Here is a 56,550-nt window from a genome sequence, read left to right as displayed (position 1 = left end):
TCAGCGAGCAGAACGTGGAACGGGTCATCCGTCAGGTGCTTGAGCGCCTTGGCAAGTAACCCATTGAGATAAGGCGATAAAAACCATGATTCTCGCAAAGGTAACCGGACATATCGTCGCCACGCAGAAATGCGATGAGCTGCGTGGCAGCAACCTGCTGCTGATCACCCAGCTGGACGATCAGCAGCAACCGATGAAGGACCGCTCCTGGGTCGCCGTCGACAGCGTCGGCGCAGGCATGCACGACGTCGTACTGGCCGAGGAGTACCTCGCGCTCAACAGAGACCGCTACAAGGCCATGTCGGTAGTCGCCATTGTCGAGAAGGTGTTTCGGGACGCTTGAGGAGTGAATGACCCAATGAGTGAATTTTTGCTGAAACCCCGGATCCGCTTTGGTCAGGACGCCCTGTCCGCCCTGGCTGAAGTGCCCGCCCGCCAGGCACTGCTGGTCACCGATCAGATGATGGTGAAAGTTGGCCTGGCCGACCGGGTGACGCAGATCCTGCGCCAGCGCGGCATCCCGTTCCAGAGCTGGGACGATGTAGTGGCCGATCCGGACATCACCACGGTCGTGCGCGGCATGAAGCTCATGGACAGCTGCTATCCGGATCTGGTGATCGCGCTCGGCGGCGGTTCGGTGATTGATGCAGCCAAAGCGGTCATGTTCGCCCTGGCGCAAACCCGCCCGAATCTGGGGCGCGAGCGCCCCTGCTTCGTGGCCATCCCGACCACCAGCGGCACCGGCTCGGAAGTGACCAGCTTCTCGGTGGTCAAGGCCCGCAGCGAGAAGCTGGTGCTGGTCGACCCGTCATTGCTGCCGGATATCGCCATTCTCGATCCGTCGCTGGTGGCATCGGTACCGCCCGCCATCACCGCCGACACCGGGATGGACGTGCTGTGCCATGCGCTGGAGGCCTATGTCTCCCGGGCGGCCAGCGACTTTTCCGACGCATTGGCGGAGAAGGTGGTGCAGCAGGTCTTTCGCTACCTGCCCGCCTGCTGGCGCGACGGCCACGATCTGCTGGCGCGGGAGAAGATGCACAACGCCTCCTGCATGGCGGGCATGGCCTTCACCAACGCCTCGCTCGGCATCACCCACAGCCTGGCCCATGCCCTCGGCGGCGTATTCCGCGTCCCGCACGGGCGTGCCAACGCGCTCCTCATGGCGCAGGTCGTGGCATGGAACGCCGACCACGACGGGCTGTGTGATACCCAGGCCGCCCACAAGTATGCCCGCCTGGCCCACCTGCTGGACCTGCCCGCCAATACGCCGCGCGAAGGGGTCAACAGCCTGCTGGTGGCCATCCAGGCGCTCAAAGACGAGATGAAGATGCCGGCCGGCATTGGCGATACCGGCCTCCTCGCAGCCGATTTCGACCAGCGGCTGGCGGAGATGGTCAGCCAGGCGCTGCGCGACAACTGCACCCCGACCAACCCGCGCGCACCGGATGCCCGGGCATTGACCGAACTCTATCGCAAGGCATGGTGCGGCACTCTCGCCGCCGGCCACTAAGAACAAGAACTGGAGAACCTACCTCATGGCACACTACAGCTTAACGCCGCGCGTCAACGTGCTGGCTGAACGTTTACTGGCGCACACCAGCACCCTGTGTAGCGAACACGCCACGATTCTGAGCGGGCTGGATGGCGACATCGCGGGCATTCCCGCCGCCGTCAAACCGGCACGCCGCTTTTACGAGCTGATGCGCCAGCTGCCGCTGACCATCAGTGCCGACGAGTTGATTGTCGGCAACCAGACCCGCACCCCGCACGGCGCCATTTTCCACGACGAAAGTGCCGGGCAGCGCCCGTCCACCTTCCAGTTCCTGAATCTGAACAGCGCCATCGACTCCCCCGACTACAAGCTGGTGGTAGAGAAGGGCGTGCTGGCCATCAAGCAGCAGCTGGAACAGAAGACCCGCGCGCTGGGCAGCGCCGTCAGCCGCAGTGGCATGGACGAGGTCAACGGCTGCCGCGCTGCCATCCACGCCTGCGACGCCCTGATGGCACTGGCACAGAACCTGGCCAACAGCGCCGAAACCCTGGCCGCCGCCGAAACCAACCCGTTCCGCCAGGCCGAGCTGCGCGACAGCGCCGCCATTTTGCACCATGTACCAGCCCACCCGGCGCGCAACTTCAAAGAGGCCTGCCAGTCGTTCTACCTGTTCCAGCTGGCGCTTCAACTCGACAACGGCAGCTATGCAGTCAACCCGGAAGGGGCCGACAAGGCGCTGCTGCCCTACTTCCAGCGCGATATCGCCAACGGCGCACTGACCGAGCAGCAGGCGTACGAGATCGTCGAGTGCCTGTGGTTCAAGCTGGCAGAGCTGAGCGAAGTGCGCGCCACCTGCGCCATCGACGGCTACCCCATGTTTGATGCCCTGCTGCACGGCGCCAGCCTGGAGCAGGCGAGCATCAACCCGCTCTCCGAGATGTTCCTCTGCGCCCAGCAAAACCTGAGCGCCCTCAAGCTGCCGGTTCGCCTCTTTCGCGGAGTGCAGCACGTCTCCGCCGCCCCGTTCGCCGCCTGTGCCGATACGCCGGTGATGGAGGGGCTGACGCCGCGCCTGCAGCGCCTGCGCAACCACTATCTGACCGTGCGCCCCAGCGTCTCCATCTACCGGGCACAGGCCTTTACCGAGGTCGTCAAGGCCAACCCAGGCATGCCGACCATCTTGCTGCGGGCCAAGGCGTTCCGTCACGCCTGCGAAACCGCCCCCATCCTTATCCAGGATGACGAGCTGATCGTCGGCCACCCGTGCGGCAAGCCGCGCGCCGGTGCCTTCTCGCCGGACATTGCCTGGCGCTGGGTTCGCGACGAGCTCGATACCATGAGCACCCGTCCGCAAGATCCCTTTGAAATCAGCGAAGCGGACAAGAAAACCATCCGCGAAGAGATAGTGCCGTTCTGGGAAGGCCGCTCGCTGGACGAGATCTGCGAAGCGCAGTACCGGGAAGCCGGCGTCTGGGCCTTCAGCGGCGAAACCTTCGTCAGCGACCTCTCCTACCACCAGATCAACGGGGGTGGCGACACCTGCCCGGGCTACGACGTGCTGCTGTTCACCAAGGGGATGAACGGCATCAAGGCAGACGCCCAAGCCCATCTCGACCAGCTAAGCATGGAGAACCCGGACGACATCGATCGCATCTACTACTACAAGGCAGCGATCGAAACCTGCGAAGGGGTGGTCAACTACGCCCGCCGCATCGCGGCCCATGCCCGCGAACTGGCGGCGAAAGAGCAGGATGCCCAGCGCCGCGCCGAACTGCTGACCATCGCCGAGGTGAACGAGAACGTGCCGGCCAACCCGCCCAAGACCCTGCAAGAAGCGCTGCAGAGCATCTGGACGGTGGAGTCGCTGTTCGAGATCGAAGAGAACCAGACCGGTCTGTCACTCGGTCGGGTCGACCAGTACTGCTACCCCATGTTCGAAGCGGATATCCGCGAGGGTCGTCTGACCCACGAAAGCGCACTCGAGCTGATGCAGGCCTTCATCATCAAGTGTGCCGAGCTGATGTGGATGTCGAGCGAGCTGGGGGCGAAATACTTCGCCGGCTATCAGCCCTTCATCAACCTGACCGTGGGTGGCCAGAAGCGCAGCGGCGGCGATGCCTGCAACGATCTGACCTACCTCATCATGGATGCCGTGCGGTTCGTGAAGGTCTACCAGCCGTCGTTGGCCTGCCGCATTCACAACCAGTCACCGCAGAAATACATGGAGAAGATCGTCGACGTCGTGAAGGCGGGGATGGGTTTCCCGGCCTGCCACTTCGATGACTCCCACATCAAGATGATGCTGCGCAAGGGCTTCGACTTTGAAGACGCCCGCGACTACTGCCTGATGGGCTGTGTCGAGCCGCAAAAATCGGGACGCATCTATCAGTGGACCTCCACCGGTTACACCCAGTGGCCCATCGCCATCGAGTTCGTGCTCAACCGTGGCCGCATGGTGCTGTTCGACAGCCATCAGGGGCTGGATACCGGCGACCTGCGCGAGCTGCGCACCTTCGAGCAGTTCGATGCGGCGGTCAAACAGCAGATTGCCCACATCGTTCGCATGTCAGCAGTCGGCACCGTGATCAGTCAGCGCGTGCACCGCGACGTGGCGCCGAAACCGCTGATGTCACTCATGGTGGAAGGGTGCATGGAGAGCGGAAAAGATGTCTCCGCTGGCGGTGCAATGATCAACTATGGGCCCGGACTCATCTTTTCTGGCCTTGCAACTTATGTCGACTCCATGGCGGCAATCCGCAAGCTGGTGTTCGAGGAGCAGAGATACACACTCGAACAAATTCGCGATGCGCTGCTGGCCAACTTCGAAGGGTTTGAAGCGCTGCGCCGCGACTGTCTCAATGCACCCAAGTACGGCAACGACGACAACTACGTCGACCAGTACGCACTGGATATCACCGAGTGGACGGAGAAGGAGTGTCGCAAGTACAAGATGCTCTACTCCAGAATGAGTCACGGCACCCTCTCCATCTCCAACAACACCCCCATCGGCGAGCTGACCAACGCCACGCCGAACGGGCGCCTGGCCTGGATGCCGCTCTCCGACGGCATCAGCCCGACCCAGGGGGCAGACAAGCAGGGGCCGACGGCCATCATCAAGTCCGTCAGCAAGATGAACGTGGAGACCATGAACATCGGCATGGTGCATAACTTCAAGTTCCTCAAGGGGCTGCTGGATACCCAGGAGGGACGCCATGGCCTCATCACCCTGCTGCGCACCGCCTCCATCCTCGGCAATGGCCAGATGCAGTTCAGCTATGTCGACAACGAAGTGCTGAAAAAGGCGCAGCAGGAGCCGGAGAAGTACCGCGACCTCATCGTGCGCGTCGCCGGCTACAGCGCCTATTTCGTCGAGCTGTGCAAAGAGGTGCAGGACGAGATCATCAGCCGCACCGTGATTGAGAAGTTCTGATCGATGCGTTGATAACCCGTCTTTCTTAATCACCAAAATAACCGGAAGTACTCCGTGATGGCAGGTCGCAAATAATGCGACTGCGGCCTGCCACATCCGGAGAGGAGGCAAGCGTGATCGCAAATAATGAATTAACCGGCCGCATATTCAATATCCAGAAATATTCGATATATGACGGCGATGGCATTCGCACGCTGGTTTTTTTCAAGGGCTGCAACCTTCGCTGCCCCTGGTGCGCCAACCCTGAAGGGCTCAGCAGCCAATTTCAGGTGATGTTTTCCCACGACAAATGCATCAACTGCGGTGACTGCGTAAATGTCTGTCCGGCCGGAGTCCATTACCGGGCCGAAGAGAACGGCAGCATGAAACACTTCGTCGATCGCAATAAAGATTGCATCGGCTGCCGCAAATGCGAGGAGGTCTGCACCCAGCATGCGCTGGACATCATGGGCAAGGATGTCACCGTCAGCGAGCTGATGGAGATCATCATGCAGGACTATGACTTTTACATCTCCTCCGGCGGTGGCGTCACCATCGGCGGCGGCGAGATGAGCCTGCAGACCGACTTTGCCGTCGCGCTGTTTAGCGAATGCAAGAAGATGATGATCAATACCGCCATCGAGACTCAGGGCACCACCTCGCTGGCCAATTACCAGCAGCTGGCTCCCGTCACCGACACCTTTTTGTTCGATATAAAGCAAATCAACAGCGAACAGCATAAGGCGATGCTGGGTATCGGCAATGTAGGGATTCGCCGCAATCTGGAATGGCTGGTTGATTACGGCGCCAAGGTGATTGTGCGCATGCCGCTCATCCGTGGATATAACGACTCATGGGATGCCATTACCGGCGCCATCGAATATGTACAGAACTTGGCGAAGCGGGGAAATATCCTGCGGATCGACATGCTGCCGTACCACCAGCTGGGCCGCAAGAAATATGAGCGGCTGGATATGCCCTACCCGATTGCGCAGGACCCCTCTTACACGCCGGACGAATTGGATCGGCTGGAGGCTTTCTTTGCACAATTTGATTTCGATATTCGCTTGGTCCGCCATTAACAGGAGTCGACGATGAAAAGTTTGGGCGTAATTGAAACGCGAGGATGGGTCGCCGCCATTCAGGCCGTAGACGCCGCCTGCAAAGCGGCAGGCGTCAGCTGTATCGGTTATCGCAAGGTGGGCTCTGGGCTGGTGAGTGTCTGCTTCGAAGGGGAGATCAGCGCCATCCACACCGCCATCGAGCGTGGTGTCGCGGTGGCCGCCACCATCGACCAGCAGGTCCATTCCCTGGTGATTGCCCGTCCGGAGCCAAGCGCGGTAGTAGCCCTCAGCAACCTCAAAGGCTACCCGCCGCGCGCACCGGCCAACACCAAGAAGGAGATTACTACCGCAACAAGCGCTGTGCCGGCCCTGTCACCGGAAAGCAGTACCGATGCCGAACCGGCCACTCCAACGGCTAGCCAGCCGGCCCCAGATCAGGCGGAAGACCGACAGTCCGCGGCAAGAAAAGGGAAGAAAGCATGATCGATCCCCAGCTGCATCAAAAGATCGCCGCCCGTCTGAGCCTGGTCAGCCCGGCGATCCCGGTCGGCATCTCGAATCGCCACGTCCACCTGGCACAACAGGATGTGGAGGCCCTGTTCGGCAAGGGCTACACCCTGACACCGCTCAAACCGCTGCGCCAGCCGGGCCAGTTTGCCGCCGAAGAGTGCGTCACAGTGGTCGGCCCCAAGGGCTCGCTGACCCGTGTACGGGTACTCGGCCCGACCCGGCCGGTTTCACAGCTGGAGATCTCCCGCGCCGACTGCTTCACCCTCGGCATCAAGGCGCCGGTCCGTGAGTCAGGCCAGCTGGAAAATACCGGCAGCGCCCTGCTCATCGGCCCCGCCGGCCACGTGGAGCTGCGCTCTCAGGTGATCTGCGCCTGGCGCCATATCCACCTCTCGCCACAAGACGCTCGCCAGCTCAACGTGACCCACGGTCAGAAGGTGAGGGTGCGCAGCGACGGCGAGCGCCAGTTGACCTTCGATGAGGTGGTGGTGCGGGTGCGCGACGATTTCGCCCTGGAATTTCACATCGATACCGAAGAGGCCAACGCCGCCGGCTTGAAAAACGGCGCGCAGGTCAGGCTGCTCGGCTAACGGAGATCCCCATGACCGACGAACAGATTGAACGCCTGGTCGAACAGATGCTCAGGCGCCTGCAGCCGCCACTGCTGGTGATGGTGACCGCGGCCCAGGGCTATCGGCAGGCCATTCGAAATCGTCTGGCCGGCTGTGGACTACCCCTGCAGCTTGCGCTGGCAGCAGAGATCGAGGATGGCGCACTGTGGCAACCGCTGGGAGAAACAGTGCCGGCCAGCATCTGGCAACAGGCCCTGCCGCCCACCCCCTATCGCGCGCTGGTGCTGCCCTTTCTCGACTACCCGCTGGCGATGGATCTGCTGAGCGGCTCGCTGCAAAGCCCCGTCGCCCGGCGGCTGCACGATGCCCTGCTGAGCGGCTTGCCGGTGCTGGCGCTGCGCTATCACTGCGATCCCGCCAGCGAGCTGAACCAGCTGCTGGGGGCACAACCGAGCGCGCCATACGCCGGGCACATGCAGGCGGCGCTCAGCCGTCTGGGCGAGAGCGGTGTGGTGCTGTGCACCATGAATGAGCTGCTGGAGAAGCTGGCACCGGCGAACGACGCGGCTCCTACGCCAGCGTGCACGACGCGCCGTTATCTCACGGTCAGCGATGTAGAGAAGGATCCGGCGCTGGCACACACGGCCGAGGCCCAGCTGACCGATGCCGCCATCGATTTTTTGAAAAGCAGAAGAAAAGAAAAACAACCTTACCTTAAATAACAAACCCGGAGTTTAACTTATGTCTTCAAAAACAAAATGTTGGCTATGGATGCTGCTGGTGATTGTGTCCGAAACCTCGGCCACCTCCACCCTCAAGATGTTTGGCAGCAGTGAAGGAACCACCAAGATGCTGCTGCTCGGTCTGCTCGTGCTGCTCTATTGTACCTGCTACTACTCCCTCTCCCGCGCGGTAAAAGACATTCCCGTTGGGCTTGCCTACGCCACCTGGTCCGGCACCGGCATTCTGGTGGTTTCCACGCTGGGGATGGCGTTTTACGGCCAGCACCCGGATACCGCCGCCATGATCGGCATGGCCGTCATCGCCAGCGGCATCGTCATCATGAACCTGTTCTCCAAGATGGGCAGCGAAGAGGGCAGCGATGCCTCCGCCGAGCCGCTCACTCCCCCCATGAACAACAACATCGCCAACTGACACAAAAGGAATGACCCATGTTTAATTTCGGATTCTTATGGCTGGCGCTCTCTATCGGCTCTGAAATCACCGGCACCTCGATGATCAAGAAGACCAACGGCTTCAGCAGACTGGGGCCATCCATACTGGTCGTCTGCGCCTACAGCCTGTGCTACTTCGCCCTCACCCGCGCCATGAGCACCATTCCGGTCGGGGTGGCCTATTCGCTCTGGTGCGGCTTCGGCATCGTCGGGGTCACCATCTGTTCGATGCTCCTCTACAAGCAAAAGCCGGATCTGCCCGCCATCCTGGCGATGGCGCTGATCATCTCGGGCGGGGTGATCATGAATGTCTTCTCCAGCATGTAACGCCGTGACAAGACCCTGGCAGTGGCGCTCTGCCCCTGCCACCGGCATGCCAGCCCTGACACGCCCTGCCGGGTAACAAACCGGCAAGCGTTGCAAAAGAGAAAGGCCCAAGCTGGCTGGCAGCTTGGGCCTCATATTTGATCCCGTTGTCGTTCCCGTGACTACACGCCCCCCATCGCATGCCTCAACCCCATCACCATGAGAAGGGAAAATAGCCTCTCTTGCTGGCAGGCTGTTGGCCTAGATTGGCCAGGAGAGCGTGAATGTCGTTCCGCCACGTTCGGTTGGTTGGCAAACCACACTGCCACCGTGGGCCTCGACAATGGCCTTGACCACGGCCAGTCCGAGCCCGCTGCCGCCGCTCTTGCGCGAGCGTGACGGATCCCCTCGACGAAATGCATCGAAGATATGGGCTGCAACCTCCTCGCTGATGCCGGGCCCCTCGTCTTCCACACTCAGAATGCACAGGGTGCCCGAGCGATACAGACGCACGGTCAGCAGGCCCGGCACCCCATGCTTCTGGGCATTTTCCAGCAGCGCCATCAGGGCCTGGCGGATGCGAAGTGCATCGCAGCAGACACGGAGTTCATCATCGAGCTCCCGCTTGAGCGTGAAGCCGCTCGCGGCCAGGGGGGTGGCAAACTCCTCGATCACCACGGCAAGCTCGTCTGCCAGCCTGCTCTCCTCTCGTTGCAACTCCAGATGGCCGCTGTCGTTGAGACTGAGCACCCGCAGGTCTTCGATCAGGTGGGTCAATCCCTCCACCTGACGTAGCAAGCCTTCAAAGAGCGCACGCTCTGGCGGAAATACCCCTTCGGCCAGCCCCTGCAAACGGCCACGCAAGATAGTCACCGGGGTGCGCAATTCGTGGGCGATGGCGGCATTCCAGAACTCCCGCTCGCGGGTCATGCTCTGCAGCCGTTCGGCCATGGTGTTGAAGTCCCGCACCAGTTGCGCCGTCTCCCCAATTGCCTGTTCATCCAGCGGCACGCGCGCATCGAGTTTGCCCTCTGCCACCTCGCGCAGGCTGTTCGCCACCGAATTGAGCGGGGTCAGGATGCGCCGAGAGAGGCGAACCGCCACGTACAGCGCCATCCCCAATGCAATCAGAATGGTCGAGCCTATCCAGAGCATCTCGACCCTGGAGGGTATCCAGCTCTCGGAGATGCTGCCAGGCACATAGGTCACGGCAATGGCGTAGAACACATAGGTGCCGATCACCGCGAGGGAGATGATGCCAAGCGCCATCAGCCCCAGGGAGCGGATGATCTGCCTGCGCAGGCCGGGGGCCGATGTCATGCATCGCCCCCGAAGCGATAGCCTACGCCCCAGACACTGGCGGGCACCCCCTGGATGCCGTGCGCCTCCAGCTTCTTGCGCAGCTTGCTGATGTGGCTGTCCACCGTGCGCTCCTGGGTATCCCCCTCGGGCAGGCAGTGGGTCAGCAGTTCGGCGCGGCTGAACACCCGTTTCGGCGCCCGCATCAGGGAGGCGAGCAACTTGAACTCGGTCAGGGTCAGATCCAGCACCAGTTGCCCCTCATCGCGGCAAAGGCTGGCCTCGTGGCTCTCCAGATCGATCTGGAAGGGGCCGACCCGCAGCACCCGGGACGTGGCCTGTTTTGCAACCTGGCTGCGTCTGAGCACCGCCTGCACCCGGGCCACCACTTCGGCCGGGTTGAAGGGTTTGACCACATAGTCATCCGCCCCCATGCGCAGCCCCATCAGCTTGTCGAGGTCCTGATCCAGGGCGGTCAGCATGATCACCGGCGTGTCGCCACGGGCCCGGATCTCGCTGAGCACCTGCCAGCCGTCGAGCTGCGGCATCTGCACATCCAGCAGCAGGAGATCGGGTTTGCATGTCTGGTGCATGGCCAGGGCTACGCGGCCATCGGCGGCATGCAAAGTGCGCAATCCGTGGCGTTGCAGGTAAGCGGCGAGGATCTCGGCGATCTCGGCTTCATCCTCTGCAATCAGTACCAGTGACTGGGCCGCCGGGCTGGCGGAGGCAGGAAGATACGACATGGTCGGCCTCGAAAATGGTGGGTTTGAACTTTATCACCGCCTCCATGGATTCTCCACAAAGCCTCGAATCATTCGCAATAGCCCCTCTCCATAATGCCCGCTCGATGTGCTCTCGCAGCAACACCATGCCGGGGAGACGGTTTAACGAGGTGAATATGATGTTTGTCAGACAGCGGTATGCGGGCGCTCTGCTCGCCGTCATTGCCGTATTCGGGTTGGCGGGTTGCGATGGGGTGCCGCAAGCGCAAGACACGCCGGCCCCCCCTCAGGTATCGGTGATGACGCTGGCAGGGCAGGAGCTGGTCATCAGCGAGGATCTGCCCGCCCGGGTGGCCGCGGTGCGCAGCGCCGAAATTCGCGCCCAGATAAGCGGCATTGTGCAGCGCCGCCTGTTCGAGCAGGGCGCCGAAATCAACGCAGGCACAGTGCTGTTCCAGATAAACCCGGCCCCCTTCAAGGCGGATGTCGACAGCGCCGCCGCCGCATTGCAGCGAGCCGAGGCCGTGCTGGCCCGCGCGCGCATCCAGATTGACCGCCTGGTGCCGCTGCTGCGCACCGAGGCCATCAGCCGCCAGACCTATGACGATGCCGTCTCCCAGCGGGATCAGGCGGCCGCCGACGTGGCTCAGGCCAGGGCGACCCTGGCCCGGCACCAGCTGAACCTGCAATTTGCCAGTGTGGAGGCTCCCATCGCCGGGCGCATCGATCAGGCCCTGGTGAGCGAAGGGGCCCTGGTGTCGCCGACCGATGCCACCCCCATGGCCAGGATCCAGCAGATCGATCAGGTCTACGTCGATGTGCGTCAACCGGCCTCGGTACTGGAAGCCCTGCGCCAGCAGACAGGGTCGACGGCGCCTGAACTGACGGTGGAGATCCTCGGCAGCAATGGCAAGCCGCTCGGCATGCAGGGGCACATCCTCTTCTCCGGCATCGAGGTGGATGCCGGTACCGGTGACGTGCTGCTGCGGGTGCTGGTGGACAACCCGGAGCGGCGCCTGCTGCCCGGTCTCTACGTGCAGGCGCGCATTCCCCGTGCCCGCTATGCCAACGCTCTGAGCGTGCCCCAGCAGGCGGTGGTGCGCACATCGGGCCAGACCAGAGTGTGGGTGCTGGATGCCAATGGGCAGGCACAACAGATAGCTGTCACAACCGGTGAGCTGGTGGCGCGCCAGTACCGCATCGCGTCCGGGCTCAGCGCCGGACAACGGGTGGTGATCGAAGGGATAGACCGCCTGACACCGGGTATGCAGGTCATTGCCCACCCCTGGCAACCCCTTGTTGCCGACCAGTAAGCCGGCACCCACACCCGCTGAATCGGAGACATTTCATGCCGCAGTTTTTTATTCATCGCCCGGTGTTTGCCTGGGTGATCGCCCTCTTCATCGTGCTGGCGGGGGTCATCGCCATTCCCAAGTTGCCCATCTCCCGCTATCCCTCGGTGGCGCCGGTGTCGGTGACCCTCTATGCCACCTATCCGGGCGCCACGCCACAGACCCTGAACGATGCGGTGGTGAGCCTTATCGAGCGCGAGCTGTCGGGGGTCAAGAACCTGCTCTACTTCGAGTCGTCGGTGGACGCCTCGGGCAGCGCGCAGATCACCGCCACCTTCAAGCCGGGCACCGACCCCGAGCTGGCCCAGATGGACGTGCAAAACCGCATCAAGGCAGTCGAACCCCGGCTGCCACAGGCGGTGCGGCAAACCGGCCTGCAGGTGGAGTCCGCCTCGTCCGGCTTTCTGATGATGGTCGGCATGACCTCGCCAGATGGCCGCTTCGATGAAATAGCACTGAACGACTACATGGCGCGCAATATCGTCCAGGAGCTGCGCCGCATCGAGGGAGTGGGACGGGTGCAGTTGTTCGGCGCCGAGCAGGCCATGCGCATCTGGGTGGATCCGGGCAAGCTCGCCGCCTACGGGCTGACCATCAGCGAGGTGGCGCAGGCCATCGAGCAGCAAAACGTGCAGATTGCACCGGGACGCCTCGGCGATGAACCCGCCCTGCCGGGGCAGCGTGTGACGGTACCCCTTACGGTTCAAGGGCAGCTGACGACCCCAGAGGCGTTCGCCGCCATCGTGCTGCGAGCCGGTACTGATGGCGCCAAGCTGGTGCTGGGTGATGTCGCCCGGGTCGAGCTGGGGGCGCAATCCTACGCCTTTGCCAACCGCGAGAACGGGGTGGCCGCCACCAGCGCCGCCATCCAGCTCTCCCCGGGTGCCAACGCCGTGCGCACCGCCGATGCGGTGCGCACACGCCTTGCCCAGCTCGCCCCCACACTGCCGGCGGGCATGGCCTACTCCATCCCGTTCGACTCGGCCCCCTTCGTCAAGGTCTCCATCGACAAGGTGATCCACACCCTGCTGGAAGCCATGGTGCTGGTGTTCCTGGTGATGTTCCTCTTCCTGCAGAACCTGCGCTACACCCTGATCCCGGCCATCGTCGCCCCCATAGCGCTGCTTGGCACCTTCGCGGTGATGCTGCTCGCCGGCTTTTCCATCAACTCCCTGACCATGTTCGGCATGGTGCTGGCCATCGGCATCATCGTCGACGACGCCATCGTGGTGGTGGAGAACGTCGAGCGCCTGATGGCCACCCAGGGGCTCTCGCCCAGGGAGGCGACATCGCGGGCCATGAAGGAGATCACCGGGGCGGTGATCGGCATCACCCTGGTGCTCACGGCGGTGTTCATCCCCATGGCGTTCGGCAGCGGCTCCGTGGGGGTCATCTACCAGCAGTTCACCCTGTCGATGGCGGTCTCGATCCTGATTTCCGCCTTCCTCGCCCTGACCCTGACGCCGGCGCTCTGCGCCACCTTGCTGCGCCCGGTCAGCCCGAGTCATCATGAGAAGCGCGGCTTCTTCGGTGCCTTCAACCGGGGCGTAGAGCGACTCACCGCGAGCTACGGCGTTCGGGTCACCCGGCTGGTCGGGCGCAGCGGACGCATGATGGCGGCCTTCATCGCCCTCTGCGCCGTGCTGGCCATCGCCGCCGCCCAGCTGCCCTCCTCTTTCCTGCCGGACGAGGATCAGGGCTACTTCATGACCTCCATCCAGTTGCCGACCGGTGCCACCAGCGAGCGCACCCTGGCGGTCATCAAGGAGTTCGAAGCCCATGTGGCCTCTCGCGAGGCGCTGGACACCAACCTGGTGGTACAGGGCTTCAGCTTCTCCGGCGCCGGCCCCAATGCGGCCATGGCCTTCACCATGCTCAAAGACTGGGACCAGCGTCATGGTGCCACGGCTGCCGAAGAGGCAGAGCTGGCACAGGCCGCCATGGCCAATAGCAAGGAAGGCACAGTGATGAGCCTGCTGCCGCCCGCCATCGACGAACTGGGCACCTCTTCGGGTTTCACGCTATTCCTGCAAGACAGGGCCAACCAGGGGGAAGCCGCGCTGCTGGCCGCCCAGGCGCAACTGCTGGCACTGGCCGCCCAAAGCGAGCTGGTGAGCGATGTCTATCCGGACAGCCTGCCCCCCGGCGAGAGCATTCACCTCGAGATCAACCGGCAGAAGGCCGAGGCCATGGGACTTTCGTTCACCAGCGTGAGCAGCACCCTGTCGGCGGCGATGGGGTCGCTCTACATCAACGACTTCCCTAACGGCGGGCACATGCAACAGGTCATCCTGCAGGCCGATGCCAAGGCGCGCATGCAGCTTGATGACGTGCTCGGTCTGCGGGTGCGCAATGCCAGCGGCGGCATGGTGCCCCTGCGGGAGGTGGTGACGCCGACCTGGCGCCAGTCGCCGCAACAGATGATGCGCTTCGAGGGCTTCCCCGCCGTGCGTCTCTCCGGGAGCGCCGCCCCCGGGGTTTCCAGCGGCGCCGCCATGGCACAGATGGAGCGACTGATGGCACAGATGCCGCCGGGATTTGCCCTGGCCTGGACGGGCCAATCGCTGCAGGAGCGCCAGTCGGCGGCCCAGGCCCCCATGCTGATGCTGCTGTCGGCGCTGGTGGTCTTCCTGGTGCTGGCCGCGCTCTACGAGAGCTGGTCCATTCCGCTCTCGGTGATGCTGGTGGTCCCCCTGGGCCTGCTCGGCGCCGTGGCGGCGGTGATGCTGCGCGGCATGCCCAACGACGTCTTCTTCAAGGTGGGCATGATCACCATCATCGGTCTGTCGGCCAAGAACGCCATCCTCATCGTGGAGTTTGCCCGCCAGTTGCACGGCGAAGGGCGCACGCTGCTTGACGCTGCGGTGACCGCCGCACGCCTGCGTCTGCGCCCCATCCTGATGACGTCGCTCGCCTTCACCCTCGGCGTGGTGCCGCTGATGCTCGCCAGCGGCGCCAGCGCGGAGACCCAGCATGCCATCGGCACCGGCGTGTTCGGCGGCATGATCAGCGGCACCCTGCTGGCCATCTTCTTTGTGCCGGTCTTCTTTGTCTTCATCATCGGGGCGCAGGAGCGCCTGCAAGTCTGGCGGGCCCGGCGTGCTAAGCAATGGGGAGAGCAGTAATGGCCGGGTTCTGTCCCCTGAGCCTGTTGTACGGCCTGAACGAGGGCCGCCAGACAGCCCTGGTTGAGGTCTGCGTTGTCAGTCCTCATTCACCCACCATTACGGAGGAGCCACGCCATGTTTTCTGACACTCAACGCCGCTGGCTGGTACTCCTGGCCTTCTTGCCGGTAGTCATCGACATGACCATATTGCACATTGCCGTACCTTCGCTGACCCAGGTCCTCGGTGCATCCGCTACCGAGGTACTGTGGATCATCGATATCTATCCGCTGCTGATGCCGGGACTGCTGGTGGCCATGGGCACTCTGGCGGATCGTATCGGCAACCGGCGTGTGTTGCTCACCAACCAGGCTTGTCATCTTCGGGATGGCTTCCCTGCTGGCCGCCTTTGCGCCGACGCCAGCCATGCTCACCAATGCACAGGGGCTGCTGGCCCTGGTGGACGCGATGATCATGCCGTGTGTGTTTGGCACCATTAGCCGCACCTTCCAAGAGGAAAATGAGCGTGCCATTGCGCTGGGCCAGTGGGAAACAGTTAGGGTTGCGGGGCGGTCCTCGGGCCGTTGATCGGCGGAGTGCGGCTGGCCCACTACTGACGGGGATCGACCTTTTTGATCTATGTCCCGGTCATGCTGTTGGTCGCGCCGCTGGTATTCATCCTATTGCCGCCAATCGAACGGACGACGTCGGGTAGCTGGGGATTGGGCCAGGCGCCGCTGCTTATCCTCGGCGCACTGGCGGGGGTCGAGCTGACCCTGGCGCAGGCGCTGCAATATGTGCTGGGCAACACGCCACTACAAGCCGGCATGTTCATCATCCCCATCATGGCCGCAGCCGCCGTGGGCGGCCCGAGCGCGGGTTACCTCTTCAACCTCTGTAGCCTGCGCACCGTCGCCAGCTCATCGCTGGCAATCTCTGCGGCCGCACTCTGCTATCTGACCTAGGTGGACTTTCACTATCCCAATGTCAGGATGCCAGCAACGCTGGCCCTGCTGGGACTCTGTCTCAGCATCGGTCTGACGGCTTCCTCCATTGCCAACATGGACGCAATGGAGGCGGACAGAGGTGCAGGGAGGCAACAGTCTATGAACCAGGGGCGGGGTTCGGGAGCACCTTCTAATTGCGTACTATAAAAATCACAAAATGAAAAAGCCCAACCTGTCAGACAGGTTGGGCCTTGAAGATGGCGGAGAGACAGGGATTCGAACCCTGGGTGGCATTGCTGCCACAATTGATTTCGAGTCAATCCCGTTCGGCCACTCCGGCATCTCTCCACGGGGCTTCATTGTTACCGTAGCCGCCTCTGGAAATCAACTTGAATCTCTTTAAAGATCAAACGACTGCACACAAAACCAGCAAGTGAGTGCATGTCTGGCAAGCAGGCGTCCGAGCCTGTCGTTCCCGGTACTGGTACCCAATACAGGGCGATCAGCCCTCAACATTGTGTCCCGTGCATTCGATGGCGCTGAACCGCCACCCCCTCTCCCGTCAGCGTTCCTCTGCTCATTGCAGATGGCTTGGCTTTGCATTAAAAACAGGCAAGACAGGGTCAACATGACGGATTGTCGTGCAGGGACCCGGCTGCAGCACTTGTCGGCCAGGCTGGCAATCGGCGCGCATTTGACTGACAATTTCCCCCTTTTACTCAAGAGGTCGCGGCGCGGCCCCCATCCAATCAGACAGGAAGTACATGTTCATCGCACGAACCCTCTCATTGCTGGCACTGACCGCCAGCCTGCTGACGGCTCCGGCCCTGGCTACCACCTATCCGCTGCCCCCGGCAGGCAGCCGCCTGATCGGCGAGCTGGAGGACTACATTGTCCAGCCAGATGAACATCTCGAGCTCATCGGCAAGCACACCCAGATTGGTTTTTTGGCGCTGCTGGAAGCCAATCCGGGAGTCGACCCCTATTTGCCCAAGCCGGGCACCCGGCTGACCCTGCCGACCCAGATGCTGCTGCCGGACGTGCCCCGCGAAGGCATAGTGATCAATCTGCCGGAGCTGCGCCTCTACTATTTCCCCAAGGGCAAGAACGAGGTGATGGTGCTGCCCATCGGCATCGGTGACATAGGGCGGGAGACCCCCGAAATGACCACTACCATCATTGCCAAGAACCCCAATCCGACCTGGGTGCCTGGCCCCATGGTGCGTAAATCCTGGCTGGAACAAAAAGGGATCACCCTGCCGGCGGTCGTGCCGCCCGGCCCAGACAACCCCCTCGGCAAGTTCGCCATGCGCCTTGGCTATGGCAAGCGGGACTATCTCATTCACGGCACCAACAAGGATTTCGGCGTTGGCCTGCGGGTCAGTGCCGGCTGCATTCGACTGCGCCCTGACGACATCGAGGCCCTGTTCAAGATTGTCCCCGTTGGCACTCAGGTGCGGGTGATCAACCAGCCGGTCAAGACCGCCATCGAGCCGGATGGCCACCACTGGCTGGAGGTTCACTCTCCCCTCTCCCGCACCGAACTGGAGCTGGAGCAGGGCGCCCCGCTGATCCTCTCCGCCGAGGCGCAGGCCTTCATCGCCAGGCCGGAAGTCGACGGTGACAAGGCCGCCAGCGCGCTCAACAGCAAGAACGGCATCCCCCGTCCCGTCAGCGGCTGATAGCCAACCATGTTCACGAGGATCTTCATGAGCTACCGCGTTTTTTGTCTGTTTGCCCTGCTGCTGAGCCCGGCGGCTCTGGCCGACATCCTCTGGATGGACAACGGTGACCGGCTGACCGGCACCATAGAAGAGATAGGTGACGAGGAGGTGCGCATCGCGCTCCCTTACAGTGAGCCCGTCACGGTCAAGCGCGAGGCGGTCAAGCGCTGGCGCATCGAGAAGCAGGACAAGCCGAAACCGACCGTCAAGAGCGGCATTACCCTGCTCGCCCTGACGCCGGATGATAAGAAGGCTTGGCTGTGGAGCGGCAGCGGCGATCTGAACGTCAAGCTCAAGCACAGCGACAAGCAGACCAACAACGTCAACCTGAAGGCATCCACCGAGGTGGCCAACCTCGACTGGCGTTATACGCTGGACGGGGAGTACATCTACGAGACCGCCAACAACGTCACCAACAGCCATGAGTACCGGCTCAAGCCCATGCTGGACTTCTTCTTCGACCAGCGCTGGTTTTTACGATCAGCCATCGACTTTGAATACCAGATGCTGGACCCCGAATACATGGATGTGGGGTATGTGACCGGCCCGGGTTACCGGTTCTGGAACGACAAGCGGCGACGACTGGAGCTGATCAGCCAAGCGGGACTGGAGCGTTCCTACTTCCGGCCAGGTTATTGGGACAACTTCATCATCCCCGATATTTTCAACGACAGGATCATCAGCTATCCCCTGATGGGCCTTGGCTGGGACTATCGTCAACCCGTTGCGCTCTGGTCGGAGCAACTGGAGCTGTTCAGCAAGGGCAGCTACAAGCGCTATCTGGACCAGCCGTCGCCCTACATCACCCGGGAACAGGCCGTAAAAGGCAGCCTGGGGATGCGCTACTACTTCAACGATCACCTGCGCCTCTCCTGGTCGAGCGAGCTCGACTGGGAAGACTCGAGATTGGACTATCAAGGTGTTCAGACACCCTTATCAGGCAAAGAGTGGCGTCATCTGATAAGCTTGGGGGCAAGCTTCTAGTCCTCAAGACAAGCCATGGATACGCAAGTGGCTGCGACATAGGTAAGTACAACAAATGCCATAAACAAAACAGGCTCACCGAGGTGAGCCTGTTTTTTTCTATACGATTCGGGCCACGGAGTGACAACCGTCACCCCATCAGAAGTAGAGTCGGGTGACAGATTCGATGACACAGCCGGGGCGACGTACACCCTCGATCTCCACCTTGATCTCCTTGAGCAGCTCCAACCCGCCCTTGATGGGGGTAACCCGAGCCAGCTTGGTGCGCGCGCGGATGTTGCTGTCCACCTTGATGGGGTACGGGAAACGAACCTGATCCAGACCGAAGTTCACCACCATGCGGGCGGTCGGAAACTCCGGATTGGCCTCGTCCACCGAGCCGGTCAGCTGCGGCAACAGGGCCAAGGTCAGGAAGCCGTGGGCGATGGTGGTCTTGAACGGCGATTCGGCCGCGGCACGCTCGGGGTTGGTGTGGATCCACTGATGATCCCCGGTCACGGCGGCAAACTGATCGATCATCTGCTGGCTGACATGCAGCCATTCGCCCACGTGGGTTTCTTCACCGATACGCGCCTGCAAGGTGGCAAACAGGGTAGCCGCCTCACCGTCGAGTTCGATGATCGACTCTTGCGGTGGCACGGGCTGGCCGTTGACGGCCTGCGCCGCGCCCTGCTGCTGCAGCATGGACTGGCTGTCGCTCTGCAAATCCAGCACTCGCCCCAGCAGAGGGTGGAGGTGTGCCTTTTGCTGAAACTCACGCCAGTAGTCGCGGATAGCCGGGGAGAGCCAATCCTTGAGCTCAAAGGGGTGCTGCGCCAGAATTTCGCGCTTGCGCTTCAGAAAATCGACAACTTTCATGTACCGATCCCTATTCGATTCAAAGCCTGTAAAGAGGTCTAACCAGTCCTATTTTATTAAAGTTACAGCTGAAAGTGCAAAAAAATCTCGGCGTACAGCTGTACCAAGGCAAAAATCACTACAGGATAGCTACATAACAGCATGATGAACCAACGAAGAAAACGATTGCCTGTTTTTTATCCGATCATGTTGGCATTGAGATGAAAAAGGCCCGTCACGAGCCTGTGTAGAGATCAGCGCGCTGCAGACCACCACTCGCGGCACCCTGCCTCATCGAAGAAGGTCCAGGCCAGCACCCGGCTCACCTTGTTGCCCTGCGCCATCTCGAGCACCCGCACCTGACGAGCACCGACCCGGGTCAGCGCCTTCTTCGCCGCCGGCAGATTCTCCTTTTTCGATACCAACGAGCTGAACCAGAGGCACTGCTCGGCAAAGGCCCGGCTCTGGTTGATCATCGCGGCCAGAAAGGCAGCCTCTCCCCCTTCGCACCAGAGCTCGGCCTTCTGGCCGCCGAAGTTGAGCACCGGCTTGTCCTTGACCTCCTTGCCCAGATTGCGCAGCTTGCGCTCAGTCCCCTTGCTCGCCTCCGCCAGCGATGCGTGAAAGGGAGGGTTGCAGAGGGTCAGCGCAAAACGCTCGCGCGGCGCCACTATGCCCTGAAAGATGTCGCCGGCCCTGCTCTGCAGACGGCACTCGATCTGGCTGCCCAACCCGTTGTTGTTCGCCAGCAGAGAGGCAGCCTTGACCGACACAGGGTCGATGTCGGAGCCGATGAAGCGCCAGCCATATTCGCGGGCACCCAGCAGGGGGTAGATGCAGTTCGCCCCCACCCCGATATCCAGCACCCGCACGCCCTTGCCGGTCGGCACCTTGCCCGCACTCTCGGCCAGCAAGTCAGCCACTCTGTGCAGATAGTCCACCCGCCCGGGAATGGGTGGACAGAGGTAGCCGGCGGGCAGATCCCAGTGTTGGATGCCGTAATGCAGCGCCAGCAGGGCCTTGTTCAGCGCCTTGACGGCGGCGGGGTCGGCAAAGTCGATGGTGCTGGCGCCGTAGGGATTGACGAAGACGAAGGGCTGCAGCTCGGGAGTGCGCAGACAGAGCGCGGCAAAGTCGTAGGGAGCCTGGTGGCGATTGCGCGGGTGCAATCCGGATTTATGGTCTGAACGGGTCTTCATGCTGGGCCTGCCGGGGAAAAAACGGGCCCACACTATAGTGATTCGGCTCCCGAAAGTCTAAATCGCAGCCATAAAAAACCGGGCTGCGGGAGCCCGGTTCAAGTGAGGTTGGAAAAACAGTCCGTACTGCGAGCCGTTTGTCCAGCCTGACTCAGATGTCGATCCGGCGTGCCTGCCAGAACTTGCTGCGCCAGTAAGAGCTGTCGAGCTTGGAACGGGTTACCCCGGCCCGGGTGGAGGCGTGAATGAACTCACCATTGCCCACATAGATGCCGACGTGGTTGAGGCGGCGATTGATTTTGAAGAAGACCAGGTCACCTTCGACCAGATCCTGCTTGGAGACTCGGGTGCCTTCATGGACCTGGGAGCGGGTATCACGGGGAAGTTCGATACCGACGGCGTTGCGGAATACTTCACGGGCAAAGGCGGAACAATCGATGCCGCGCTGGCTGCTGCCTCCCATGCGGTAAGGAACGCCGCGCCACTCTTTGTATACAGTCAGGATTTCGTTTACATCTGGGGTTTGCGAAGCTTCCGGTTCAATTACGGGTTCCATCATGGAAACTTCAATCTTGCTCGCGACCTCGGGCTGGGGTGCCGAGGCACAACCCACCATTCCGAGCGCGACCAGCAGTAGCATCAGGTGGCGCAATCCTTTATCCCCGCAAAATAGTAAAACTTGTTAAAATACGGCCCGAACGGGCAATTTATAAGGCAACAGCACCCGACTATATCCAAGAATTCTATCGAGGCAAGCGAAAATCCCTATCGACCTCACATTTCTGCAAGGAAATGCATTATTTTTCCTGATTAATGTGATCGTGGCCAAACAATATACAATCTCGAAAGAGGCCGTCCTGACCGGATTAAACTGACTTTTATCGCTGTTTCGCCGCTCTTTTAAAGTGAAAAATTATGATCTCTGTGGATCTCTATTTGTTAAAACCGGCAAAGGTCGACGCCGAGCAGCTGACTCTGCTGCAAACCCTGCTCTCCCCCGCCGAACGGCAGGCATGGCAGGCGATTGGCCAGCCGTTGCGCCGCCAGGAGTACCTGCTCAGCCGCGGGCTGCTGCGACGGCTGCTGGCCGAGCGCCTGCAGTGCAACCCCGATGCACTGCAATTTGCCAGCACCCCGCACGGCAAACCTGTGCTGGGCGACGGGCGCTGGCAGTTCAACCTCAGTCACAGCGGGGATTGGCTGGTGATCGCCCTCTGCGCCGCCGGCCCGCTCGGGGTCGATATCGAGATGGGTCAGCGCCGCCGCCAGACTCTGCCACTGGCGCGCCGCTTTTATGCACGCAGTGAATATGAGTGGCTGCTCGCCCTGCCCGAAGCGGAGCAAGAGTCGGCCTTCTATCGGCTCTGGTCGCGCAAGGAGGCGGTGCTGAAGGCCCACGGCGCCGGCATCGCCGCCGGCCTCGACAAGGTGCGCTTCGTGCCAGAGGAAGCGTGGCGGCTCGACAACCAGCTCGATAAACAGGATTACCGGGTGCAGGATTGGCCTATCGGCCAGGGCTGGCTCAGCCTGGCCGCACCAACCCTGACCGTCAATGGCTGGCTGCTTGATGGCAACTTGAATTCCAGCCCATTCAACCCCATGTTAACTCACACCATTTTCCAAGAGTCAGCCTCATGATCGTCGACATCAATCCCCAGAATTTCCAAGCCGCCCTGATCGATGCTTCCATGAAAAAGCCGATCGTCATCTATTTCCACGCCCCCCAGATGCCGGAGTGTCAGGCCATGACCCCGCAGGTGGAGGTGCTGGTCGGCCCGGCCAATCCCCAGGTGACCCTGGCCAAGGTCGACATGAACGATCCGCAGCTGCAACCGCTGGCCGGTCAGCTCGGTCTGCGCGCCCTGCCGGCGCTGGTGCTGTTCCATCAGGGCCGCCCTGACGAGCAGGCCATTCTGGAAGGCCCGCAGGACGAGGCCACCCTGCGCGGCTATTTCGCCGCCTTCGCCCCCAAGGAGGAGGAGCTGCTGCTCGAACAGGGGCAACAGGCACTGGCGGACGGCCAGACGAGCGTGGCCTATGGCCACTTCGGCAAGGCTCATCAGCTGGCGCCGGATCGCCACGACATCAGTCTGTGGTTGACCCAGGCGGCACTCGATCTCAATCTGCTGGATGAGGCACAGGAGCTGCTCGGCAAGATCCCGATGATCGCCCAGGATGACCACTATCAGACGCTTGTCTCCCGTCTGGCGTTGGCCCAACAGGCCGCGGACAGCCCGGAACTGCGGGCGCTGGAAGCCCGTCATCAGCAGGAGCCTGACAACTTTGCCCTGGCCCAGGAGCTGGCGGTGCAATACAGCCAGGCCGGCCGCCAGGAAGAGGCGCTGGCGCTGCTGTTCACCATCCTCAAGCGGGATCTCGCCTTCGGTGATGCCAAGAAGACCTATCTCGACATCCTGACCACCATGGGATCCAACCCGGCGGCACAGGGTTACCGTCGCAAGCTCTACAGCCTGCTCTACTGACTTGAAACGAAGATGAACAACGGGGTGATGCCGAGCAATCGGCATTGCCTTGTCAGGAGAGGATCAGCGAGGAAAATGCGGGAATTTGATGAATTTCAGGCAAAAAAAAATGGCGCATAACTGCGCCATTTTTTTCGCATGGATTACTTCTTGTAGGAAGTAGCCATGTTGTCGATGCGCTGGTTAGCACGCATAGCTTCTTGCTTGGCTTCTGCAACATCAGCAGCGATCTTGGACTGATCAGCACGAACAGCGCTAACATCTTGAGCCAGTTGGTCAACTTTGTTAGACAGATTCTGAACGGAAGTTTCCAGTTCGCTGGTGTTTGCACAACCGCCCAGCAGAGCGGACAGACCAACAACACCTACCAACAACATTTTTTTCATTTTAAAAGCTCCCTTTAACTCGCCAGACGTTTAGCAAGCGGCGTGATTATGGCACAAAAAAATCATAGTTTGGATAGGCCCCATCACAGATAAATGCATTAAAACCCTCATTTTTTTTTAAACGTACACTTTTTGTGCAAAGTTCAGTCAAAAATAAGGATCACTGGATGAGGTTCGCACAAAGCGTAACCAAATTTTGTGCTTATTACAATTTCGTATGAGGCTCAGGCTGAACGTTCTGACAGCAACTGACGATACTGCACCAGATCCTCGATGGTCAGCACCGGCATATCATGGCGGCGGCCAAATGCCACCAGATCCGGCAAGCGGGCCATGGAGCCATCTTCCTTGGTCAATTCGCACAACACACCGAATGGTTTGAGCCCGGCGAGCTGCATCAGATCGACCGTGGCTTCGGTGTGGCCGCGGCGGGTCAACACCCCGCCAGTGCGGGCCCGCAGCGGGAAGACGTGGCCCGGGCGGTGCAGGTCGGAGGGTCTGGCACCGTCGGCGATGGCAGCCCGGATGGTGGTGATGCGATCGGCCGCCGAGACGCCGGTGGTCACCCCCTGCGCCGCTTCGATGGTCACGGTGAAGGCGGTCTGATAGTGGCTGGAGTTGGCCTCCACCATCATCGGCAGTTCGAGCTGGCGTACCCGCTCGTCGGTCAGGCAGAGGCAGACGATGCCGGAGCACTCGCGGATCATCATGGCCATCTGTTCATTGGTCATGGATTCGGCGGCGAAGATGAGATCCCCTTCGTTCTCCCGATCTTCATCGTCGGCCACCAGCACGCCGCGACCGGCACGCAGGGCTGCCAGCGCCGCTTCGACACGGGCAATGGGATCACCAAATTCACTGAGAAGAGACTGATTCATGGTAAGACTCCTAAACAAGACAAGGACCAGAATCAGGGCATGGAAAGGCAGACAGAGATAGGCATGCAGCGGCCGGCCCGCGGGGGGCTTGCCTGCAATAGTCTGTCTTATCCTCTTTCATCCGGACTGTGACCGTCGGCTCCGGCATCTCACCGGATCTGCTGACCCCGTCCCGGCTGAAAACCGGGTCGGGCGCTCGCGGGCTCCCCGAGTCATATCGGGATACCGCCGGTGGGGAATTTCACCCCGCCCTGAGAATAAGCGCAGACAGCCTAAAGAAAAACGGCGCCGGATACCAGCATAAAACCCATCAAGGATGAATAGCATGCCTGCTCCTGGGCACGGATCGCCCGGATGCACGGCGCGCTGTCCTTTCTGATTTTGTTTGTGGCATAGTGCCAGAAAAAACGCGCGGCCTGCGCAGACTCAGGCGCCAACAACACCAACGGAATCATGACAGAGATGGAAAAGAAAATACTGCTGACGGACTGCCCGGACGCCAAGGGCCTCATCGCCAAGATCACCAACATCTGCTACAAGCACCAGCTCAACATCAACAAGAACGACGAGTTCGTGGATCACGAAAACGGCCGCTTCTTCATGCGCACCGAGCTGGAAGGGCGCTTCAACGACGAGACCCTGCTGGCCGACCTCGATGATGCCCTGCCCACCGGTGCCCAGCGCCGCCTGGTCAAGGCCGGCAAGAAGCGCATCGTCATCCTGGTGACCAAGGAGACCCACTGCCTCGGCGACATCCTGATGAAGAACTACGCCGGTGCGCTGGACATGGACATAGTGGCGGTGATCGGCAACTACGACACCCTCGCCGAGCTGACCGGCAAGTTCGACATTCCGTTCCACACCGTCAGTCACGAGGATCTGAGCCGCACCGAGCATGAAGAGCAGGTGCGCGCCATCATCGACGGCTACCAGCCAGACTACGTGGTGCTGGCCAAGTACATGCGGGTGCTGACCCCGAGTTTCGTCGAGGCCTATCCGCGCAAGATCATCAACATCCACCACTCCTTCCTGCCTGCCTTCATCGGTGCCCGCCCCTATCGTCAGGCCTTCGATCGCGGGGTCAAGCTGATCGGTGCCACCGCCCACTTCGTCACCGACGATCTGGATGAGGGCCCCATCGTCGAGCAGGACGTGATCCACGTCGATCACACCTTCAGTGCCGACGACATGGCCAAGGCCGGCCGCGACGTGGAGAAGTCCGTGCTGAGCCGGGCGCTCGAGCTGGTGCTGAACGAGCGGGTGTTCGTCTACGGCAACAAGACGGTGGTGTTCAAGTAATTCCGGCCACTGAAAACAACAAAGGCTCCCGCGGGAGCCTTTGTTCCATGTGCACTGACGCGACGTCAATCAGAGCGGCAGATCGTTGATGGTCATGGCGCCCTTGTCGAGCTTGATCTCGGCCGTCAGCTGATCCTTGTCCGCCTTGAGATACCCCATGGCCGCGAACTGGTCCAGCATGGGTGCCAGTTGCGGCACCGCCTTGCCCAGCTTGCCGCTCAGGTTGGCGTGCAGCAGGCCGGAGAGGGCGTGCATCCCCTCTTCGCTGTTGAACAGCTGCTCGAGCGAGGTGCTCGCCAGCTTGATATCTCCCTTCATGGCCACCGGTTCGCCGTTGAGATGGGAGCTCAAGTCCACCAGCTCCAGCGTGGCGCCACGCTTGAGCATCTTGTCCAGCGCCTGCTGGATCGCTTCCTCTTCCACGCCCTGGCCGCTGGAGGCCTGCAGCGCCTGATAGCCTTCCAGATCCAGCCCCTTCAGATTGAGGGCCAGCTTGCTCTGGGTCAGCGCCAGGTTGTCGGCCTCGTTCTCCAGATTGAGGGTATCCACCTTCATCTGGTAGCTGCTGGAGAGGGTCTGGGCATCATCCCCAGCCAGCTGGGTCTCGGAGGTCAGCCCCTGCAGGGAGAACTTGACGTTGTCCGGCAGCTGTACCGACAGCGCGGAGAGGGTCATGTCGCTGCGGGGAGAGAGCCAGATGCCGCGGATCTCGGCCATGTCGGCGCTGCCTTTGAGCTCGGCCAGCACCATGTCCATCTTGTTCTGCTCTTCGTGCAGGGTCATCCCCTGCCAGTGGAAGGTGAGGTGGCCATTGCCTTCCAGATCGCCGTGATAGTCACCCTTCATCGGCAGGAAGCTGAACTCGTCGAGCCCCTGCTTGACCTTGAACTCGTTGGCCCAGAAGCGGCTGCTGTTGCTGGAGGTCCACAGGCTGCTGACCGACTCGATGCCAAACTGCCACTGCTCCATTTTGAAGGCACTGAACACGGGCGCCAGCGAACCTTGCCTGGTGTCGAGCAGCATGTTGCTCTTGATATAGAGCGGCAGGATGCGGCTGTCGACGATGAACTGCACCTCGACCGGCTCGCTCCCCTCCAGCTGACCATCCAGGCTGGCCAGGGTCTGCGGGGTGATCACCATCTTCAGTACGCCATCGCGAGTGAATAGGTTGCTCGAACCCGGCTGCCAGCTCAACTCGATGCCGCTCTCCTGCTTCACCTTGGCGATCTGCTCGGCCATGATGCGGTCGAACGCGTTGCCCGTGTACCAGCAGGCACCCAGCCCACCCACCACCAAGGCCGCCGTGACGGCCAGCGATACTCGCTTCTTCATCTTTATTCCGTTCTCCAGGGAGTGATTGCCGCACTCTACGGGGCAAGTTCGGGGGGAGGCAAGCGCAATTCGGCGCCGACCACAATTAAGTGATGTCACAACAAGGGGCTGAACAGATAGAACATGTTCTCCATTGCCTTCTTGTACCAGGGGCGTGCCCGCCACTTGGCCAGCGACATGGGCGTCGCCTCTACCATGTAGCCCTGCACCAGCTGGGTCATCTCGGCGACGAACACCGGGTTGTCGATGAGCAGGGTCACCTCGAAGTTGAGCCAGAGGCTGCGCCGATCCAGGTTGACCGTCCCCACCAGGGCGAAGTCGTCATCCACCAGCACGCTCTTGGTGTGCAGCAGGCCGGCGTCGTAGCGGTAGATCTCCACCCCCGCCTCCAGCAGCTCTTCCATGAAGGCATTGCAGGCGTAATTGGCCATGATGGAGTCGTTGCGCGCCGGCAGCACCAGCTGCACCTGCACGCCGCGGGCCGCCGCCGAGGAGAGCGCCGCCGCCAGCGGATCGTCCGGCACGAAGTAGGGGGTGGTCAGCACCAGATGGTGGCGGGCCTGGTAGATGGCCAGCAGCAGGCTCTGCTGGATGCAGTCGCCGCCGACGAAGGGGCCGGACGGGATGAGCTGGGCCCGGTAGTTGCTCTGGGGCCAGGCCTCCGGCTCGTGCTGCAGGCTGTCGAGCAGCCGCTCGCCGGTCTCCATCTCCCAGTCCCAGACGAAGATGGACCACATCAGCGGCACCATGGGGCCCTGTACCCGGATCATGATGTCGACCCACTGGCCGACCCCGGCGTTCTGCTTGAAGAAGCGGGGATCCACCATGTTCATGGAGCCGGTGTAACCGACCCTGTCATCGATCACCACCAGCTTGCGGTGCATACGCAAATCCTGGCGCTGGAACGGGATGCGCCAGGCCCCGACCGGCAGCACCTCCACCAGCTTGACCCCCGCCTTGCGCAGCTTCTTAGGCCAGGGCGAGCGGAAGAAGGTCTTGCTGCCCATGGAATCGAGCAGCAAGCGACAATCCACGCCGCGCGCCGCCACTTCCATCAAGGCTTCACACACCTCGTCGGTGTCGCCGCCCGGGTGCCAGATGTAGAACTCCAGGTAGCAGGACTGGGAAGATTGGCGGATGTCGCGCACTATCTCGCGCAGGATGGCTTCCGGCTTGCTGAGCAACGTCATCCGGTTGCCGGAGAGCATGGGCATGGCCAGTCTGCCCTGGATCAGATCATGCAACGGCTGGGCCTTCTCCCCCACCTCGCAGCAGTGCTGGGGGAAGAGCCGGGCCAGCTGGCGGATCCAGATGGCGTAAGGGCGGTACATGGTCTGGGCCCGCTCGGCTCGCCGGCGGCCGAGGCGAATTTCGCCAAACAGCACGTAGAAGCCGACCCCGGCAAACGGGATGGCATAGATGAGGGCGAGCCAGGCCAGCGAGACCCCGATGGGGCGTCGCTTCATCACCACCCGCAATGAGACCCCCGCCACGATCACGGTGTGAAACAGCAGCAGCAACCAGCCCAGGAACTGGGAAAACAGCAGTTGGATGTCGTGCTCCAGACCGTTGATCACGAGAACTCCTTTTACACAGGGGTGAAAGCGGTGGGCAGATCCCACGAAAGCAGGATGGTATGCTGTAAGACACACCCATTCAATCAGGTCGTTAGCATGATCCTGTCATCTATGCTGCTCAGTCTGGCCATGCTAGGTCAAGGCTCATATGACATCAATGAGCAACAGATAAACCAGTACCTGCAATCCCAGGTGCAAGTGAACAAACAGCTGGAGCTGCCCGGCATCATCAAGGCCCATGTGCAGCTCGAGCAGAGCGACGTGCAGATCGGACGTCAGAGCCCGGACACCGCCCGGGTCTACGGCAAGGGCAAGCTCAAGATCGCCCTGCCGGACAACACCGAATACGACGCCCGGCTGAACATGGCCTACGAGGCGAGGCCGCGTTACGACAAGGCGCAGAGCGCCCTGTTCCTCGACAACATGAAGTTGATTGAATACAAGCTGGAGCCGGAGGCGGCGCAGCAGAAGTTCGGCTTCATGCTCGGCATGCTGCTGCAGAGCATGGAGAAGCGGCTGGAGACCCAGCCGGTCTACCGGCTCGATGCCAAGGATCCGAATCAGGCCTGGCTGAAGGAGAATCTGCTGGGGCTGGAGCTGTCACCGGGCAAGATCCACCTGCTGACCAAGCCCCAGTGACGATTTAGTTGTAGACCGGGGCCTTGGCCTGGCGCACCAGCAGCTCGATCTGGTAACCCTGTTCGCGCTGCTGGTCATAAAGGGAGAAGAGCGGCCCCTCCAGCTCGTGCAGGGGCAGGTCGGCAAAGCCGGCCTTGAGATAGAAGGGTTTTTCGAACGGCAAGGCCTGGCAGATCACCGGCTTGTCCAGCAGATCGCTGCAGGCGTGCTGCAACAGGCGAGAACCCAGCCCCAGCGACTGGTAGTGGGGCAGCAGGCGAAAGCCGCACAGGTGATAGTAATCCTGTTCGTCGCGCAGGCGCACGGCCCCCACCAGCCAGTGGGCGTCGCGTACCACGAAGATCCGCTCGGCCAGATCCGGCACGTAGTGGGAGAAAGTGGTTTCGTAGTAGTCCCTGATCAGGGAGAGATCCGCATCGCAGTACTCTTCGAACGTGAGTTCCATCGCCCGTTTGCCTATCACACTCGTTTCATCCTTGGCCATCCGGCCAGATCCTCGCACAGAAGTTGTTGGTCTAAGAGATCCGACCAGCATGAAGATATCACGGCTTTTAGTAACAAAAAAGCCAATAACCACACCAAGTTGCATACTTTTTAACATGCTGCCGGCGCGGCGGCAAACCGCGATCCTAGCACGGCAAACCAGAGGCAGACACTGTTTGTCCCTTCTCCTGACCCTTTACGGCAGCTCGCCATTTGATGACCCGCAACTCACTGATTTGGCTCTACAAACAGATCATGTAAACATTTATTAACAAGTCATTCTCGTCAGCGCCCCGCACAAAAAGCCCCATTCGAATAGCAACTTCACCGTTTCGCCCTATGGTGAAGCCTTGGCATAGCATCGCGCTGTTGTTGCCTGCGTGGGGTCATCCCCACACCGACACCTCACCACTTTGCCAAGGAGCTATCATGTCCAGACCGATCCCCTCCCTGTTGCTGCTGGCCCTGCTGCCCGCCGCCAGCTGGGCCGGCGACATCCATGTCCCGCTTGCCCCCTATCACTTCACGGCGCAGCAGCTTGCCGCCGGCCAGCCCTCGGCACTCCCCCTGGATGAGGCCCACTTCGTGTTCGGCGAGGCGGCCATGGCGTTCGATCTGCACGACTTCCTGCTGCAACAGGCGCCTCACCTGCTACCCAAGGAGGAGGTGATCCTGCACTGGAGCGGCATCACCAGCCTCAACCCCCAGCTGCTGCTGGCCCTGATGGAGACGAGCAGCCAGCTCATCTCGGCCCCCTCCGAGCAGGCCATGGCGGCGCCGTTCGCCAAGCTGGTGAAGGCCAGGGGCTTTGACAATCAGCTGGAGCTGATGGCGCGCCAGCTCTCCGAGCGCTTCTACCAGGCCCGCGCCCAGCTGCAGCTCACCCCGCGCCGCGCCCCCGCCCTGGCGCCGCAAGCCGCGCACCAGGCCGCCCTCGCCAGCCTGCTGAGCGCGCCAGTGCAGCAGCAGCTCGGTGAGCAGTGGCGGACCCTGTTCGGCCAGGACGCCATGACCTCCCCCGGGGGCGGCGCGGCTGCGCCCGCGGCACCGCTGGCTGGCGGTCAGTTCCAGCTACCCTGGCGCCAGGGCTACAGCTGGAAGGCCAATGGCGCCCACTCCCATACCGGCTCCGGCTACCCCTACTCCTCCATCGACGTCTCCTACGACTGGCCGGGCTGGGGCGGCGCCACCTACACGGTCACCGCCGCCAACAGCGGCACAGTCACCGTCTTCTCCCGCTGCCAGGTGCGAGTCACCGCCCCCAATGGCTGGGCCACCAACTACTACCACATGAGCGGGATCTCGGTGCGCAGCGGTGACTACGTGGCCGCCGACACCCCCATCGGCACCTATGCCAGCAACCGCAACGAGGCCCTGTGCGAGGGCGGCTCCTCCACCGGCCCGCACCTGCACTTCTCCCTGCTCTACAACGGGGTGTTCCAGTCCCTGCAGGGACAGAAGCTGAGCAGCTATGCCGTCAACGTCGGCACCAGCAACTACGACGACAACTGCAACCGCTTCTGGCTCTACAACCAGCGCAATGGCCAGCGCTACTGTGCCTGGCAACCGCTCTACAACAACGGGGTCGACTGAGTTGCAATACAACCTACTAAGTGATTGAAAAATCAGTAATGATGAGATCTGTGCGGTTTTTTGCAAGCCGTCACAGATCCGCACAGTCCGCTTTGAAAGTGCTCACAAAATCACCGTCAGGCGATTGCCGGCCAGCCAGGCTGGTGTGAGGCTCTGGGTGCCCATCAGGGCACCCAATAAAAGGACTGACAATAATGAAACACACAGCGGGAATCTGGGCGATCGCAGGCATGCTGATCGCTCCTTTGGCACACGCCGACGTCATACTGCACGCCTTCAACTGGAAATACAGTGAAGTCACCGCCAAGGCCGATCTCATCAAGGCTGCCGGCTACAAACAGGTGCTCGTCTCGCCGCCCCTCAAGTCATCGGGCGACGAGTGGTGGGCACGCTACCAACCCCAGGATCTGCGCCTCATCGATACACCCCTTGGCAACAAGCAGGATCTCGAGCAGCTGATCGCCGCCATGCAGGCGCGGGGCATCGCCGTCTACGCGGACGTGGTGCTCAACCACATGGCCAACGAAAGCTGGAAGCGCAGCGATCTCAACTACCCCGGCAGCGAGCTGCTGCAAAGCTATGCCGCCAACCCCGGCTACTTCGAGCGGCAGAAGCTGTTTGGCGATCTGGGTCAGAACTTCCTGGCCGGCCAGGACTTCCATCCGGAAGGGTGCATCAGCGACTGGAACGATCCGGGCAACGTACAATTCTGGCGGCTGTGCGGCGGTGCCGGCGACAAGGGGCTGCCGGATCTCGACCCCAACAACTGGGTAGTGAGCCAGCAGCAGGCCTACCTCAAGGCGCTCAAGGGGATGGGGATCAAGGGCTTTCGGGTCGATGCGGTCAAGCACATGAGCGATTACCAGATCAATGCCGTGTTCACCCCGGAGATAAAGCAGGGGATGCACGTGTTCGGCGAGGTGATCACCACCGGCGGCGCCGGCAGCAACGACTACGAGCGCTTCCTCAAGCCCTACCTCGACAGCAGCGGCCAGGGTGCCTATGACTTCCCGCTGTTCGCCTCCCTGCGCGGGGCGCTCGGCTATGGTGGCAGCATGAACCTGCTGGCGGATCCCGGTGCCTACGGCCAGGCCCTGCCGGGCAGCCGGGCGGTCACCTTCGCCATCACCCACGACATTCCCACCAACGACGGCTTTCGCTACCAGATCCTGAACCCGACCGACGAGAAGCTGGCCTACGCCTACCTGCTTGGTCGCGACGGCGGCTCGCCGCTGGTCTATTCGGATCACGGCGAGACCCAGGCCAAGGACGGGCTGCGCTGGCAGGACTATTACCTGCGCAGCGACCTCAAGGGGATGATCCGCTTCCACAACGCGGTGCAAGGCCAACCCATGCAGCTGGTCGGCAGCGGCGACTGTTTCGTGCTGTTCAAGCGCGGCAAGCAGGGGCTGGTCGGCATCAACAAGTGCGACTACGAGCAGGAGTACTGGCTCGATACCGCCAAGTTCGAGATGAACTGGTATCGCAACTACCGGGACGTGCTCGACCAGAGCGCCGTGGTCAACGTGCAGAGCCAGTGGGTCCGGGTCGCCATTCCCGCCCGCAGCGCCCGCCTCTGGCTGCAGGAGTAAACCGGCAACTGCCGTGCGAGGCCGCCAATGGGCGGCCTTTTTATTTGGTCTGCCGCCGCTATTTTCTCGGTCGGGTGCACGGGTCGGTCAGGGCGGGCTTGTTCTGCCCGCGCCGTGATGCTTTACTCAACAAGGCTAACGAGGCTGAAGGAGCAAGCCGTTGAAAGCATGGATGTTGATGGGATTGATCCCGCTGTTCTCCTCACCCGGCTGGAGCCAGACACCTGCCCCGGCCGAGGTGGTGATCCTCACTGCCGAGCCGCCGGCACCGCCCCCCGCGGCGCCCCCCGTCACCATGCCCACTCCGGGGGTGCTGCCACCGCCCGAGCCGACCAGCCCCCCGCTGCCGCCCGGTACCCGCCAGATCCAGGTCTACAAGTCGGTGCAGAAAAACGGCGTGGTGCGCTACTCGGACGTGATGCCGGATCAGGGCCGCTACGAGCTGCTGTTGTTCAACGACTGCTACGCCTGCGACCCCGACTCCAAGGTCAACTGGCATACCACCGGCCTGTTTCTCTATGACTACGCCAGCACCATCCAGGCGGCGGCCAAGGCCTATCAGGTGGAGCCGGCCCTCATCCGGGCACTGATCCACGCCGAGTCCGCCTTCAACCCCCTCGCCGTGTCCCGCAAGGGGGCCATGGGGCTGACCCAGCTGATGCCCGCCACAGCGCGGGAGCTGGGGGTGGGCAATGCCATGCTGGCGGAGCAGAACATCTTCGGCGGGGTGAAGTACCTGGCGGGGCTGCTCAAGCAGTATGGTGGCAACGTGGCACTGGCCACCGCGGCCTACAACGCCGGTGCCGGCGCGGTGCAAAAGCATGGGGGCATACCCCCTTACGCAGAAACCCGCGCCTATGTGGAGCGGGTGCAGCTGCTGCGCCAGCGCTACAAGGACATGCTGAGCGCCAAGGGGTTGTAAGTTTCACCCCCTCTTTCAAGCGACCAAGCAACCCTGCGGGCCCTTGCGGCCCGTCTTCGTACCCGCCAGAAACGAAAAAACACGCCCGGGGGCGTGTCGATACCACACTTTGTTGCCCTGACGGATCAGGCTTTGGTCTCGATCGCGCGATAGGCCAATGCACCCAGAATGGCACCGACGATGGGAGCGACCCAGAACAGCCACAGCTGGCTCAGTGCCCAGTCCCCCACGAAGAAGGCCACGCCCGTGCTGCGCGCCGGGTTGACCGAGGTGTTGGTCACCGGAATGCTGATGAGGTGAATGAGGGTCAGGCACAGGCCGATGGCGATGGGGGCAAACCCGGCCGGGGCCCGGCTGTCGGTGGCGCCCATGATGACGAACAGGAAGAAAGCTGTCATCACCACTTCGCACACCAGTGCCGCCAGCATGCTGTAACCGCCCGGGGAGTGCTCGCCATAGCCGTTGGAGGCAAAGCCCGCCGCCAGGTCAAAACCGGCCTGACCGCTGGCAACCACATAGAGCACAGCCGCTGCGGCAATCCCGCCCAGCACCTGAGCGACCATGTAGGGCAGCACGCCGGAGGCCGGAAAACGACCGCCGGCCCAGAGCCCGATGGTCACGGCCGGGTTCAGGTGACAGCCCGAGATATGGCCGATGGCGTAAGCCATGGTCAGCACGGTCAGGCCGAAGGCCAGCGCCACGCCGAGCAGGCCGATGCCGACGTTCGGAAAGGCGGCAGCCAGCACGGCGCTGCCGCAGCCCCCCAGCACCAGCCAGAAGGTGCCCATGAATTCAGCTGCAAAAGGTTTCACTTCTCGACTCTCCCAATGATGGATGAAGCGGGAGCCCAGGGCTCACCGGGCCGCACCACGCGGCCGGCGCATATTATGGGAGTCAGGATCGGGCATGCGAAGGGAGGGGGACACGGCCATAAAACGTGACATGCATCACAAGCCGTTGATTAACTGAGAGGATTGTCGTTAGCGACCGATCAGGCAGCCCTTCTCGGTGGAGAAGAGATGCGACAGAAAGTGACCCTTTTGAGGCTTCTGCCGACAGTCGCTGTTGCCAGAGGAAGCAACCCGCCGGTGTATGGCCGGTTGCCCGATAGTGCCGCTATCACGGCGGCATGCGCGGCTCAGCGGTAGCGACCGCGCACCGATCCCGTGCTGCGTCCGGCCATCTTGATCAGGATCTGGCGGGTATGGAAGTGGCAGAGCGCCACCCCGAGGGCATCCGCCGCATCCGCTTGGGGGGTGGCCGAGAGCTTGAGCAGGTGGGTCACCATATGCTGCACCTGCTCCTTGGCGGCGCCGCCGGTGCCCACCACCGCCTGCTTGATCTGGGTGGCCGAGTATTCGCTCACCGGCAGCAGGGCATTGACCGCCGCCACGATGGCGCTGCCGCGAGCCTGACCCAGCTTCAAAGCCGAATCGGCATTGCGCGCCATAAAGACCCGCTCGATGGCGAACTCGTCCGGCTTGAACTGGGTGATGATCTCGCTCACCCCGTCATAGACCTGCTTGAGGCGCGACGGCAGTTCTCCCAGGTCGGTGCGGATGCAGCCCGAGCCCAGGTACTCCGCCTTGCCCGCCACGATGCGAATGACCCCGTAACCGGTGATGCGTGAACCCGGATCTATCCCCAAAATAATGCTCATAGACTCGCTGCTGATCTGAAGGCCGTTTCTGCTCGCCAAGATAGCAAACAAGCCAGCGCTTGGCTCGCCCGGCAGGCGCCCTCCCCTGCCGACTGCGCAGGGATGCGCCATCTCATACAGTGGTCCGGCGATTTTTTCGCCCGCCGCCCCATCCATGGCCCGAGCAAACCGGCGCGGCGATCACCCTCACTCCCCTGCCAGGGCCACCAGTTGCTCTGCCAGCCGGTGGCTGTATAGGTAGCTCTCTATCAGCGCCCCGTCGGCCCGCCCCGCCTCAATCTGCTGATACCAGTGGGCCAGCATGGCGACAAAACCCCGTTGGGTAAGCACCGGCTGCCAGTCGTCGGGGGCCAGGGTCAGCACGCTCTTGTCTCGGGCCATCGTGCCCCGGGTGCAGTTCTCGATATGCAGGGAGAGGTTGTCGCCATAGGCATCGATACGCTCCTCGGTAATGCCAGCGCTGCGATTCATGCTGCCGCTCACCGCCACCTGCCCGCTCTGCCAGGCCACGCTCACCCCGGCCAGCAACTCGGGTTGGCGGGTACAGCGCCGCAGCACCGCATGCAGATCCCCATCAGGTGTGCCGCCGTAGTAGCAGAGGCTGTCGAGCACATGGATAAAGTCGTCGAACAGAAATGCGCGCGGGGCCCCCGCCAGGGCATGGCGGTGCTTTTGCCAGTTGAGCTCGGTGAGCGGCTGGCCGCGGGCTTCGCTCATGGCAGGCAGATAGCGGCGGTTGAAGCCGACAAACAGCGGGCAGTTCTGCGCCAAGGCAAGATTGGCGAGGCTCTCTACCCCGGCAAACGTGTCGCAGAGCGGCTTGTCGACAAAGGTGGGGATGCCGGCGCGCAGGCATTGGGCGGCCAGTTCCAGGTGCACCGCGGTGGCGGCGTGGATCATCACCGCATCCGGGCGGCTTGCCAGCAAGCCGCCCAGCTCGGTGAAGCACTCGACAATCCGGTACTGACGGGCCAGCTTATGCAATACAGTCGAATTGCGGGTACAGAGCAGCGGGGTGACTCGCTCGTCACTGGTCAGCAGCGGCAGATAGGCTTTCTGGGCGATATCACCAAGACCTACGAGGGCAATGCGCATGACAACTCCTTGTTTTATCAGGCACGCGTGGGCAGAGTCAGCGCTGGCGAACGCCTGCGCCAGCCGGCCAATGCAAACTGGCGGACAGAGTAGCACTCCCCTCCTCTCCCCTCCATCGGCGGCGCCAAAAGCAGCAGGGGCGACCCGCCGGTCGCCCCTGTTTCTGCATCTGTTGCTTGCATTACACGCCGGATCGGCCTGCGAGGATCAGCCCCGTGACAGCCCTTTGAGGGACTGGCAGTCGTAGTAGGTGACCCGCGGCTTGTCGTTGTAGTTAAGGTCGATCACCCCGAACAGCATTTTACGGGCGGGGATATAGACGTGGACGTAGTTGGCCTGCTTCTCGTCGGCCACCTTGACGCTCTCCTGGTTGTTGTTCAGATAGGAGTTGAGCAGTCCTGCGCTGCTATAGCGCTCCAGCAGGTTCATCGGGAGCTCTTCGTTGTGCTTGAGGGTGCACAAGTTCTCCGGTTTGGGCGGGAACTGGCCCACCACCACTTTGCGCCCTTGCGGGCTGGTCTTGTCAACAGAGGTCATGCTGCCGGCACAGGCCGTCAGCGCCAGCGCGGGCAACAACAGAAACAGTTTTTTCATGGGGTCTGAACTCACAGATGGCGGGCCATCCCGGCCCGGTTTTGCCGCGGTGTTGACCGCGACGCTCGCCGCCGCCATCACCGCTGTCGCTTGTTTTGATATCTCTCGCCGAGCAGGCTCGTGTCGCGAGTGGCGCGCATCTTCACACCCAGCCCCTCGTTATTCAATCACTATTCAATCAACAGGGCGGGAAGTGTGTAACCAGATATTTCAGGGCATCTGGTCGCCCTTTTGCCACCTCTCCTGCCCCGCGAAACTGGCGGCAGTGCTGGCTTCGGACGAGTGTCTTTGGCTCCCCCAGCCTTCAGCGACCCCCGAAGATGATGGCCTTATGGTCAGCCCTATGTAACTGATTGATCACCTTATGTTTCACCAGCCGGAGCGAGAGCGGATCATAGGCTGGCAGGCCCATGGAGCACGGCTGACCGCGTACTGGCAGCAACCGGCCTGCTGTCGATACCGCCGCAGAACAGGTTTCATATCGGTCTCTTCTTGGCTACTATGCCCACCTTTCAAGGAGCAGATGAGGGCAAGGAACCGATGAACAACGAGACGCTGCAATCCCTTTTTCATTACAAGCGCTGGGCCGATGACGAACTGCTGGCGGCCCTCGCCACCCTGGATGCCACGCAATATGGCGAGGCTCACCACACGGCCCTGCGCATCTTCAACCATATCCATGTGGTCGATGCCATCTTCAAGGCCAATCTGCTGGGGGAACGCCACGGCTTTACCGCCACCAATACCCCCGAGACACCGACCCTGGCGGCGCTGCACGGCGCGGTCACGGCTCTGGATAACTGGCTGGTGGAGTATGTGGCGACCCTGAGCCCGCAGGCGTGCAATACCCAGGTCCGGTTTCAGTTCACGGATGGCGACCAGGGGCAGATGAGCCGCGCCGAGATGCTGCTGCACCTGGTGACCCACGGCGGCTATCACAGGGGGGCGATCGGGCGGATCCTGGTGCAGTGCGGCATCACGCCGCCGCGCGATACCCTGACCACCTTCTTGCATCGCAGCGAGCCCGGGCGGCAGGGTGATGCAGCCCTGGCAGATGACAAGGCCCGCCCATGAAGCGCACCTGTCTGCGGCTCACGCCGCTGCTGCTGATCTGGCTGCTAAGCGGCTGCGCCGCCGCCCTCGATCACTACTCGGGACGCTTTCGCAATACCCTGGTGTCGGGGGAGACCCGCACGACCATTCGCGCCGAACTGGGCGAGCCCCAGCTCTGCCAGCAGGCCACCTTTCTGACCGAGGATAAGGTGCAGGGCTGCGATCGCTTTACCGTGCTCGGCAAGATCCACAAGCGCGGTGACGGCAATGGCCAGGCCACGGCGAGCGCCGTGACAATGGGGCTGGGGGAGCTGATCCTGGTGCCGATGACGGTGGCCAGCGTGGCGGCGGACTACACCGAGCAGCACACCATTACCGTCTATTACGATCGGGACGATCACTATCTCTTTCACACCTTGCTCAATGCCAAGGGGCAGGAAGTGTGGCAGTAGGCGCAGCCAGTAAACCAATCAGCGCCGGTCAAGCGGTCTTCTTTGATCTCTGGCCGGCGCATCCTTCCGACGAGCAAGGACTCATTGACAGCGCAGTGCCGGTTTGTCTTCCAGCAGCCAGGCTATCCAGCGCCGCCGCGAGTTCAGCACAAACCCTTCGTCTGCCGCGATCCCGCTGACGATATAGCCGTCGGCCGCCGGGTCAGCGGCCTCGCGGGAGAAGATGAAGTCGCTGCTGTTCACCCGCTCCCCCTTGCTGAGCGCCGCATCGAGCCGCGGCGTCATGACGATGATGGCCAGCCCCGCAGCAGAGTCGATGCCAAGGCCGCTGCTCGCCACCTTGCCGACCGCCACCGGTACCCGGATGGCGCAGTGGCGCCCCTCGGCATCCGTGGTGGTATAGGTTCCCTCCCCCACCCGCCCCTGCAGCCACAGCAGCTCACCACGGGTCAGGCTGTCGACCTGCAGCAGGCCCAGCGCCCCCTTGGGAAAATTGTGGGGATTGTCGAGGGCAGCCACCGTCAGCGAGCAGCACAGCATAAACAACCAGAGTGCGTGTCTCATGCCGATGCCTCCTTGCCAACATGGGTTGCCCCGCTTTGCTGCGCCAGCAAATAGATAAGCAGCAAGGGCCCCACGGCCGGCACCAGAAAGACCCAGCCCCACCAACCGGAGCGGCCGGTGTCGTGCAAGCGGCGCACGATAAGCGCAATCAGGGGCACGCTGCTCACCAGGCCGTAGCTCAGATCCAGCCAGCCCAGATTGGCAAGCAGCACGTCCAGCCAGATGCAGATCAGGGTGACCAGCAGATGGCCCAACATGAACCACCCACATTCGGCCCGGGTGGCACGACCCGAAAAATCCAGGGCGCGTTGCCACCCCAGCCAGTAGAAAGAGAACATGAATACCTGCCTTTTATGGTGATTGGGAGCCCTTATCATGGGGAGCAAAGCGCTCCCCGGCGTCCTCAAACCGGTTTCAGGTCGTCCTCGAACCGCGCCTGCGCCATTATGGGCTTCATTCGCCTGACCCAAGCCGTTATGCTGGCATGCCGCCGCCGGTCAACGGCCTCTCTTTGCACACGGGATTCATGATGCTGGCCATACCCATACCCTTTATCGTCTCCTTGCTGCTGGCACTGCTGGCCGCCGTGCTGCTGGCGCGCCTCGGCCGTACGGCCAGAACGACCGCCCTCTTTTTGCTGCTGTGCGCTATCACCACCGGCGTGGTGGGGCTGCGCTGGACCTTCGATCTGGCGCTGCTCACTCTCGCGCAGCCGATCCTCGCCTCACTTATTCCGGTGGCCGCCTGGCATATCTTCAGCCGGGCCAGGGCGCCAGGGACCCGCTTCTCCTGGCTGCACGGCGTCGGCCCTGCGCTGGTTGCCCTCGGCATGCTGACCCACAACTGGTTGCCACTGCCACTGGATGGCCTGCTGACCGCCATCTATCTCTGCTACGGCATCGCGTTGGTGCGTTTTTCCGATAAGACGCAGCTACTGCTTTATGTCTCGTTCAATGAGTGGGAGGGGGTCAGACGGGCGGAACATATCGCGGGCTGGATGCTGCTGTTTTCGGCGGCCATCGATGCCGCCGTCTCCCTCGACTTCGCCTTCAATCAAGGCCAGCTGGCGCCTTATATCCTGTCGCTGGGCCACCTGATGCTGGTGCCCATGCTGGCGGCGGCCGTGGTGATGGTAGGGGTCAATACCCCTGATGCAGAAGAGGAGGAGAGACCCACTTCCGTTCCCGAGCCTGCAGAGAAAGCGCCGCTGCTGAGCGAAGAGCGCGCCCGGGAGATAGTGGCCGAGCTGGATAACCTGATGAAGGAGAAAGCCTGCTATCTGGATCCTGAGCTGACCCTGGCCCGTCTCTCACGCAAACTGGGCATTCCCGCCAAGCAGATCTCCAGTGCCGTCAATCTGGTGCGCCAGCAGAGCATCCCCAGGGTCATCAACGAATATCGGATTGCCCATGCCAGGCAGGCTCTGCTGAACACAGATGAGAGCATCACCCAGATCTTGATGAACGCCGGTTTTCAGACCAAATCCAATTTCAATCGCGAATTTCAGCGCATCACCGGCCTGACTCCCAGCCAGTTCAGAGCAAGGCGCGACCTGTCGGCCGCCTCCTGAATCAATCGCCGGCTCTCGTTTGCTCCCGGCAATCCAGCCACTTGCCTATCCTGGCCCCCAGCTCGGCGCAGACCAGCGCCGTCACGGCGGCCCAGGACATCTGGTTGCCATCAAAGCCCGCCTGCTTTTCAAAGAAAAAAGGCACCAGCAGATTGAAGCCAATGATCCCGAGCAGCAGCCCAAGGCCGCTGCCCACCTTCTCCCTGCGGGATCGCACCTTTAACACCATCTGATTGCTCCTGTTGGAATGAGATAAAGGGGCACGGATCGCTCCTGCCAAAACATTCCCGGCAAGATAACAAAGCCTCCCCCGATAGGGACAGCCATCTTTTTGGGGGATGAAAATAGCCACATATGCCCTTCCAAATCCATTTACTGATCCAGTTCAAAAAACGATGAGATTCTGATGGTTACAGCCTTTTAAGGCTCGCCCAGACAGTTTCGTTTGGCTTACCATGGCCAATAATAGCCTGTTGAGCTGCGATGGGTTGCAGCCCTTACTGGTCAATGGAGCATTTTGGAAGCGGTCATCCACGGGCAGTAGTGTTGGATTTGGTGGCGTTACTCCTCTCACAGGGAGGTAAGTCTTCCAGATTCCCTCCAAAATAATGCCTAACTCACTTATGGCGTTTTATTTTTAATAACTTTCATGGAATTCAATATGACTGAGCTTATAAATATATTGGAGAATGATAACCTCTGGTTTATTGACTGTAACCACAAAGATAATTTCACTCATGTCGCTGAAAAAATAAACTTACCCCAGCAAATAATAATTTCAGAACGAACAATAAAAGAATATATCAAAGAAAAAATAATAGCCCTTCTACAAGGTGAAGGAATAAGTAATGTCAGCTATGGAAAAACATTAAATTACTTATCATTAAGACATTTCTCATCTAATAGAAAATCATGTAGAAACTCTTTGGCATTTTTAAAACTATTAAGGTTCTTCATTGGCAACCTTAATGGTTATACTACGTCTTTAGATTCGTGGCAGTTAGCTAAAATATATTTAGAAAATCTTATTTCAATATCATCACATGATGGACACTTACAGATAATCTCTGATGATGACAACAAAACAATAACTGCATCAATAAAATACCTCCAAAAAAGAAATTACAATGTAATAATATCATACGATAGGATCTACCTCGATCAAACTGATGAAGTTAGATTTTTTGATTCAATAAAATATAAATTTGAAAAATTAGGAGTTAACGCACTCAACTTCACGCTAAAATGTATCTACAAGAAATATAACCATGAATTTCGTCGTTATTTTTTAAGAAGTGAGCCAGGTGTAATACACACTCCTGATGCCGACACCCCATGGGGATACATATTTAATGTAAGCATTGCCAATTTACATGAGGTAAAATTTAAGAATGAGCACAAAATAATTTTCTTAGATTGTTTAGAATTATTAAGAAATTACTTTTGCATACAAAGACTACAAACCTTCAATAAGTATGGTGATATAACTCAAAATCATGAAACGATATTAAATCACATTCAGAAAAATATATCTTACGACCAATATTTCTCCATCGACCAAATATCTGATAAACATATTTACAAAATAATATCTGGAGTTTTCTCATCAAGCGTATTATCTGCATATGATATAAATATCAGATTGTACCTATCAGTAATTGATTTTGTTAACTCACATGCCAAACTATATGATAAATTACAATTTACATGTGATGATTTTATTAGGTATGCGGGTAATTATTTGCATTACGATACACAACAGATGATTGGCATTTTAAACGAATTGTCATTTACACCTGATGAAATAAACAAAGACTATTTAAAGCCGGATGAGATTAAAAAAAGAAATTATTATGAAAGGCCATTCATTTATAGCGATGGAAAGTATATCTATATAAATCCTATCTTAAATAACTTTGGTTTTTATTCATCCTTGCAAAAAAAATTCGTAGAAAAAGGTGCTGATGGGAATGCTATGGGGAAAGCTATAGAATCATTTGTTGAAAAATTATTTATTGATAGTGGAATTACCTTTATCTCTGGGAAGAAATACAATATAACAAAGGAAGTTGCAAGTGAATTATCGATAAAAAGTACAGAGCGTGAATGTGATTTCGTCATTGAAACTGAAGGTACTATATTTCTAATTGAACTTAAAAGAAAAACTCTAACCTCACAGGCTAGGTCTGGTAATGTTCTTCAATCTACTATCGATTTAGCTCAATCATGCCTACATCCCTTAGCTCAAACTGGTTGTCATGAATATCTTTTAAGACGCGATGGCGAAATAAATTTTAAGGATGGGACAAAACTGGAGTTGTTAGGGCGAGATATCGAGAGAATAGCGCTATCAATGTTTGGTTTTTTTGGTGTACAAGATGGTGTATTAATTCATCAGACCCTTAACTCCCTTATAAACACGCAAATAGTTAGTGGTAATGAAGAAGAAGACATAAAAATCAATAAATATCTTGATGAGTTAAACTCTCAATATAAAACAAGTATATTTCAATCAATTTATGGTATATATCCTAACAATCCATTTTTTAATTGTAGGTTTTTTAGTGCACCACAATTCATGGAATTGCTATCGAATTGTCATGACAATGAAGATTTTAAAATAGAGATAAATAGAACTAGACATGTTACTACCGGTAGCAAAGATTGGTTCAAAGAATATCAATATATTAGAAAACTACAAACAAATCGCTTGTAAGAATAATTGGTTAAACAAAGGCGACCATTCGGTCGCTTTTTTATTTCTATCGCTTTTCAATCAGGAAATATCACCTTGCCGGTGGCTTGGCGCCATTCCCTTTGGCCGCAGGTTTGCCGGCTGGTTTGCTCTTACCAGCACTCTGGCCTGTACATTGCGAAACGGGCTTGCCGTTACCAGCCCCTTTCTGAAGCTGAGGCCCCACCGGTTTGCCATTGCCTTTACCACTTTTATTCACAGCTGGAGCATCGCTACGGGTGTCACGGTTTCCACGTTCGTTGTCAAAAAGGTGGGTGTCCCAGTTTTTCTATTTCTTATCGATTATCTTCGTTGTAAAATTAGCTGGACAAGACTGTTTAATCCATTGAATATTCCAAGAATCTCTTTCATTGCTTTACTATAGTCTGAGGCGATGGGGAAAAATCTATAGATGTTGGGTTTGACAAGGATTTTTATGCAACTTTTAGATGATTTTAAAAAACACACGGCGCTTGCTTTACTCTTTCTTTCTACAGGTTTTATAGCCGGGTTAGGAGCATACAAGTACGTTTCAGGTTTTTTTAATGCTGATGTCGTTTTACACGATTCATATATTTATAAATCGGATATCGAAAAAACACATGTGCCCATCGAAAGGTATACATATGTTTCGGAAGAACTTGATAGAACAAAGTTGCAAAATGAAAACTTACAAAAACAACAAGCCCAGCTTTTGGCATCACAAAGTTCAATGTCAATATCTATATGCCAAAGACATGCCTCCGAAGCAAATGCCATAATACTTAAACAGCAAGCAGCAGAGAGCTCTATACAGTCTGCCCTTTCGCTTTATAGTGGCATATATAAAAAAGATGATGACCAACTACGGGCAGATGAACGTCTTGTCGAAGAACTGCGGAGGTACTCGGAGCTTTTGAATCAGCAATTAATTCAAGTGCGGGGAGAGATTTCGAAGTGTGGAAAATAGTTTCAGTGATATGCTCGATAGAAAATAAAAAGGCGACCATCCGGTCGCCTTTTTATTTCTATCGCTTTGCTAATCAGCAAATATCACCGCGCCGGTCGCTTGGCACCATTGCCTTTGGCCGCAGGCTTGCCGCCTTGAGTGGCAGGTTTGGCGCCCGGCTTGGCAGAGCCGGCGCGGGTCGGGGTCTTGCCCTTGTGGGCGGGTTTGCCGGCCGGTTTGCTCTTACCAGCACTCTGGCCTGAGCCCTGACCTGTACCTTGCGAACTGGGCTTGCCGTTGCCAGCCCCTTTCTGGAGCTGGGATCCCACCGGTTTGCCATTGCCCGCCTTGCCGCCATTTCTGCTGGCTGCCGGGGCATTCGCTGCACCGGCCTCGCTGCGGGCGGCCTTGTTGCCCGCCCCATTGCCACGCTGGTGAACAATGTTGCTATGGCGGGTCAGGGCCGGTTTCAGGCCCTTGCTGCGGCTGCGCTCGGCCTTGGCTTCGCCACGGCCTTCCGGCGGCACCAGGCAGTCGGGGCCGTTGCCGATGAGGTGGCCCTTGCCCATCTCCAGCAGGGCTTCGCGGATCATCGGCCAGCCGGCCGGATCGTGATAGCGCAGCAGCGCCTTGTGCAGGCGACGGCGACGCTCCCCTTTCACCACGAACACGTCCCCGCCCTGGCGGCTCACCTTGTTGAGCGGGTTTTTCTCGGTGTAATACATGGTGGTGGCGTTGGCGAGCGGCGACGGGTAGAAGTTCTGCACCTGATCGAGCTTGAAGCGATTGGACTTGATCCAGAGCGCCATGTTCACCATGTCTTCATCCGTGGTGCCCGGGTGGGCGGAGATGAAGTAGGGGATCAGGTACTGCTGCTTGCCCGCCTCTTTGGAATACTTGTCGAACAGCTCCTTGAAGCTGTAGTAGCTGCCCATGCCCGGCTTCATCATCTTGGAGAGCGGGCCCTCCTCGGTGTGTTCCGGCGCGATCTTGAGGTAGCCGCCGACGTGGTACTTGGCCAGCTCCTTGATGTAGCGCGGATCTTCCACCGCGATGTCGTAACGCACCCCGGAGGCGATCAGGATCTTCTTGATGCCCTTGAGGTCGCGCGCCTTGCGATAGAGGTTGATGGTCGGGCTGTGGTCCGTGTCCATGTGCGGGCAGATGGTCGGCCAGACGCAGGAGGCGCGCCGACAGGTCTGCTCTGCCTTGGGGCTCTTGCAGCGCAGCTTGTACATGTTGGCAGTGGGGCCGCCCAGATCCGAGATGACGCCGGTAAAGCCGGGCACCTTGTCGCGGATCTCTTCGATTTCTTTGAGGATCGACTCTTCCGAGCGGCTCTGGATGATGCGCCCCTCGTGCTCGGTGATGGAGCAGAAGGAGCAGCCACCGAAGCAACCGCGCATGATGTTGACCGAGGTCTTGATCATGTCGTAGGCCGGGATCTTCTCGTTGCCATAGGCCGGATGCGGCACCCGCTGGTACGGCAGGCCGAACACCCCGTCCATCTCGTCGGTTTCGAGCGGGAAGGCAGGCGGGTTGACCCAGATGATGCGATCGCCGTGGGCCTGGGAGAGCGCGCGGGCGCAGCCCGGGTTGGTCTCGTGGTGCAGGATGCGGGACGCATGGGCGTAGAGCACCTTGTCCTCCTTCACCCGCTCGAATGCCGGCAGCTTGACGTAGGTCTGCTCCCAGGGTTTTTGCTTGGGTGGCTGCACCAGGATGGGCTTGGCCTCCTGCTCCACCGGCGCGGTGCCCTCGTCGTCCGCGCAGGGGGCCCCTTCCATATAGGGGTTGGGGATAGGATCGATGCGGCCAATCTGATCGAGCTTGCTCGAATCCACCCCGCGCCAGCCCGGCAGCGGCTCCTTGCGAATGACCGCAGTGCCGCGAATGTCCTGCATGGTGTCGATGGTCTCGCCGCCTGCGATGCGGTGAGCCACCTCAATCAGCGGCCGCTCTGCGTTGCCGTAGATGAGGATGTCGGCCTTGGCGTCGATGAGGATCGAGCGACGGATGGTCTCGGACCAGTAGTCGTAGTGAGCGATGCGGCGCAAGGATGCCTCGATGCCGCCGATGACCACGGGGACCTCTTTATAGGCCTCCTTGCAGCGCTGGGTATAGACCAGGGTGGCGCGGTCCGGCCGCTTGCCGCCCACATCACCGGGGGTGTAAGCGTCGTCGTGGCGCAGCTTCTTGTCAGCGGTGTAGCGGTTGATCATGGAGTCCATGTTGCCCGCGGTCACCCCGTAGAAGAGGTTCGGCTTGCCCAGGCGCATGAAGTCATCTTTCGATGACCAGTCCGGCTGGGCGATGATGCCGACCCGAAAACCCTGGGATTCGAGCATGCGGCCGATCACCGCCATGCCGAAGCTCGGGTGATCCACATAGGCGTCGCCTGTCACCAGCACGATGTCGCAGCTGTCCCAGCCGAGCTTGTCCATCTCCACGCGGGACATGGGCAGGAAGGGCGCCGTGCCGTAGCACTCGGCCCAGTAACGGGGATAGGAGAAGAGGTTGGTAACCGGCTGCATTTTGACCACCTGGAACAATTCGGGTCGCGCATTATACCGGCAGAGCAAGGCGGGGGCGACGGCTTTTTGCCCCTACGATAGATGCGGAAAAGGCGAGCCAGCGGGGCTCGCCTGAAAAGTGCGGGTCAATGGTCGGCTCAGGCCAGGGCGCGGGCCAGCACGATGCGGTTGTAGTGACGCTGCAGCAGCTGATAACCCCCCAGCAGGCACCAGACCAGGGCGGGCGCCAGGAACACCGGGTGGGTGGCCAGGCGCAGCATCAGCAGGCCCAGCAGGATCAGCGCAAACGGTCGGCTCTCGTAGAGCCACAGCGGCCAGCCCTGCTTTCGCATCAGCCGGTGCTTGTCTGGGCGGCGATAGGCGCCGCGCCGAAACCAGGCCAGCGAACCAGCCAGATAGAGTGCCAACCCGGCCAGCAACAGCCCCGGCTGATCGGCAATCCCCAACAAAAGCAAACCGCTGCCCATGTAGGCAAAGGGCAGCGGCTCATAAATGGCTGATGGCAACATGACTCACCTCGAGTATCAAACTGGCTACATATTAACCCGCAGCCATTTGCTTGCCAGCCTCTTCCCCTATATGGGGGGCCGCATCAGGCGGCCGGTTTGTCCTGCTGCGAGGCGGCCTCGCTGGCCGCCAGAGCCTCATCCACCAGTTGATCCCGCGCGCCAGTCATGCCGGCCCGTCTGGCCAGCAGATGGTAGATGGCGGGCACCAGCAGCAGGGTCACTAGGGTTGCCAGAGAGAGGCCGAAGAAGACCACTGTCCCCACCGACATCCGGCTCTCATAGCCCGCCCCCATGGAGAGCATCAGCGGTACGGCCCCTATGATGGCGGTGAGCGAGGTCATCAGAATGGGGCGCAAGCGGCGCACCGAACCTGCGATGATCGCCTCGTCGAACCCTTCGCCGCGCTGACGCAGCTGGTTGATAAACTCGACGATCAGGATGCCGTTCTTGGTCACCATGCCGATCAGCATGATCATGCCGATCTGGCTGTAGATGCTCATCTCCTGCCCCGTCAGCCAGAGGCCGAGCAGACCACCGAAGATGCCGAGCGGCACCGTCACCATCACCACCGCCGGGGTCAGCATGCTCTCGAACTGGGCCACCAGCACCAGATAGACCACCAGCAGGGCCAGAGCGAACACCATCACCATCTCGCCCTGGTTGTCGCGATAGTCCTTGGACTCGCCGGCATAATCCACCGTCATTCCGTTTGGCAGATTGGCATTGGCCCAGCCGTCGAGGTAATCCAGCGCCTCACCCAGGGTATGGCCCGGCGCCAGATCCGCGGTCAGGGTCACCGCCTTCTGACGCTGGTAGTGATTGAGGCGCTGCGGGCTCGCCACCTGCTTGACGGTGGCCAGGGTCGAGAGGGTCACCATCTCTCCGTTGGCCGCCTTGAGGTAGATGCGGCTCAAGTCGGAGACGCCGTTGAAGTCGCGCTGGTTGGCGCGCAGATAGACGTCGTACTCCTCCCCCCTGTCCACATAGGTGGTCTGGCTGATGCCGCCGAGCAGGGCCTGCAGGGAGCTCGCGACGGTGGAGACCGGGATGCCGAGCTGGTTGGCCCGATCCCGCTCTATGGTCACCTGCAGCTCCGGGGTCTTCTCGGCGTAGTCGAGATCCGGCGTCTCCATCAAACCGCTCTGGGCTGCCACCTCTTTCAGGGCCAGCCCCTGTTGATAGAGCTCGGCGTAATCGGAGCCCTGCAGCACGAACTGCACCGACGCGGTGGAGCCGCCGCGAAAGCCCGGCTGGAAGGTGCGGATCATCACGTCCGGAATACCGGCCAGCCGCCCGCTCAGGGACTTGGCGAACTCGGTGGCGGTTTCATCCCGCTCGGCCCAGTCGGTGAGCTGGATGATGGCCATGCCGGTCTGATCGCCGCCGCGGCCGAAGGCCGGGGTGCTGAAGCTCATGGCCTGCACCACCCCCTTGTCGAGCAGCGGCATGATGGCTGCCTCCACCTGCTGCATGTTGCGTTTCATCCGCTCGATGCTGGTGCCCTCTGCCCCCTTGACGAACACGTAGAGCACGCCCCGGTCCTCGGTCGGGGTCAGGCTGGTGGGCAGCTGGGCAAACAGGGCGCCGATGCCGCCCAGGCAGAGCACCAGCACCAGCGGGGTCCAGCGCGAGTGGCGCAGCACGGCGCCAAGCAGAGTGCGATAGTGCTTCTCCACCCAGCCGAGGCCGCGATCGAGCGCCGCCGTCAGCCGGTTGGGCCTATCCACCGAGCGCATCAGCCAGGAGCCCATGGCCGGGGTCAGGGTGAGCGCGATCAGCGACGAGAAGAGCACCGCCAGCGACAGCAGGATGGCGAACTCGGTAAAGAGCCGGCCCACCATGCCATCCATGAAGGCGATGGGCACGAACACCATCACCAGCACGGCGGTGGTGGCGATCACCGCAAAGCCCACCTCGCGGGTGCCGTGCCAGGCGGCCAGCAGAGGCGGCTCACCGCGCTGCAGATGGTGGTGAATGTTCTCCACCACCACGATGGCGTCATCCACCACCAGGCCGATGGCGAGAATGAGCGCCAACAGGGTGATGAGGTTGATGGAAAAACCCAGATACCAGGCCCCGATAAAGGCCGAGATGAGAGAGACCGGCACCGTGATGGCCGGAATGAGGGTGGTGCGCCCCTGCCCCAGAAACAGGTAGAGCACGGCCACCACCAGCACGGCGCAGATGGCCAGGGTCTCATACACCTCGTCGATGGCCTGCTTGATGAAGATGGTGGAGTCGTAGTCGACCTCCAGGGTCGCTCCCTCCGGCAAGAAGCGCTGCATCTCGGCCATCTTCTTCTCGACCCCCTGCGCCACCGCCAGCGGGTTGGCGGTGGACTGGGCGACGATGCCTATCCCCAGGCTCTCGCGGCCGTTGCGCTGGTAGGCGCTGTCTTCGTTCTTGGCGCCCACCTCCACATCGGCGATGTCGGCCAGATAGATGCTCTGGCCGTTGGCGGCGGTGCGCACCTGCAGCGCCTGGAAATCGGCGGCGGTGTGATAGAGCCGGGCAATCTGTACCGCCATGGTCATGCTGTTGTTGCGGATCTCGCCCCCCGGCAGCTCGATGTTCTCGCGCTTGAGGGCGTCCTGCACGTCCGCCACCGTGACGCCGCGCGCCGCCATGTCGGATGGGCGCAGTCGCACATACATCACCTGGGTCAGATCGCCGGAGAGGGACACCTCGCTCACCCCGTCCACCAGGCTCAAGGGATCCACCAATACCCGGTTGGCATAATCGGTCATGGCGGTGCGGTCCATCTGGGTGCTGCTGAAGTTGAGCCAGACCGCCACGTCGCCGTTGCCGTTGTCCTTGGTGACCAGGGGTTCATCCACCTCGTCCGGCAGCTTGGGACGGGCGCGGGAGATGGCGTCGCGCACATCGGAGATCCCCTCCACCATGTTCCAGCCGAGCTTGAACTCCACCGTGATGACAGAGCGTCCCTTGCGGGTCACCGAGTTGATGTTCTTGATGCCGCTGATGCCGGAGAGCTGATCCTCGATGGGCTTGGTGACCTGGCTCTCCATGACGGCGGGGGCGGCTCCCTCGTACATGGTGGTGATGGAGACGGACGGCGTCTGCACGTCCGGCATCTCCCGCACCGTCAGCTTGGAAAACGCCACCAGACCGAACACGGTGAGCAGCGCGCTCAGCACCACCGCCACCAGCGGGCGGCGCACGGAAATATCGGAGAGCCACATCAGCCTTTGACCTCCGCCAGATCGTGCACGCTGACGCCGTCACGCAGGTTGACCAGCCCCTCGACCACGATGCGATCGCCCACCTTGAGCCCCTCGGTCACCCACACCTCTTCGCCATGGGTATCCCCCAGCACCACCGGCACCCGCTTGACCTTGCCATTGGGTTCGAGACGATAGACGAAGCGCTGCTCGCCGGCATACTCCACCGACTGGGCCGGGATCAGGGTCATCTTCTGTGGCGGCAGGGAGAGCTCGACGTTGAGCAGCATGCCGGGGCGCAGCTGACCGTCAGGATTGGGGATGATCACCCGCGCCTTGATGTTCTGGGTATCGTTGGAGACGCGGCTGTCCAGCGTCTCCAGCACGCCGCGAAAAGATTGATCCGGCCAGGCCGAACTGGTCGCCGTCACCGCCATGCCGGGGCGCAGCAGCGAGAGGTAGCGCTCGGGCACCGCCAGATCGAGCCGCAGCTTGGCCAGTTCGTCCAGGTGGAGCAGGGTATCGCCGCTGTTGACCAGGGCCCCTTCGCTCAGATCGATGAGGCTGACCGAACCGTCGAACGGCGCCAGCAGGGTGCGCAGGGAGAGTTCGTACTTGGCGGCATCGGCGCGGGCCTGAGCCTGGGCGACCGTGGCCTCCTGCCCCTCCAGCTCGGAGGTGGTGATGGCGCCGCGCGCCACCAGCCGGCGCATGTCCCGCAGCTTGCGGGTCTCGTCGCGCACGCTGGCGCTCTGCTCGGCCAGCTCCGCCTGCTGCTTGCCGGCGTCGAGGGCGATCAGCACATCCCCCTGCTTGACCTGCTGGCCGGAGCGCACCGCTATCTTGACGATGCGGCCGGTCACCTCGGGGCTGATCACCACGGAGCGGTTGGCGGCCAGTTTACTCACCAGCTTGATGGAGGGCTCGGCCAGGCTCTGGCTGACCGTCTGCGCCCGGATGTTGACCTGACGTGGCTGGGGTTTGCCGGCAGGGGCGGAGTGGCGGTAATACCAGCCGGCGGAAATCAGCAGAGAGAGGCAGGCAAGCACCAGCCAAGTACGCATTTTCATCAAGCAATCCATGAAATTAAGAGAAAAGAGGGCACTTCATCAATGATGGTCACCATGTTACCCCCTGACTATGCCGTGACTATGTATAAATGTGACAAAACGTAACAAGAGTGGGGTGAGATCACCGAAATAGCATCCAGAAGAGATGTTCTCCATGGTTACTACCTAGACTGACAATTGAATCAGTGAAAATCAGGTACGGCCGTCAATATGCCAATAACACGCTTTCACAATGCTCTACACCGACAGCATTGGCTGCCTGGTATTGTCGTCATGCTGTTGCTCGCCCTCACCCTCCATCAGACGCTGGAACAGCTCGTCGAATTCAACGAACAAGACTCTCTCCATAGTGCGACTCACTTGCAGTCTCAGTTTAAGCAGATGACAGCCTTCCTCGAAGCCATGCGAGGCCAGGCAGAGGAACGGCTGCGCAGCAATCCGCAGTCGACGCTGACCCGCCAGCTTTATAAGGTCCTTCACGTAGACCCGACGCGAAGATTCTCACTGGATCAGATCCCCCCCGACCTGCCCGTCGGGCTCGTTGGCAATCTGACCGGGCTAGGACCATTGCCTGACCCGGGCGGCGAGCGCGAAGCCAGGATCCACCTGGCATTAAGCCTCTCGCCTTTATTGTCCACCGCCACCAAGTTGCTGAAAGACAAGGTCACCTGGGTTTATTTCACCGGGGCAGATGATTTTATCTATGTCTATCCGTGGGTGCCCTCAAGCCGCTTTCATTTTCAACGAAAACTCTATCAACAATCCTACTGGCTGGATGCCCTGCAAAAGCAAAACCCCAGCCAGCGCGTCATCATATCGCGTCCCTACGCAGATACTGCAGGTGAGGGAATGATGATCACGCTGTCCAAGCCCATAGTGCGGGAGCAGATGCTGGTGGGAGTCATCAGCATGGATATTTTACTCTCACGGCTCGATGAGATGATGAGGGAACACGCACCACGAATTGGAACCCTGTTTCTGGTCAATCAAGATCACCATATTCTGGCCAGCAGCGCGCGGGAGCATAGCCGAGCCCCCAAGCCGGTAGAGGCATGGGATGGCTATCGCTGGCTCCAGGGGGCGTTTCAGTTCCAGTACACCATTCCTGACACCGTGCTCACCCTGCTCCATCGCGTTCCCCTGCCTTCCCTGCTGTGGGCCCTGCTCAGTCAGTCCGCGCCAACCCTGATCGCCCTCTTCTTCATGGCCTGGGCCGTGCTCGCCAACCTCAAGTCCCGCCGCCTGAACCGGCAGCTGGATTACCTCTCCAACCACGATGCCCTGACCGGCGCCTTCAACCGCCACTACTTCGACGAGTTCGAGCGCCGCCATCAACAGCGCGGGGGCAGCGTCGGGGTGATCATGTTCGACTGCGATCACTTCAAGCAGGTCAACGACCGCTTTGGCCACGAGGTGGGCGACCAGGTACTGATCCAGCTGGTGCGCCTGTGCCAGCAGCAGCTGCGGCGGGAAGATGCCTTGATCCGCTGGGGCGGCGAGGAGTTTCTGCTGCTGGCGGCCAAAGGAGGCGAACCACTCGACCAGCTGGCCGAACGGTTGCGCCAGCACATCGCCAGTCATCCCTGGCAGGCGCTGGCGCCAGCGCTGGCTGTCACCATCAGCCTCGGCTATCACCACGGCAGCGCCGAGACGCCGCTGCAGGAGGTCATCAGGCGGGCCGACGTGGCGCTCTACCAGGCCAAGGCCAACGGGCGCAATCGCAGTGAACCCTGGCAGGATGACGGCGCCGGCAACTGCGGGTAAGCTGATCCCCTCACTCATGTTCGGAGAGACAAAGTGGCACGAAAACCCCGTGTGGGACTGGCTCTTGGCAGCGGCGCGGCCCGTGGATGGGCACATATCGGCATCATACGGGCGCTGGAGCGGCTCGGTGTCAAACCGGATCTGGTGGCGGGATGCTCCATCGGCAGCTTTGTCGGCGCCGCCTATGCCGCCGGTGAACTGGACAAGCTGGAGAGCTGGGTACGCGGCTTCAGCCGCTTGCAGGTGGTCAGCCTGCTCGATCCGGCCCTCTCCGGCGGCCTGTTTCGCGGCGAAAAGGTGTTCGGCATCGCCGCCAACCACTTAGGGGATCCCGCCATCGAGAGCCTGCCGCTCCCCTTCGCCTGTGTCGCCACCGAGCTCGACACCGGTCGCGAGATCTGGCTGCAGCAGGGGCCGCTGCGCCAGTGCGTGCGCGCCTCCTGCGGCATGCCCGGCATCCTGACCCCGACCCGGGTCGACGATCGCTGGCTGGTGGACGGCGCCGTGGTCAACCCGGTGCCCATCTCGCTGGCTCGCGCCATGGGGGCCGAGGTGGTGATCGCGGTCAACCTCAATGCCGACATGCACCAGCCCTGGACCGACGAGCCGGACGAACCGAGTGGCGGCAACCGCTTCAGCCAGTGGTTCAACCGGGGCGACAGCCCCAACACACCCGGCATGTGGAGCGTGATGACCGGCTCCATCAACATCATGCAGGAGCGCATCACCCGGGCCCGGATGGCCGGCGACCCGCCCGAGATCCAGCTCTGCCCGCGCCTTGGCAGCTTCTCCATCATGGATTTCCACCGCGCCAGCGATGCCATCAACGAAGGCGAAGCCTGCGTCGAGCGCAACGCCGATCAGCTCAAGGAAGAGTTATCCCGCTTAGGCCTCATCTAGCGCGGTTCACCGGATCCGCATCACCAACAAAAAGAGCGCCTTGCGGCGCTCTTTTGCTGTGGGAACTGCCGGCTAAAACAGCCCCAACCCCTTGAGCATCACGATCAGGATCAACAGCGGCGACACGTAACGGATGATGAAGAAGAGCGGCTTGAGGATGGCCAGCTCCAGCTCGCCACCGTTGGTCAGCGCCTCCTTCATCCGCTCGAAGCCCCACACCCAGCCCACGAACAGGCAGAGGAAGATGCCGCCAAGGGGCATCAATACGTTGGAGGAGACGAAGTCGAACAGGTCGAAGAAGGTCTTGCCGGCGATATGAACGTCCGCCAGCGAGCTGTTGGAAAGCGCGCAGGTCGACCCCACCGCCCCCAGCACCAGCAGGTTGAGCAGGGTTGCCTTAGGGCGGCTCATGCGGAATCGCTCGGAGACCACCGAGACCGGCACTTCCAGGATGGAGAGCATGGCACCGGTGGCGGCGATGGCGGAGAGCACGAAGAACAGCACCATGAACAGGTGGCCGAACGGAATGCTGGCAAACACCGCCGGTATGGTAATGAACAGCAGGGAGGGGCCGGCGGTGGGCTCAAAGCCGAAGGCGAATACCGCCGGGAAGATGGCGATGCCGGCCAGCATGGAGACAAACAGATCGGCGCACATCACCCGGAAGGTGGTCAGCGGGATGTTCTGATCATCCCGAAAGTAGCTGCCATAGGTCATCATGCAGCCCATGCCGATGGAGAGCTTGAAGAAGGCGAGCCCCATGGCGGTCAGCACCACCCCGGCGGTGATCTTGGAGAGATCCGGCGAGAACAGAAAGTGCAGCCCCTGGCTGGCCCCGGGCAGGGTCAGGCTGCGGATGCCGATAACCAGCAGCAGGATGAAGAGCACCGGCATCAGCTTCTTGGTGACCGCCTCGATCCCCTTGGAGACCCCCATCAGCAGGATACCCCCCATCAGGATCAGCACCAGCCACTGCCAGAGCAGGCTCTGCAGCGGGTCGCTTATCAGCGCCCCGAAGGCCGCCCCGGTCACCTTGGGATCGGTCGACAGGATGGAGCCGTCAACGGCCTTGAAGATGTAGGCAAAGACCCAGGCCGCCACTTCGGAGTAGAAGGACATGATAAGGAAGGCTGCCAGCACGCCCATCAGGGCGATCAACCACCAGGGCTGCCCCTTGGGGGCCAGCTTGCTGAGGGTGGTGACGGCATCGGACTTGCCTTTTCGCCCCAGCATGATCTCCGAGATCATCACCGGCAGGCCGACCAGCAGCGTCGCGATCACATAGACCAGCAGGAAACCGGCACCGCCGTTTTCGCCCGTCAGGTAGGGAAACTTCCAGATATTTCCCAGCCCGACGGCTGAGCCCAGGGTGGCGGCAAGAACGCCGAATTTGCTGGTAAAGCCATCTCTGGCCTTGGGAGTGATTTGACTCATGCTTGTCTCACTGTGCGCATCATGCGAGGGGTACTGCTAATTTTAGCGGTCGGAATTTTCTGAGGATTGATTCGGCTTGCCAAGGTATTTTCGTGAAAAGCCTTGGTGAGAGCACAATTAGCCAAATTTAATTAAATTAATTAGATATTTGATGGATAAAAAAATGCCGCCTCGAGGGCGGCATTTTTGTCAGGGCTCAATCAGCTCAAGCCTTGGCAATATCGTCCGGGCCGATCTGGCCGATCTCGGCGACTTTCTTGTCAGCCAGCAGCCAGAGGGTGAACTTGTGCAGTTCCGGGTGGTGAGCCAGGGCCACCAGGAAGGCGCCACCAACTTCACGATAACCCAGCTCATAGTTCTTCAGGGTGGTCGGGGGAACGCCCAGCAGATCAGCAAACTTGGGACGGCTCAGGCCGACTGCTTCACGGATCTGACGGATCTTCTTACCAACAGTTACGATATTTGAATTCATATTGTTCCATACTCCGTACGGCGGATTGACTCCACCTTTATTTTTCGCGACGACTCGTAGTCAAGTGTATCAGTTTTGAACGGACTCGTTATGGTCGAGTCTCTATCTTTAATCAGCGTCTTTCGACGACAACCCTTGCAAACATCGG

54 protein-coding genes, 1 tRNA gene and 1 riboswitch (1 of these 56 cut by a window edge) are annotated in these 56,550 nt (G+C 60.5%); of the genes, 31 read left to right on the top strand and 24 right to left on the bottom strand.

What is annotated here, in order from left to right:
- The 10 genes from ACB033_RS02130 to ACB033_RS02085 form a co-directional block, all read left to right on the top strand.
- Positions 1-59, top strand: the end of a protein-coding gene (locus tag ACB033_RS02130; RefSeq protein WP_371140304.1) for an acetaldehyde dehydrogenase (acetylating). Its footprint begins 1,528 nt before the window's first position; only the last 59 of its 1,587 coding nucleotides appear in the window; its start codon lies off the left edge, out of view; it ends in the stop codon at positions 57-59.
- Positions 60-85: 26 nt separating this feature from the next.
- Positions 86-343, top strand: a complete 258-nt coding sequence (locus tag ACB033_RS02125; protein WP_117405279.1) for a EutN/CcmL family microcompartment protein — start codon at positions 86-88, stop codon at positions 341-343.
- A gap of 15 nt (positions 344-358) precedes the next feature.
- On the top strand, positions 359-1,513 hold the full coding sequence (locus ACB033_RS02120) for a 1-propanol dehydrogenase PduQ (RefSeq protein WP_139723806.1): 1,155 nt from the start codon (positions 359-361) through the stop codon (positions 1,511-1,513).
- A gap of 25 nt (positions 1,514-1,538) precedes the next feature.
- Entirely contained in the window at positions 1,539-4,925 is a 3,387-nt protein-coding gene (cutC, locus tag ACB033_RS02115; protein ID WP_371140303.1) for a choline trimethylamine-lyase, read from the top strand.
- 113 nt (positions 4,926-5,038) lie between these two features.
- On the top strand, positions 5,039-5,986 hold the full coding sequence (gene cutD, locus ACB033_RS02110; protein WP_162519778.1) for a choline TMA-lyase-activating enzyme: 948 nt from the start codon (positions 5,039-5,041) through the stop codon (positions 5,984-5,986).
- Positions 5,987-5,998: 12 nt separating this feature from the next.
- Positions 5,999-6,451: a BMC domain-containing protein gene (locus tag ACB033_RS02105; RefSeq protein ID WP_139723801.1), complete on the top strand. Its 453-nt coding sequence runs from the start codon at positions 5,999-6,001 to the stop codon at positions 6,449-6,451.
- A complete protein-coding gene (locus ACB033_RS02100; RefSeq protein ID WP_017408473.1) occupies positions 6,448-7,068 on the top strand; it encodes a phosphate propanoyltransferase in 621 nt (206 codons plus the stop codon). Before ACB033_RS02105 ends, ACB033_RS02100 begins: the two co-directional genes overlap by 4 nt.
- Before the next feature lie 11 nt (positions 7,069-7,079).
- On the top strand, positions 7,080-7,772 hold the full coding sequence (locus tag ACB033_RS02095; RefSeq protein ID WP_139723799.1) for a hypothetical protein: 693 nt from the start codon (positions 7,080-7,082) through the stop codon (positions 7,770-7,772).
- A gap of 19 nt (positions 7,773-7,791) precedes the next feature.
- Entirely contained in the window at positions 7,792-8,205 is a 414-nt protein-coding gene (locus ACB033_RS02090) for a multidrug efflux SMR transporter (protein WP_016350021.1), read from the top strand.
- A 17-nt stretch (positions 8,206-8,222) separates the two neighbouring features.
- The gene (locus tag ACB033_RS02085; RefSeq protein WP_010634671.1) at positions 8,223-8,552 is read left to right on the top strand and encodes a multidrug efflux SMR transporter; all 330 of its coding nucleotides are present in this window, start codon (positions 8,223-8,225) and stop codon (positions 8,550-8,552) included.
- A gap of 240 nt (positions 8,553-8,792) precedes the next feature.
- Here the strand turns inward: ACB033_RS02085 and ACB033_RS02080 are convergent, their stop codons facing one another.
- Positions 8,793-9,851, bottom strand: a complete 1,059-nt coding sequence (locus ACB033_RS02080) for an ATP-binding protein (protein WP_139723798.1) — start codon at positions 9,849-9,851, stop codon at positions 8,793-8,795.
- Positions 9,848-10,576, bottom strand: coding sequence for a response regulator (locus ACB033_RS02075; RefSeq protein ID WP_139723796.1), 729 nt, complete (start codon positions 10,574-10,576; stop codon positions 9,848-9,850). Before ACB033_RS02075 ends, ACB033_RS02080 begins: the two co-directional genes overlap by 4 nt.
- 155 nt (positions 10,577-10,731) lie before the next feature.
- Here ACB033_RS02075 and ACB033_RS02070 point away from each other — a divergent pair, with 155 nt between their 5' ends.
- The 4 genes from ACB033_RS02070 (at position 10,732) to ACB033_RS02055 (ending at position 15,977) form a co-directional block, all read left to right on the top strand.
- Positions 10,732-11,868: an efflux RND transporter periplasmic adaptor subunit gene (locus ACB033_RS02070; RefSeq protein WP_371140302.1), complete on the top strand. Its 1,137-nt coding sequence runs from the start codon at positions 10,732-10,734 to the stop codon at positions 11,866-11,868.
- Between the two features lie 35 nt (positions 11,869-11,903).
- Positions 11,904-15,032: a multidrug efflux RND transporter permease subunit gene (locus ACB033_RS02065; protein WP_371140301.1), complete on the top strand. Its 3,129-nt coding sequence runs from the start codon at positions 11,904-11,906 to the stop codon at positions 15,030-15,032.
- A 117-nt stretch (positions 15,033-15,149) separates the two neighbouring features.
- Complete coding sequence (locus tag ACB033_RS02060; protein ID WP_193557951.1) at positions 15,150-15,512, top strand: hypothetical protein; 363 nt, start codon at positions 15,150-15,152, stop codon at positions 15,510-15,512.
- A gap of 150 nt (positions 15,513-15,662) precedes the next feature.
- A complete protein-coding gene (locus ACB033_RS02055) occupies positions 15,663-15,977 on the top strand; it encodes a hypothetical protein (RefSeq protein WP_193557950.1) in 315 nt (104 codons plus the stop codon).
- Positions 15,978-16,217: 240 nt separating this feature from the next.
- Here the strand turns inward: ACB033_RS02055 and ACB033_RS02050 are convergent.
- Positions 16,218-16,307, bottom strand: a tRNA-Ser gene (locus ACB033_RS02050).
- A gap of 416 nt (positions 16,308-16,723) precedes the next feature.
- Between ACB033_RS02050 and ACB033_RS02045 the strand changes: the two genes are divergently transcribed.
- Together ACB033_RS02045 and ACB033_RS02040 are read left to right on the top strand one after the other, a co-directional pair.
- Entirely contained in the window at positions 16,724-17,641 is a 918-nt protein-coding gene (locus tag ACB033_RS02045) for a L,D-transpeptidase family protein (RefSeq protein WP_017788507.1), read from the top strand.
- 27 nt (positions 17,642-17,668) lie between these two features.
- The gene (locus tag ACB033_RS02040) at positions 17,669-18,667 is read left to right on the top strand and encodes a DUF481 domain-containing protein (RefSeq protein ID WP_042050485.1); all 999 of its coding nucleotides are present in this window, start codon (positions 17,669-17,671) and stop codon (positions 18,665-18,667) included.
- Positions 18,668-18,805: 138 nt separating this feature from the next.
- Here ACB033_RS02040 and ACB033_RS02035 read toward each other — a convergent pair whose 3' ends face one another.
- The 3 genes from ACB033_RS02035 to ACB033_RS02025 form a co-directional block, all read right to left on the bottom strand.
- On the bottom strand, positions 18,806-19,525 hold the full coding sequence (locus ACB033_RS02035) for a MaoC family dehydratase (protein ID WP_017783374.1): 720 nt from the start codon (positions 19,523-19,525) through the stop codon (positions 18,806-18,808).
- A gap of 233 nt (positions 19,526-19,758) precedes the next feature.
- Complete coding sequence (gene rlmF / locus ACB033_RS02030) at positions 19,759-20,703, bottom strand: 23S rRNA (adenine(1618)-N(6))-methyltransferase RlmF (protein ID WP_371140300.1); 945 nt, start codon at positions 20,701-20,703, stop codon at positions 19,759-19,761.
- A 151-nt stretch (positions 20,704-20,854) separates the two neighbouring features.
- Complete coding sequence (locus tag ACB033_RS02025; RefSeq protein WP_005298673.1) at positions 20,855-21,343, bottom strand: C40 family peptidase; 489 nt, start codon at positions 21,341-21,343, stop codon at positions 20,855-20,857.
- 275 nt (positions 21,344-21,618) lie between these two features.
- On the opposite strand from ACB033_RS02025, the gene ACB033_RS02020 reads away from it, so the two are divergent.
- Together ACB033_RS02020 and ACB033_RS02015 are read left to right on the top strand one after the other, a co-directional pair.
- On the top strand, positions 21,619-22,341 hold the full coding sequence (locus ACB033_RS02020; protein ID WP_126882293.1) for a 4'-phosphopantetheinyl transferase superfamily protein: 723 nt from the start codon (positions 21,619-21,621) through the stop codon (positions 22,339-22,341).
- Positions 22,338-23,186, top strand: coding sequence for a tetratricopeptide repeat protein (locus ACB033_RS02015; protein WP_139723788.1), 849 nt, complete (start codon positions 22,338-22,340; stop codon positions 23,184-23,186). The genes ACB033_RS02020 and ACB033_RS02015 overlap by 4 nt, the downstream gene beginning before the upstream one ends.
- Before the next feature lie 143 nt (positions 23,187-23,329).
- Here the strand turns inward: ACB033_RS02015 and ACB033_RS02010 are convergent, their stop codons facing one another.
- A complete protein-coding gene (locus ACB033_RS02010; RefSeq protein ID WP_010634682.1) occupies positions 23,330-23,572 on the bottom strand; it encodes an Lpp/OprI family alanine-zipper lipoprotein in 243 nt (80 codons plus the stop codon).
- 224 nt (positions 23,573-23,796) lie between these two features.
- Positions 23,797-24,450 (bottom strand): 3,4-dihydroxy-2-butanone-4-phosphate synthase, encoded by a 654-nt coding sequence (gene ribB, locus ACB033_RS02005; protein ID WP_005298666.1) that lies wholly within the window; start codon positions 24,448-24,450, stop codon positions 23,797-23,799.
- A gap of 105 nt (positions 24,451-24,555) precedes the next feature.
- Positions 24,556-24,713, bottom strand: a riboswitch (FMN riboswitch).
- A gap of 199 nt (positions 24,714-24,912) precedes the next feature.
- Between ribB and purU the strand changes: the two genes are divergently transcribed.
- Positions 24,913-25,749 (top strand): formyltetrahydrofolate deformylase, encoded by an 837-nt coding sequence (gene purU / locus ACB033_RS02000; protein WP_017780649.1) that lies wholly within the window; start codon positions 24,913-24,915, stop codon positions 25,747-25,749.
- A 69-nt stretch (positions 25,750-25,818) separates the two neighbouring features.
- Here the strand turns inward: purU and ACB033_RS01995 are convergent, their stop codons facing one another.
- Positions 25,819-27,081, bottom strand: a complete 1,263-nt coding sequence (locus ACB033_RS01995) for a DUF945 family protein (protein WP_139723786.1) — start codon at positions 27,079-27,081, stop codon at positions 25,819-25,821.
- A gap of 95 nt (positions 27,082-27,176) precedes the next feature.
- Positions 27,177-28,658, bottom strand: coding sequence for a cardiolipin synthase (cls, locus tag ACB033_RS01990; RefSeq protein WP_099358613.1), 1,482 nt, complete (start codon positions 28,656-28,658; stop codon positions 27,177-27,179).
- 96 nt (positions 28,659-28,754) lie between these two features.
- Here cls and ACB033_RS01985 point away from each other — a divergent pair, with 96 nt between their 5' ends.
- Positions 28,755-29,297 carry a DUF1439 domain-containing protein gene (locus tag ACB033_RS01985; RefSeq protein WP_005298658.1) on the top strand — a complete coding sequence of 181 codons (543 nt, stop codon included), beginning with the start codon at positions 28,755-28,757 and terminating at the stop codon, positions 29,295-29,297.
- A 4-nt stretch (positions 29,298-29,301) separates the two neighbouring features.
- On the opposite strand, the gene ACB033_RS01980 is transcribed toward ACB033_RS01985, so the two are convergent.
- Positions 29,302-29,781 (bottom strand): GNAT family N-acetyltransferase, encoded by a 480-nt coding sequence (locus ACB033_RS01980; RefSeq protein WP_010634686.1) that lies wholly within the window; start codon positions 29,779-29,781, stop codon positions 29,302-29,304.
- A 428-nt stretch (positions 29,782-30,209) separates the two neighbouring features.
- Between ACB033_RS01980 and ACB033_RS01975 the strand changes: the two genes are divergently transcribed.
- The 3 genes from ACB033_RS01975 to ACB033_RS01965 all read left to right on the top strand — a co-directional run bounded on the left by ACB033_RS01975 (position 30,210) and on the right by ACB033_RS01965 (position 33,887).
- Positions 30,210-31,373, top strand: coding sequence for a M23 family metallopeptidase (locus tag ACB033_RS01975; protein ID WP_139723785.1), 1,164 nt, complete (start codon positions 30,210-30,212; stop codon positions 31,371-31,373).
- Between the two features lie 194 nt (positions 31,374-31,567).
- The gene (locus ACB033_RS01970; protein ID WP_162519776.1) at positions 31,568-32,965 is read left to right on the top strand and encodes an alpha-amylase family protein; all 1,398 of its coding nucleotides are present in this window, start codon (positions 31,568-31,570) and stop codon (positions 32,963-32,965) included.
- 172 nt (positions 32,966-33,137) lie between these two features.
- Entirely contained in the window at positions 33,138-33,887 is a 750-nt protein-coding gene (locus tag ACB033_RS01965) for a lytic transglycosylase domain-containing protein (RefSeq protein WP_162519779.1), read from the top strand.
- A 125-nt stretch (positions 33,888-34,012) separates the two neighbouring features.
- Here ACB033_RS01965 and aqpZ read toward each other — a convergent pair whose 3' ends face one another.
- The 4 genes from aqpZ to ACB033_RS01945 all read right to left on the bottom strand — a co-directional run bounded on the left by aqpZ (position 34,013) and on the right by ACB033_RS01945 (position 37,236).
- On the bottom strand, positions 34,013-34,699 hold the full coding sequence (gene aqpZ, locus ACB033_RS01960; protein ID WP_139723780.1) for an aquaporin Z: 687 nt from the start codon (positions 34,697-34,699) through the stop codon (positions 34,013-34,015).
- A 326-nt stretch (positions 34,700-35,025) separates the two neighbouring features.
- On the bottom strand, positions 35,026-35,547 hold the full coding sequence (gene ruvC / locus ACB033_RS01955) for a crossover junction endodeoxyribonuclease RuvC (RefSeq protein WP_005298649.1): 522 nt from the start codon (positions 35,545-35,547) through the stop codon (positions 35,026-35,028).
- Positions 35,548-35,733: 186 nt separating this feature from the next.
- Positions 35,734-36,642 (bottom strand): Gfo/Idh/MocA family protein, encoded by a 909-nt coding sequence (locus ACB033_RS01950; RefSeq protein ID WP_139723778.1) that lies wholly within the window; start codon positions 36,640-36,642, stop codon positions 35,734-35,736.
- A 207-nt stretch (positions 36,643-36,849) separates the two neighbouring features.
- Complete coding sequence (locus ACB033_RS01945) at positions 36,850-37,236, bottom strand: hypothetical protein (protein ID WP_005298645.1); 387 nt, start codon at positions 37,234-37,236, stop codon at positions 36,850-36,852.
- Positions 37,237-37,776: 540 nt separating this feature from the next.
- On the opposite strand from ACB033_RS01945, the gene ACB033_RS01940 reads away from it, so the two are divergent.
- Together ACB033_RS01940 and ACB033_RS01935 are read left to right on the top strand one after the other, a co-directional pair.
- The gene (locus ACB033_RS01940; protein WP_139723776.1) at positions 37,777-38,310 is read left to right on the top strand and encodes a DinB family protein; all 534 of its coding nucleotides are present in this window, start codon (positions 37,777-37,779) and stop codon (positions 38,308-38,310) included.
- Positions 38,307-38,741: a hypothetical protein gene (locus tag ACB033_RS01935; protein ID WP_139723774.1), complete on the top strand. Its 435-nt coding sequence runs from the start codon at positions 38,307-38,309 to the stop codon at positions 38,739-38,741. Before ACB033_RS01940 ends, ACB033_RS01935 begins: the two co-directional genes overlap by 4 nt.
- A gap of 81 nt (positions 38,742-38,822) precedes the next feature.
- On the opposite strand, the gene ACB033_RS01930 is transcribed toward ACB033_RS01935, so the two are convergent.
- On the bottom strand, positions 38,823-39,305 hold the full coding sequence (locus ACB033_RS01930) for a hypothetical protein (protein WP_139723772.1): 483 nt from the start codon (positions 39,303-39,305) through the stop codon (positions 38,823-38,825).
- Positions 39,302-39,643, bottom strand: coding sequence for a DUF805 domain-containing protein (locus ACB033_RS01925; protein WP_099358620.1), 342 nt, complete (start codon positions 39,641-39,643; stop codon positions 39,302-39,304). Before ACB033_RS01925 ends, ACB033_RS01930 begins: the two co-directional genes overlap by 4 nt.
- Before the next feature lie 191 nt (positions 39,644-39,834).
- Between ACB033_RS01925 and ACB033_RS01920 the strand changes: the two genes are divergently transcribed.
- A complete protein-coding gene (locus ACB033_RS01920) occupies positions 39,835-40,875 on the top strand; it encodes an AraC family transcriptional regulator (RefSeq protein WP_139723770.1) in 1,041 nt (346 codons plus the stop codon).
- Position 40,876: 1 nt separating this feature from the next.
- Here the strand turns inward: ACB033_RS01920 and ACB033_RS01915 are convergent, their stop codons facing one another.
- Entirely contained in the window at positions 40,877-41,104 is a 228-nt protein-coding gene (locus ACB033_RS01915; RefSeq protein WP_162519775.1) for a hypothetical protein, read from the bottom strand.
- A gap of 432 nt (positions 41,105-41,536) precedes the next feature.
- On the opposite strand from ACB033_RS01915, the gene ACB033_RS01910 reads away from it, so the two are divergent.
- Genes ACB033_RS01910 through ACB033_RS01900 form a run of 3 tightly spaced genes read left to right on the top strand, consistent with a single transcriptional unit; the run spans position 41,537 to position 44,558 of the window.
- Positions 41,537-43,591 carry a hypothetical protein gene (locus tag ACB033_RS01910; RefSeq protein ID WP_139723765.1) on the top strand — a complete coding sequence of 685 codons (2,055 nt, stop codon included), beginning with the start codon at positions 41,537-41,539 and terminating at the stop codon, positions 43,589-43,591.
- On the top strand, positions 43,518-43,994 hold the full coding sequence (locus tag ACB033_RS01905) for a hypothetical protein (protein WP_371140299.1): 477 nt from the start codon (positions 43,518-43,520) through the stop codon (positions 43,992-43,994). The genes ACB033_RS01910 and ACB033_RS01905 overlap by 74 nt, the downstream gene beginning before the upstream one ends.
- A 51-nt stretch (positions 43,995-44,045) precedes the next feature.
- Positions 44,046-44,558: a hypothetical protein gene (locus tag ACB033_RS01900; RefSeq protein WP_139723764.1), complete on the top strand. Its 513-nt coding sequence runs from the start codon at positions 44,046-44,048 to the stop codon at positions 44,556-44,558.
- 83 nt (positions 44,559-44,641) lie between these two features.
- On the opposite strand, the gene ACB033_RS01895 is transcribed toward ACB033_RS01900, so the two are convergent.
- The 4 genes from ACB033_RS01895 to ACB033_RS01880 all read right to left on the bottom strand — a co-directional run bounded on the left by ACB033_RS01895 (position 44,642) and on the right by ACB033_RS01880 (position 51,832).
- Positions 44,642-47,071, bottom strand: coding sequence for a YgiQ family radical SAM protein (locus ACB033_RS01895; protein WP_139723762.1), 2,430 nt, complete (start codon positions 47,069-47,071; stop codon positions 44,642-44,644).
- Positions 47,072-47,208: 137 nt separating this feature from the next.
- On the bottom strand, positions 47,209-47,580 hold the full coding sequence (locus ACB033_RS01890; protein ID WP_010634698.1) for a hypothetical protein: 372 nt from the start codon (positions 47,578-47,580) through the stop codon (positions 47,209-47,211).
- A gap of 83 nt (positions 47,581-47,663) precedes the next feature.
- On the bottom strand, positions 47,664-50,783 hold the full coding sequence (locus ACB033_RS01885; RefSeq protein ID WP_139723760.1) for an efflux RND transporter permease subunit: 3,120 nt from the start codon (positions 50,781-50,783) through the stop codon (positions 47,664-47,666).
- On the bottom strand, positions 50,783-51,832 hold the full coding sequence (locus ACB033_RS01880; RefSeq protein ID WP_005298612.1) for an efflux RND transporter periplasmic adaptor subunit: 1,050 nt from the start codon (positions 51,830-51,832) through the stop codon (positions 50,783-50,785). Before ACB033_RS01880 ends, ACB033_RS01885 begins: the two co-directional genes overlap by 1 nt.
- A 306-nt stretch (positions 51,833-52,138) precedes the next feature.
- Between ACB033_RS01880 and ACB033_RS01875 the strand changes: the two genes are divergently transcribed.
- Positions 52,139-53,596 carry a diguanylate cyclase gene (locus tag ACB033_RS01875; RefSeq protein WP_338325297.1) on the top strand — a complete coding sequence of 486 codons (1,458 nt, stop codon included), beginning with the start codon at positions 52,139-52,141 and terminating at the stop codon, positions 53,594-53,596.
- Between the two features lie 33 nt (positions 53,597-53,629).
- The gene (locus ACB033_RS01870) at positions 53,630-54,496 is read left to right on the top strand and encodes a patatin-like phospholipase family protein (protein WP_005298608.1); all 867 of its coding nucleotides are present in this window, start codon (positions 53,630-53,632) and stop codon (positions 54,494-54,496) included.
- A gap of 72 nt (positions 54,497-54,568) precedes the next feature.
- Here the strand turns inward: ACB033_RS01870 and ACB033_RS01865 are convergent, their stop codons facing one another.
- Together ACB033_RS01865 and ACB033_RS01860 are read right to left on the bottom strand one after the other, a co-directional pair.
- Positions 54,569-55,930 carry a sodium-dependent transporter gene (locus tag ACB033_RS01865; protein ID WP_025202051.1) on the bottom strand — a complete coding sequence of 454 codons (1,362 nt, stop codon included), beginning with the start codon at positions 55,928-55,930 and terminating at the stop codon, positions 54,569-54,571.
- 205 nt (positions 55,931-56,135) lie between these two features.
- Entirely contained in the window at positions 56,136-56,402 is a 267-nt protein-coding gene (locus ACB033_RS01860; RefSeq protein WP_005298604.1) for a DNA-binding transcriptional regulator, read from the bottom strand.
- Positions 56,403-56,550: the final 148 nt, after the last annotated feature.

It is taken from the genome of Aeromonas sp. S15(2024), from assembly GCF_041402265.1.
Taxonomy (GTDB): domain Bacteria; phylum Pseudomonadota; class Gammaproteobacteria; order Enterobacterales; family Aeromonadaceae; genus Aeromonas; species Aeromonas dhakensis.
The sequence above is the reverse complement of the archived record's forward strand: the minus strand, read 5'-3'. Positions and strand labels throughout refer to the sequence as shown.

Bases quoted from the DNA above. Each gene is read 5' to 3' on its own strand.
- ACB033_RS02010 (WP_010634682.1), bottom strand. From the start codon at position 23,572: ATGAAAAAAATGTTGTTGGTAGGTGTTGTTGGTCTGTCCGCTCTGCTG.
- ACB033_RS01965 (WP_162519779.1), top strand. From the start codon at position 33,138: ATGTTGATGGGATTGATCCCGCTGTTCTCCTCACCCGGCTGGAGCCAG.
- ACB033_RS02035 (WP_017783374.1), bottom strand. From the start codon at position 19,525: ATGAAAGTTGTCGATTTTCTGAAGCGCAAGCGCGAAATTCTGGCGCAG.
- ACB033_RS01895 (WP_139723762.1), bottom strand. From the start codon at position 47,071: ATGCAGCCGGTTACCAACCTCTTCTCCTATCCCCGTTACTGGGCCGAG.
- ACB033_RS02080 (WP_139723798.1), bottom strand. From the start codon at position 9,851: ATGACATCGGCCCCCGGCCTGCGCAGGCAGATCATCCGCTCCCTGGGG.
- ACB033_RS01970 (WP_162519776.1), top strand. From the start codon at position 31,568: ATGAAACACACAGCGGGAATCTGGGCGATCGCAGGCATGCTGATCGCT.
- ACB033_RS01900 (WP_139723764.1), top strand. From the start codon at position 44,046: ATGCAACTTTTAGATGATTTTAAAAAACACACGGCGCTTGCTTTACTC.
- ACB033_RS02090 (WP_016350021.1), top strand. From the start codon at position 7,792: ATGTCTTCAAAAACAAAATGTTGGCTATGGATGCTGCTGGTGATTGTG.
- ACB033_RS01995 (WP_139723786.1), bottom strand. From the start codon at position 27,081: ATGAAGAAGCGAGTATCGCTGGCCGTCACGGCGGCCTTGGTGGTGGGT.
- ACB033_RS01890 (WP_010634698.1), bottom strand. From the start codon at position 47,580: ATGTTGCCATCAGCCATTTATGAGCCGCTGCCCTTTGCCTACATGGGC.
- ACB033_RS02105 (WP_139723801.1), top strand. From the start codon at position 5,999: ATGAAAAGTTTGGGCGTAATTGAAACGCGAGGATGGGTCGCCGCCATT.
- ACB033_RS01910 (WP_139723765.1), top strand. From the start codon at position 41,537: ATGACTGAGCTTATAAATATATTGGAGAATGATAACCTCTGGTTTATT.
- rlmF (WP_371140300.1), bottom strand. From the start codon at position 20,703: ATGAAGACCCGTTCAGACCATAAATCCGGATTGCACCCGCGCAATCGC.
- ACB033_RS01885 (WP_139723760.1), bottom strand. From the start codon at position 50,783: ATGTGGCTCTCCGATATTTCCGTGCGCCGCCCGCTGGTGGCGGTGGTG.
- ACB033_RS02040 (WP_042050485.1), top strand. From the start codon at position 17,669: ATGAGCTACCGCGTTTTTTGTCTGTTTGCCCTGCTGCTGAGCCCGGCG.
- ACB033_RS02045 (WP_017788507.1), top strand. From the start codon at position 16,724: ATGTTCATCGCACGAACCCTCTCATTGCTGGCACTGACCGCCAGCCTG.
- ribB (WP_005298666.1), bottom strand. From the start codon at position 24,450: ATGAATCAGTCTCTTCTCAGTGAATTTGGTGATCCCATTGCCCGTGTC.
- purU (WP_017780649.1), top strand. From the start codon at position 24,913: ATGGAAAAGAAAATACTGCTGACGGACTGCCCGGACGCCAAGGGCCTC.
- ACB033_RS02100 (WP_017408473.1), top strand. From the start codon at position 6,448: ATGATCGATCCCCAGCTGCATCAAAAGATCGCCGCCCGTCTGAGCCTG.
- ACB033_RS01985 (WP_005298658.1), top strand. From the start codon at position 28,755: ATGATCCTGTCATCTATGCTGCTCAGTCTGGCCATGCTAGGTCAAGGC.
- ACB033_RS02015 (WP_139723788.1), top strand. From the start codon at position 22,338: ATGATCGTCGACATCAATCCCCAGAATTTCCAAGCCGCCCTGATCGAT.
- ACB033_RS02070 (WP_371140302.1), top strand. From the start codon at position 10,732: ATGATGTTTGTCAGACAGCGGTATGCGGGCGCTCTGCTCGCCGTCATT.
- ACB033_RS02060 (WP_193557951.1), top strand. From the start codon at position 15,150: ATGTTTTCTGACACTCAACGCCGCTGGCTGGTACTCCTGGCCTTCTTG.
- ACB033_RS02065 (WP_371140301.1), top strand. From the start codon at position 11,904: ATGCCGCAGTTTTTTATTCATCGCCCGGTGTTTGCCTGGGTGATCGCC.
- ACB033_RS01860 (WP_005298604.1), bottom strand. From the start codon at position 56,402: ATGAATTCAAATATCGTAACTGTTGGTAAGAAGATCCGTCAGATCCGT.
- ACB033_RS01930 (WP_139723772.1), bottom strand. From the start codon at position 39,305: ATGAGACACGCACTCTGGTTGTTTATGCTGTGCTGCTCGCTGACGGTG.
- ACB033_RS01905 (WP_371140299.1), top strand. From the start codon at position 43,518: ATGTTACTACCGGTAGCAAAGATTGGTTCAAAGAATATCAATATATTA.
- ACB033_RS01980 (WP_010634686.1), bottom strand. From the start codon at position 29,781: ATGGCCAAGGATGAAACGAGTGTGATAGGCAAACGGGCGATGGAACTC.
- ACB033_RS01940 (WP_139723776.1), top strand. From the start codon at position 37,777: ATGAACAACGAGACGCTGCAATCCCTTTTTCATTACAAGCGCTGGGCC.
- ACB033_RS01945 (WP_005298645.1), bottom strand. From the start codon at position 37,236: ATGAAAAAACTGTTTCTGTTGTTGCCCGCGCTGGCGCTGACGGCCTGT.
- ACB033_RS01925 (WP_099358620.1), bottom strand. From the start codon at position 39,643: ATGTTCTCTTTCTACTGGCTGGGGTGGCAACGCGCCCTGGATTTTTCG.
- ACB033_RS02125 (WP_117405279.1), top strand. From the start codon at position 86: ATGATTCTCGCAAAGGTAACCGGACATATCGTCGCCACGCAGAAATGC.
- ACB033_RS02120 (WP_139723806.1), top strand. From the start codon at position 359: ATGAGTGAATTTTTGCTGAAACCCCGGATCCGCTTTGGTCAGGACGCC.
- cutC (WP_371140303.1), top strand. From the start codon at position 1,539: ATGGCACACTACAGCTTAACGCCGCGCGTCAACGTGCTGGCTGAACGT.
- ACB033_RS02025 (WP_005298673.1), bottom strand. From the start codon at position 21,343: ATGCTACTGCTGGTCGCGCTCGGAATGGTGGGTTGTGCCTCGGCACCC.
- ACB033_RS01880 (WP_005298612.1), bottom strand. From the start codon at position 51,832: ATGAAAATGCGTACTTGGCTGGTGCTTGCCTGCCTCTCTCTGCTGATT.
- ACB033_RS01975 (WP_139723785.1), top strand. From the start codon at position 30,210: ATGTCCAGACCGATCCCCTCCCTGTTGCTGCTGGCCCTGCTGCCCGCC.
- ACB033_RS01865 (WP_025202051.1), bottom strand. From the start codon at position 55,930: ATGAGTCAAATCACTCCCAAGGCCAGAGATGGCTTTACCAGCAAATTC.
- ruvC (WP_005298649.1), bottom strand. From the start codon at position 35,547: ATGAGCATTATTTTGGGGATAGATCCGGGTTCACGCATCACCGGTTAC.
- ACB033_RS01950 (WP_139723778.1), bottom strand. From the start codon at position 36,642: ATGCGCATTGCCCTCGTAGGTCTTGGTGATATCGCCCAGAAAGCCTAT.
- ACB033_RS01920 (WP_139723770.1), top strand. From the start codon at position 39,835: ATGCTGGCCATACCCATACCCTTTATCGTCTCCTTGCTGCTGGCACTG.
- ACB033_RS01935 (WP_139723774.1), top strand. From the start codon at position 38,307: ATGAAGCGCACCTGTCTGCGGCTCACGCCGCTGCTGCTGATCTGGCTG.
- ACB033_RS02085 (WP_010634671.1), top strand. From the start codon at position 8,223: ATGTTTAATTTCGGATTCTTATGGCTGGCGCTCTCTATCGGCTCTGAA.
- ACB033_RS02095 (WP_139723799.1), top strand. From the start codon at position 7,080: ATGACCGACGAACAGATTGAACGCCTGGTCGAACAGATGCTCAGGCGC.
- ACB033_RS02020 (WP_126882293.1), top strand. From the start codon at position 21,619: ATGATCTCTGTGGATCTCTATTTGTTAAAACCGGCAAAGGTCGACGCC.
- ACB033_RS01915 (WP_162519775.1), bottom strand. From the start codon at position 41,104: ATGGTGTTAAAGGTGCGATCCCGCAGGGAGAAGGTGGGCAGCGGCCTT.
- ACB033_RS02055 (WP_193557950.1), top strand. From the start codon at position 15,663: ATGCTGTTGGTCGCGCCGCTGGTATTCATCCTATTGCCGCCAATCGAA.
- ACB033_RS02075 (WP_139723796.1), bottom strand. From the start codon at position 10,576: ATGTCGTATCTTCCTGCCTCCGCCAGCCCGGCGGCCCAGTCACTGGTA.